This is a genomic window from Sedimenticola sp. (assembly GCF_050289425.1).
Classification (GTDB): Bacteria; Pseudomonadota; Gammaproteobacteria; order Chromatiales; family Chromatiaceae; genus Sedimenticola.
On the sequence record NZ_JBNKFS010000014.1, the window covers coordinates 57,672 to 106,859 of the forward strand.

Annotated in this window: 44 protein-coding genes, 1 tRNA gene and 1 pseudogene (1 of these 46 cut by a window edge); 20 read left to right on the forward strand and 26 right to left on the reverse strand. The window is 53.7% G+C overall.

What is annotated here, in order from left to right; all coding sequences use genetic code 11:
- The 5 genes from secF to queA all read right to left on the reverse strand — a co-directional run.
- Positions 1-142: the beginning of a protein translocase subunit SecF gene (gene secF / locus ACQY5R_RS11280; RefSeq protein ID WP_428608319.1), read on the reverse strand. Its footprint begins 797 nt before the window's first position; 142 of the gene's 939 nt are visible here — the first part of the coding sequence; the start codon lies at positions 140-142; its stop codon lies beyond the left edge, outside the window.
- A gap of 14 nt (positions 143-156) precedes the next feature.
- Entirely contained in the window at positions 157-2,010 is a 1,854-nt protein-coding gene (gene secD / locus ACQY5R_RS11285; protein ID WP_428608322.1) for a protein translocase subunit SecD, read from the reverse strand.
- Positions 2,011-2,103: 93 nt separating this feature from the next.
- A complete protein-coding gene (gene yajC / locus ACQY5R_RS11290; protein ID WP_428608325.1) occupies positions 2,104-2,436 on the reverse strand; it encodes a preprotein translocase subunit YajC in 333 nt (110 codons plus the stop codon).
- A gap of 187 nt (positions 2,437-2,623) precedes the next feature.
- Positions 2,624-3,718 carry a tRNA guanosine(34) transglycosylase Tgt gene (gene tgt / locus ACQY5R_RS11295; protein ID WP_428608327.1) on the reverse strand — a complete coding sequence of 365 codons (1,095 nt, stop codon included), beginning with the start codon at positions 3,716-3,718 and terminating at the stop codon, positions 2,624-2,626.
- A gap of 190 nt (positions 3,719-3,908) precedes the next feature.
- On the reverse strand, positions 3,909-4,934 hold the full coding sequence (gene queA / locus ACQY5R_RS11300) for a tRNA preQ1(34) S-adenosylmethionine ribosyltransferase-isomerase QueA (RefSeq protein ID WP_428608329.1): 1,026 nt from the start codon (positions 4,932-4,934) through the stop codon (positions 3,909-3,911).
- Between the two features lie 105 nt (positions 4,935-5,039).
- Between queA and ACQY5R_RS11305 the strand changes: the two genes are divergently transcribed.
- The 8 genes from ACQY5R_RS11305 to asd all read left to right on the forward strand — a co-directional run bounded on the left by ACQY5R_RS11305 (position 5,040) and on the right by asd (position 11,947).
- Positions 5,040-5,126 (forward strand) — tRNA-Leu (locus ACQY5R_RS11305).
- A 503-nt stretch (positions 5,127-5,629) separates the two neighbouring features.
- Positions 5,630-5,860 (forward strand): zinc ribbon domain-containing protein, encoded by a 231-nt coding sequence (locus tag ACQY5R_RS11310; protein ID WP_428608332.1) that lies wholly within the window; start codon positions 5,630-5,632, stop codon positions 5,858-5,860.
- Positions 5,861-5,864: 4 nt separating this feature from the next.
- Positions 5,865-6,257, forward strand: a complete 393-nt coding sequence (locus ACQY5R_RS11315) for a VOC family protein (RefSeq protein ID WP_428608334.1) — start codon at positions 5,865-5,867, stop codon at positions 6,255-6,257.
- 21 nt (positions 6,258-6,278) lie between these two features.
- Complete coding sequence (locus tag ACQY5R_RS11320) at positions 6,279-6,959, forward strand: helix-turn-helix transcriptional regulator (protein WP_428608337.1); 681 nt, start codon at positions 6,279-6,281, stop codon at positions 6,957-6,959.
- Between the two features lie 586 nt (positions 6,960-7,545).
- Positions 7,546-8,910, forward strand: coding sequence for a substrate-binding protein (locus ACQY5R_RS11325; protein ID WP_428608339.1), 1,365 nt, complete (start codon positions 7,546-7,548; stop codon positions 8,908-8,910).
- Between the two features lie 176 nt (positions 8,911-9,086).
- On the forward strand, positions 9,087-10,052 hold the full coding sequence (locus ACQY5R_RS11330) for a TAXI family TRAP transporter solute-binding subunit (RefSeq protein WP_428608342.1): 966 nt from the start codon (positions 9,087-9,089) through the stop codon (positions 10,050-10,052).
- Positions 10,053-10,139: 87 nt separating this feature from the next.
- A complete protein-coding gene (locus ACQY5R_RS11335) occupies positions 10,140-10,955 on the forward strand; it encodes a sulfurtransferase (RefSeq protein ID WP_428608345.1) in 816 nt (271 codons plus the stop codon).
- Positions 10,956-11,029: 74 nt separating this feature from the next.
- Positions 11,030-11,947 (forward strand): archaetidylserine decarboxylase, encoded by a 918-nt coding sequence (gene asd / locus ACQY5R_RS11340; RefSeq protein ID WP_428608348.1) that lies wholly within the window; start codon positions 11,030-11,032, stop codon positions 11,945-11,947.
- On the opposite strand, the gene epmA is transcribed toward asd, so the two are convergent.
- Entirely contained in the window at positions 11,944-12,933 is a 990-nt protein-coding gene (epmA, locus tag ACQY5R_RS11345; protein WP_428608350.1) for an EF-P lysine aminoacylase EpmA, read from the reverse strand. The two genes, asd and epmA, sit on opposite strands and share 4 nt — an antisense overlap.
- A 12-nt stretch (positions 12,934-12,945) precedes the next feature.
- Entirely contained in the window at positions 12,946-13,518 is a 573-nt protein-coding gene (gene efp / locus ACQY5R_RS11350; RefSeq protein ID WP_428608353.1) for an elongation factor P, read from the reverse strand.
- Between the two features lie 35 nt (positions 13,519-13,553).
- Between efp and epmB the strand changes: the two genes are divergently transcribed.
- The 5 genes and pseudogenes from epmB to ACQY5R_RS11375 all read left to right on the forward strand — a co-directional run bounded on the left by epmB (position 13,554) and on the right by ACQY5R_RS11375 (position 20,072).
- On the forward strand, positions 13,554-14,561 hold the full coding sequence (gene epmB / locus ACQY5R_RS11355; protein WP_428608356.1) for an EF-P beta-lysylation protein EpmB: 1,008 nt from the start codon (positions 13,554-13,556) through the stop codon (positions 14,559-14,561).
- 175 nt (positions 14,562-14,736) lie between these two features.
- Positions 14,737-16,521, forward strand: a complete 1,785-nt coding sequence (locus ACQY5R_RS11360) for a hypothetical protein (protein ID WP_428608359.1) — start codon at positions 14,737-14,739, stop codon at positions 16,519-16,521.
- A 54-nt stretch (positions 16,522-16,575) separates the two neighbouring features.
- The gene (locus ACQY5R_RS11365) at positions 16,576-18,657 is read left to right on the forward strand and encodes an EAL domain-containing protein (protein WP_428608362.1); all 2,082 of its coding nucleotides are present in this window, start codon (positions 16,576-16,578) and stop codon (positions 18,655-18,657) included.
- Positions 18,658-19,004: 347 nt separating this feature from the next.
- Positions 19,005-19,139 (forward strand): annotated as a pseudogene (locus ACQY5R_RS11370) (zinc-ribbon domain-containing protein); the annotation flags it as partial.
- Between the two features lie 102 nt (positions 19,140-19,241).
- Entirely contained in the window at positions 19,242-20,072 is an 831-nt protein-coding gene (locus ACQY5R_RS11375; RefSeq protein ID WP_428608429.1) for a formylglycine-generating enzyme family protein, read from the forward strand.
- Between the two features lie 201 nt (positions 20,073-20,273).
- Here the strand turns inward: ACQY5R_RS11375 and ACQY5R_RS11380 are convergent, their stop codons facing one another.
- From ACQY5R_RS11380 to ACQY5R_RS11415, 8 genes are all read right to left on the reverse strand, one after another.
- A complete protein-coding gene (locus tag ACQY5R_RS11380) occupies positions 20,274-21,035 on the reverse strand; it encodes an ABC transporter ATP-binding protein (protein ID WP_428608365.1) in 762 nt (253 codons plus the stop codon).
- Positions 21,032-21,790 carry an ABC transporter ATP-binding protein gene (locus ACQY5R_RS11385; protein WP_428608368.1) on the reverse strand — a complete coding sequence of 253 codons (759 nt, stop codon included), beginning with the start codon at positions 21,788-21,790 and terminating at the stop codon, positions 21,032-21,034. Before ACQY5R_RS11385 ends, ACQY5R_RS11380 begins: the two co-directional genes overlap by 4 nt.
- A 4-nt stretch (positions 21,791-21,794) precedes the next feature.
- Positions 21,795-22,931: a branched-chain amino acid ABC transporter permease gene (locus ACQY5R_RS11390; protein WP_428608370.1), complete on the reverse strand. Its 1,137-nt coding sequence runs from the start codon at positions 22,929-22,931 to the stop codon at positions 21,795-21,797.
- Between the two features lies 1 nt (position 22,932).
- Positions 22,933-23,949, reverse strand: a complete 1,017-nt coding sequence (locus ACQY5R_RS11395; protein ID WP_428608373.1) for a branched-chain amino acid ABC transporter permease — start codon at positions 23,947-23,949, stop codon at positions 22,933-22,935.
- An 80-nt stretch (positions 23,950-24,029) separates the two neighbouring features.
- Entirely contained in the window at positions 24,030-25,385 is a 1,356-nt protein-coding gene (locus tag ACQY5R_RS11400; protein ID WP_428608376.1) for a substrate-binding protein, read from the reverse strand.
- A 645-nt stretch (positions 25,386-26,030) separates the two neighbouring features.
- A complete protein-coding gene (locus ACQY5R_RS11405) occupies positions 26,031-26,519 on the reverse strand; it encodes a hypothetical protein (RefSeq protein ID WP_428608379.1) in 489 nt (162 codons plus the stop codon).
- 217 nt (positions 26,520-26,736) lie between these two features.
- Positions 26,737-27,315, reverse strand: coding sequence for a DUF302 domain-containing protein (locus ACQY5R_RS11410; RefSeq protein WP_428608381.1), 579 nt, complete (start codon positions 27,313-27,315; stop codon positions 26,737-26,739).
- Between the two features lie 77 nt (positions 27,316-27,392).
- On the reverse strand, positions 27,393-28,025 hold the full coding sequence (locus ACQY5R_RS11415; RefSeq protein WP_428608384.1) for a division plane positioning ATPase MipZ: 633 nt from the start codon (positions 28,023-28,025) through the stop codon (positions 27,393-27,395).
- Positions 28,026-28,235: 210 nt separating this feature from the next.
- Here ACQY5R_RS11415 and ACQY5R_RS11420 point away from each other — a divergent pair, with 210 nt between their 5' ends.
- The gene (locus ACQY5R_RS11420) at positions 28,236-28,424 is read left to right on the forward strand and encodes a hypothetical protein (RefSeq protein ID WP_428608387.1); all 189 of its coding nucleotides are present in this window, start codon (positions 28,236-28,238) and stop codon (positions 28,422-28,424) included.
- Positions 28,425-29,081: 657 nt separating this feature from the next.
- Here the strand turns inward: ACQY5R_RS11420 and ACQY5R_RS11425 are convergent.
- The 5 genes from ACQY5R_RS11425 to ACQY5R_RS11445 form a co-directional block, all read right to left on the reverse strand.
- The gene (locus ACQY5R_RS11425; protein ID WP_428608389.1) at positions 29,082-29,846 is read right to left on the reverse strand and encodes a hypothetical protein; all 765 of its coding nucleotides are present in this window, start codon (positions 29,844-29,846) and stop codon (positions 29,082-29,084) included.
- Between the two features lie 143 nt (positions 29,847-29,989).
- A complete protein-coding gene (locus tag ACQY5R_RS11430) occupies positions 29,990-30,448 on the reverse strand; it encodes a hypothetical protein (protein ID WP_428608392.1) in 459 nt (152 codons plus the stop codon).
- A 5-nt stretch (positions 30,449-30,453) separates the two neighbouring features.
- Complete coding sequence (locus ACQY5R_RS11435; RefSeq protein ID WP_428608431.1) at positions 30,454-34,530, reverse strand: efflux RND transporter permease subunit; 4,077 nt, start codon at positions 34,528-34,530, stop codon at positions 30,454-30,456.
- Between the two features lie 79 nt (positions 34,531-34,609).
- A complete protein-coding gene (locus ACQY5R_RS11440) occupies positions 34,610-35,764 on the reverse strand; it encodes an efflux RND transporter periplasmic adaptor subunit (protein ID WP_428608394.1) in 1,155 nt (384 codons plus the stop codon).
- Between the two features lie 242 nt (positions 35,765-36,006).
- Complete coding sequence (locus ACQY5R_RS11445) at positions 36,007-36,402, reverse strand: SCP-2 sterol transfer family protein (protein WP_428608397.1); 396 nt, start codon at positions 36,400-36,402, stop codon at positions 36,007-36,009.
- 393 nt (positions 36,403-36,795) lie between these two features.
- Here ACQY5R_RS11445 and ACQY5R_RS11450 point away from each other — a divergent pair, with 393 nt between their 5' ends.
- Together ACQY5R_RS11450 and ACQY5R_RS11455 are read left to right on the forward strand one after the other, a co-directional pair.
- On the forward strand, positions 36,796-38,334 hold the full coding sequence (locus ACQY5R_RS11450; protein ID WP_428608400.1) for a dynamin family protein: 1,539 nt from the start codon (positions 36,796-36,798) through the stop codon (positions 38,332-38,334).
- Between the two features lie 21 nt (positions 38,335-38,355).
- Positions 38,356-39,267 carry an ROK family protein gene (locus tag ACQY5R_RS11455; protein ID WP_428608402.1) on the forward strand — a complete coding sequence of 304 codons (912 nt, stop codon included), beginning with the start codon at positions 38,356-38,358 and terminating at the stop codon, positions 39,265-39,267.
- A 38-nt stretch (positions 39,268-39,305) separates the two neighbouring features.
- On the opposite strand, the gene ACQY5R_RS11460 is transcribed toward ACQY5R_RS11455, so the two are convergent.
- Positions 39,306-40,493 (reverse strand): diguanylate cyclase domain-containing protein, encoded by a 1,188-nt coding sequence (locus ACQY5R_RS11460; protein ID WP_428608405.1) that lies wholly within the window; start codon positions 40,491-40,493, stop codon positions 39,306-39,308.
- A 28-nt stretch (positions 40,494-40,521) separates the two neighbouring features.
- Positions 40,522-41,388 carry an HDOD domain-containing protein gene (locus ACQY5R_RS11465; RefSeq protein ID WP_428608408.1) on the reverse strand — a complete coding sequence of 289 codons (867 nt, stop codon included), beginning with the start codon at positions 41,386-41,388 and terminating at the stop codon, positions 40,522-40,524.
- Positions 41,389-41,561: 173 nt separating this feature from the next.
- Here ACQY5R_RS11465 and ACQY5R_RS11470 point away from each other — a divergent pair, with 173 nt between their 5' ends.
- From ACQY5R_RS11470 to ACQY5R_RS11480, 3 genes are all read left to right on the forward strand, one after another.
- Positions 41,562-42,230, forward strand: a complete 669-nt coding sequence (locus ACQY5R_RS11470) for an NUDIX hydrolase (RefSeq protein WP_428608410.1) — start codon at positions 41,562-41,564, stop codon at positions 42,228-42,230.
- A gap of 26 nt (positions 42,231-42,256) precedes the next feature.
- Entirely contained in the window at positions 42,257-43,306 is a 1,050-nt protein-coding gene (nadA, locus tag ACQY5R_RS11475) for a quinolinate synthase NadA (protein ID WP_428608412.1), read from the forward strand.
- A 163-nt stretch (positions 43,307-43,469) separates the two neighbouring features.
- Entirely contained in the window at positions 43,470-45,104 is a 1,635-nt protein-coding gene (locus ACQY5R_RS11480; RefSeq protein ID WP_428608414.1) for a methyl-accepting chemotaxis protein, read from the forward strand.
- A gap of 88 nt (positions 45,105-45,192) precedes the next feature.
- Here the strand turns inward: ACQY5R_RS11480 and ACQY5R_RS11485 are convergent, their stop codons facing one another.
- From ACQY5R_RS11485 to ACQY5R_RS11500, 4 genes are all read right to left on the reverse strand, one after another.
- Positions 45,193-45,900 carry a Crp/Fnr family transcriptional regulator gene (locus ACQY5R_RS11485; protein WP_428608416.1) on the reverse strand — a complete coding sequence of 236 codons (708 nt, stop codon included), beginning with the start codon at positions 45,898-45,900 and terminating at the stop codon, positions 45,193-45,195.
- Positions 45,901-46,091: 191 nt separating this feature from the next.
- Positions 46,092-47,108, reverse strand: coding sequence for a hypothetical protein (locus ACQY5R_RS11490; protein WP_428608419.1), 1,017 nt, complete (start codon positions 47,106-47,108; stop codon positions 46,092-46,094).
- Positions 47,109-47,645: 537 nt separating this feature from the next.
- Positions 47,646-47,903 carry a DUF2249 domain-containing protein gene (locus tag ACQY5R_RS11495; protein WP_428608422.1) on the reverse strand — a complete coding sequence of 86 codons (258 nt, stop codon included), beginning with the start codon at positions 47,901-47,903 and terminating at the stop codon, positions 47,646-47,648.
- A 92-nt stretch (positions 47,904-47,995) separates the two neighbouring features.
- Positions 47,996-48,430, reverse strand: a complete 435-nt coding sequence (locus tag ACQY5R_RS11500; RefSeq protein ID WP_428608423.1) for a hemerythrin domain-containing protein — start codon at positions 48,428-48,430, stop codon at positions 47,996-47,998.
- Between the two features lie 226 nt (positions 48,431-48,656).
- Between ACQY5R_RS11500 and ACQY5R_RS11505 the strand changes: the two genes are divergently transcribed.
- On the forward strand, positions 48,657-49,103 hold the full coding sequence (locus tag ACQY5R_RS11505; protein ID WP_428608425.1) for a c-type cytochrome: 447 nt from the start codon (positions 48,657-48,659) through the stop codon (positions 49,101-49,103).
- Positions 49,104-49,188 lie beyond the last annotated feature (85 nt).

A 49,188-nucleotide genomic window follows, 5' to 3' on the forward strand; every position in this document is an offset into this window, starting at 1 on the left:
CCCCGGTAAAGTCGATCCCGAGGCTCAACCCCCGCACCAGGACAGCCCCGATGGAGACCAGAACCAACAAAAGGGATAAGGTCGCGGCGATTCTTCGCTTGCCCATGAAATCGATATTGGTCTTTCTTTTAAAGATCTGCATCAGAATTATCTCAATCAGATACTGAGCTTGGCGACACGCTTACCGCCATAGATCAGGTTTATCAAAGCGCGGGTACCCACAATGGCAGTAAACATGGAAGTCAGGATGCCGATAAACAGGGTCACGGCAAAACCCTTAATGGGGCCCGTACCGAAACTGAACAACACGACGGCCGCAATCAAGGTAGTGATATTGGCATCCACGATGGTAGATAACGCTTTTTCATAACCGGAAAAAATACTGGCCTGGGGCGTACTGCCGTTACGTATCTCTTCACGAATACGCTCGAAGATCAAAACATTGGCATCTACCGCCATACCCACAGTCAATACGATACCGGCAATACCCGGCAAGGTCAGGGTAGCCTGCAACATGGAGAGGATCGCCACGATAAACACCAGGTTCATCAGCAACGCCAAGTTGGCCACCAAGCCGAACACCTTATAGTAGACAGCCATAAAGACGATCACCAAAGACAGGCCAATTAATACCGAGGCGAAGCCTTGATCGATATTATCCTGCCCCAGGCTTGGGCCGATGGTGCGCTCCTCCACGATATCGATCGGTGCCGCCAGCGCGCCGGCACGCAGCAGCAAAGCCAGGTCATGGGCCTCTTCAGGACTATCCAATCCGGTGGTCTGGAAACGGCGGCCAAAAGGCTCAAGGATGTTGGCAACGCTGATCACCTCTTCCACCTGAACCTTGCGGGTCACCGGCTTGCCATCGACCAGATGGGTCTCTTTACGTGATTCAATAAAGACCACCGCCATCGGTTTATTGACATTTTCCGTGGTCACGTTGCGCATGCGCCGTGCGCCCTGGCTATCCAGGCTGACCGACACCATGGGGCCGCCACTACGCTGGTCGAATCCTGACGCGGCATCGGTGATCTGGTTGCCGGTCACGATTACCCGTTTTTTCAGCAAAATGGGCCGACCATCTCGCGTTTTATACAGCTTGGAACCGGGCGGTACCTTACCGGCCAGCGCATCTTCCACGCTGTGTTCGGTATCTTCCAGACGGTATTCCAGTGTTGCAGTCGCTCCCAGCAGTTCCTTCAGTTTCGCCGGATCCTGGGCACCCGGGAGTTGCACCACAATCCGCCGTTCACCCTGCTGTTGGATAACCGGTTCGGATACGCCCAGGGCATTGACCCGGTTACGCAACGTAGTGATATTCTGATCCAGGGCGAACTTCTTAACCGAGCGTTGCTCACTGAGGCTCATTTTGGCCTGGACCAGATATTCATCCCCTTCATCCACGGCCTCAAGCAGCAGGTCACGGTATTCGTTCCCGATCGCATCCAGTGCCTTGTCACGCAGGCCGGCTTCTTTGAACGAGACCAGGATCGCATCGTCACGCTGGGTTACCCGGCTGTAGCGCAATTTCTCGCCACGCAGCAGGGTACGAATATCGCCGTTATAACGTTCCATGGCTTGGCTGACTGCCGCATCCATGTCGACATCGATCAACACATGAATACCGCCACGCAGATCCAATCCCAGATACATGGGCAAGGCGCCCACGCTCTTGAGCCAACCCGGCACATCGGTAGAGAGTGTCAGCGCCTGGGTATAATCGCCCCCTAGCTTTGCCTCTAAAATCTCTTTGGCCCGGAGCTGGCTTTCTGAGTCATTGAATCTGACCAGCAGTTTATTGACACCTGCAGTAGTCGATTTAATGTCTATCTTTGCGCTACCGAGCGTCGTTCGGATCGTCTCCTCGGTTGAGGCGTCAACTGAGACACGGCGGCTGCCGCTGATCTCCAGCGAAGGGTCCTGATCAAATACGTTCGGCAAGGCGTAAACCAGGCCGATCAATATCAGGACCACTACGAGGATGTTCTTCCAGAGAGGATATCGGTTCATCGTTATCTGTTATTGTGGAAGCGCTACACGGACAAGATCGGTCTATTCCAGCCTGCCCGAATGAAACAGCCGGCCACAAGGGCCGGCCAGTGATTACAGCTCTTTCAGAGTGCCTTTGGGCATGATGGCCGACACCGCCTGACGACGAATCTTCACCTCTACCCCTTCGGCGATCTCCACCTTGACGAAATTCTCACCCAGATCAGCTATTTTGCCCATCAATCCGCCTTCGGTTTGAACTTCATCCCCCTTGGCCAGGGTCTCGACCAGCTTTTTGTGCTCTTTTTGACGTTTCATCTGCGGACGAATCATCAGGAAATAGAGCATGATAATTAGGCCGATCGGCAGGATCAGGCCTTCAAAACCCGGTGCACCCGCACCGCCGCCGGCCGCCTGGGCCATGGCATCTGAAATAAAGAAACTCATGGTGTTGTTACCTTAAGTCAAGTGGTCAAAATGTACTGATTCGGCACGGACCACACCGCACAGGAATCACAAGCGGGGCATTATGCCACAGTTGTTATCATTAAAGAATTGATCAGGCCGCACTGTATCCCAGCCAAAACACTCTCCGCCCTAATTGCGACTCTGTCGATGGCATTTCAAGTGGCCACTAGGCCCGCGTAGCATAGAATTCCCGGACAAAGGCATCAAACCGCCGTTCAGAGATGGCCTGGCGAATATCCCGCATCAGCGATTGGTAGTAATGGAGGTTATGGATGGTATTGAGTCTGGCACCCAATATCTCATTACAACGGGATAGATGCCGCAGGTAGCTACGACTGTAGTGTTGGCAAGTGTAGCAGTCGCAAAGGGGATCCAGAGGGCCGGTATCCTTGGCGTGTACGGCATTGCGGATGCGCACCACTCCCTGATGGGTGAAAAGATGGCCGTTGCGCGCATTGCGGGTCGGCATAACGCAGTCAAACATATCGATACCCCGTCGCACCGCCTCCACAATATCCTCCGGCGTCCCGACTCCCATCAGATAGTGGGGCTTATCCGCCGGCAGTCTTGAGGAGAGATAATCGAGTACCCGCCAGCGATCAGCCGGCGGTTCGCCTACGGACAACCCGCCCACCGCATAGCCATCGAAGCCGATCTCCGCCAGCCCTTCCAGCGACCGCCCGCGCAGGGATTCAAAGACCCCCCCCTGAACAATACCAAACAGGGCCGACGGATTGTCGCCATGGGCTTGCTTGCTACGCTCTGCCCAGCGTAGGGATAACTCCATGGAGACTCTGGCCTCGATCTCCGTCGCCGGATAGGGGGTGCACTCATCGAAAATCATCACAATATCGGAACCCAACTGGCGCTGTACCGCCATAGACTCTTCCGGCCCCATGAATATCCGGCTACCATCGATGGGCGAGCGAAAGTGAACACCGGCCTCGGTGATCTTGCGCATCGCCCCCAGACTGAATACCTGAAAGCCGCCAGAGTCGGTCAAAATCGGCCGCTGCCAATGGATAAAATCGTGCAGATCGCCGTGGGCGGAGATGATCTCCGTCCCTGGACGTAACATCAGGTGGAAGGTATTCCCAAGAATGATCTCCGCGCCGGCGGACGCCAGCTCCTCTGGTGTCATCGCCTTCACCGTACCGTAGGTCCCCACCGGCATAAAGGCCGGCGTCTGTATCGAACCACGCGGAAATGTGATCTGACCACGACGGGCAGCACCGTCAATATTTGCGACTTCAAATAGCATGATTTATATCAACATAAATGGATTTTAAGAACTTGACACACTGCAGCATACATTAGAAACTACGCATGTACTGAAAAACACTCAGTACGCACTCCTCCATCCTCCTTTGGTGGATTTATTTACGCGGCAATCCACTTGCCGCGTTTTTTTTGCCCATGATTTTATTGCCGGCCTCAATCCAGGCAATTTCCTAGCTTGATCGCTCCAGGAACATCGCATCACCGTAGCTGAAAAATCGATAGCGTTGAGCCACGGCATGCCGATAGGCCTCCATTACTCTTTCGTGACCGGAAAATGCTGCCACCAACATCAGCAGCGTCGACTCCGGTAGATGGAAATTGGTCACCAAGGCATCCACGCATCTAAATCGGTAACCTGGTGTAATAAATAGCCGGGTGTCCCCATAAAATGGCTGCAATTGACCCGCATGTGCCGCGGATTCGAGGCTGCGCACGCTGGTGGTACCGACCGCCACAACCCGCCCGCCCCGGGCGCGGGTCTCCTGGACCTGCTTACACACGTCCACTCCCACCTCGACATATTCGCTATGCATCACATGATCTTCCAGCCGATCCACCCGGACCGGTCTGAAAGTCCCCGCCCCCACATGCAGGGTGACGTGGGCACGTTCAACCCCCATGGCATCAAGCCGGGATAACATCGCGTGATCGAAATGGAGCCCGGCGGTGGGGGCCGCCACAGCACCTTCACGCTTGGAATAGACCGTCTGGTAGCGCTCCTCATCCAACGCCTCGTCATCACGACTGATATAAGGAGGCAGCGGCATGTGACCGGCCTGTTGCATCAGCGCATGCAGCTCGGTATCCGGGGCATCGATGATAAACAGGTCATCCTCTCGGCCCTGCACGATCAATACACCTCCCCCTTCCAACAGGATACGGCTACCGGGCTTGGGAGACTTACTGGCCCGGATATGCGCCAAACCCCGGCTTGGTTCCAACACCCGCTCGATCAATAGCTCAACGCGCCCGCCACTCTCCTTGCAGCCATACAATCTGGCTCGCATCACCCGGGTATCATTGAACACCAACAGGTCGCCGGGATTGAGCAATGCGGGCAGGTCGACAAACAGACGATCCACCACTTCCCGATTATCGGAAGGCAGGTGAAGCAGACGGCTATCCTGCCGGTTTCCAGCGGGAAACTGGGCAATTAGCTCATCGGGGAGGTCATAGTGGAAGTCACTTCTCTGCATGGGGGGCGAATCTTACCATAGACAGCGGTGCGGCCAAGGCTTCTATTAGGTATCCATAGAGGGATTGCACTGCCCAACGAAACGATTATACTACGCCTCTCCAAAGCCGGGGTGGTGAAATTGGTAGACACAGGGGATTCAAAATCCCCCGGGGGCAACCCCTTGTCGGTTCGAGTCCGACCCTCGGTACCAAATAAAAAAACCCGTTAAGTTCATCGAACTTAACGGGTTTTTTTCTTGCCCATAACCTTAGTTCGAATAGCAGCTTAAGATGCCAGTTCTCGCGTTTCGTAGGTACCCTTCTCAAGTTTCATAACTGCGAAGAAAGACTCAGCCACTGCGCGCCCCCGGAAGGTCACTTAAAAGTTACGCCGTAGCACCGCATGGTATTTAGCACAATAAACAACCACATCCCGCTTCGTCTTCTACTCTACCTTCTCCAGCAAACATGGGCTGTGGATCATAAAGTGTTCTAATTGGCATCTGCCTGCAACTGCTCGCCTCGCAGGTCATGGGGCTCAATCAAAAAATACTGTAGCTAATCCTGCTGACTCATTTTTGGAAAAACCCGGATGTCAAAAAGTGTTGAATCCATGTCATGCAACGCGTCAAAATCCTACTGACACAACGCTGTCAGTAGGGCGGGAATAGAGTAGGAGCCTCAAGATAACTTGTATCCATTGAAGGAGAGAATAATGAAATTTTGTCATTCGTGCGCAGCCCCGCTGGAGAACCCGCAATTTAAGGGGCCCTCCGAATCCTATTGTGTTTATTGCACCGATGATCAGGGCACACTAAAGCCTCGGCAAGCGGTGAAAGAAGGGGTGGCTGGCTGGTTTCTGGAGTGGCAGCCTGGTATCGACCCGCAAGCAGCGCAAGCGAGAGCGGAACACTATCTCCTGGCCATGCCGGCGTGGGCGGAGTGATCCCATGAAAACAAATCAACTGATGCCCTGTGTGGCACTACCCGATTTGACCCTGGCACGAACGTTTTACCAAACCAACTTCGATGCGAAGGTGATGTTTGATTGCGGCTGCTATCTGGTCCTCAAAGTGGGCGACACCGAGTTTGCCATGATGACGCCGCAGGAGGGGGATTGCGCTCCGTATACCGGAAGCGGTTTAACCTTCAACTTTCGTGTGCCGGATGTCGATGCCGAGTATCGGCGCCTCACCGAACAGGGGCTCGAGCCCGTGATGCCACTGGAAGACCATCCTTGGGGCGATCGCGGATTTTCGGTAAATGATCCGAACGGGGTCAGCCTCTATCTTTATACAGAAAAGGAGCCGGATGACGCGTTTAAACCTTACTTTAAAACCTGACGGGCTTAGGGGTCTGCCCGGATGAGGAGGGCAGACCGCCTGTTTCAGCTGGTTCAACTTCTGCGTCATGACCGGGTAGTGACCGCCCGTCACTTGGCGCAGGAGTTGGAGGTATCCGAGCGCACCATTTATCGGGATATTCAAGACCTTTCCCTGTCCGGCGTACCCATCTTGGGTGAAGCAGGCGTGGGTTATCGGCTTCTTAAAGGGTTTACCCTGCCGCCACTGATGTTCAGTGAAGATGAGTTGGCCGCGTTACTCACGGGTATGCGTATGGTGCAAGCCTGGACAGACCGGGACATGGCGCGAGCGGCTCAGGGGGTGATCAACAAGGTGGAATCGGCCGTGCCGGAACCATTGCGCCCTGAATTGGCACGCTCTGAGATTTTGGTTCCGGATTTCAATATTGGCCCGATCATGGCCCACCATTTGTCCGCTCTCAGGCGCGCCTGTCGCGAATTGCATAAAGTGCGACTCTCTTACGTGCGGGCAGATGGCGAAACATCGGAGCGTGTGATTCATCCGCTAGGTCTGTTTTACTGGGGCAAGGTCTGGACCCTGGTGGCCTGGTGCGAACTGCGTAGCGATTTCCGCCACTTTCGTTTGGATCGGATTCAATCGCTGTTAGTTACCGATCGATGTTTTGAATTGCAAGTCGGTCATACACTGAACGATTACCTGGCCCAGGTGACTTCCTGTTAAGCGATACCAAAACGCTCAAGACAGGGGCTAAAAGCCCACTAAAGATCCGGCGCCGGAGCCAGTTCCGTCTCACAACGGATAGCTGTTTGCTCCAGGTCCCTCTCGGTATCCCTTATGGTGACACGCGCAATGGTGGATATCCCAGGACCATGCCGTGGTTTTCGTCGCATACAGCGGCACCAGATACAAATAACATTTAAGGCCACCCATAGCGATTTCTTCATACCACCAACTGCAGGACTCCTGCCCTTCGCCGTACTATCCTCCCACCCGTCCTGTGGCATGAGTTTGCCGGGTTATTCACAATAATTTGAACGCGCCAGCGATTCTCCTCAATTAATCGGTAAAGCTGCCGATGCACTGCTATACCGGGTCGGCTGCAGGCTGCAGTCGCCTCTATGTTGGCAGCAACATATTATAATGCAATAGACTTGACCCTCTCTTTAAATTCAATGAGTTATTGCGCAGTCTCGTTGTTTCTGACAAGAGTTCAACAGGGCAGATCTGTGCCTGGATCGCCAGGCAACATGAATCAAACAGCTTAAAAAGAGATGGGCCCGAGCCCAAGTGAGAGGATGAGATAGCGATGACAGATCACAGTTCTGACAAGTTCAACACCCTTTCCCGGCGTGGTTTCATGAAGCTGGGGGCCGCATCGGTTGCTGCGGCCAGCTCCCCCCTGTTCTTCATAAAAGATGCCTGGGCCGAGCAAGCGATAGGTAACTACCCGGTAAAAGGCAGTACGGTGAAATTCGGCTTCAACTTCCCTCAGAGTGGCGCCTATGCCGATGAGGGAGCTGATGAGGGCCGAGCCTACAAACTGGCCGTCCAGCACATCAACAATGGAGGCGGCATGCTCAACACCCTGCAACCGCTTGCCCTGAAAGGTAATGGTGTACTGGGTAAAAAAGTTGAATATGTTGTTGGGGACACCCAATCCAACCCTGCGCGAGCACGTGTCAGCGCCCGTCGTATGATCGAGCAAGATGGTGTCATTATGTTTTCAGGCGGCTCTTCCAGTGCCGTGGCCATTGCGCAGCAGTATCTGGCACAGGAGAAGGGTGTCGTGTTCATGTGCGGCCTGACCCACTCCAACGACACGACCGGAAAAGATAGACGCCGCTACGGCTTCCGCCACTTTTTCAACGCTTATATGAGTGGCAAGGCACTCTCTCCGGTACTGGCGAAGAATTATGGCAATGACCGCCGAGCCTTCCACTTGACCGCCGATTACTCCTGGGGCCATACCCAGTACGCCTCAATGAAAGAGTTCACCGAAAAAGAGGGATGGACCACGGTCAACAATATCATGACCCCCTTGGGTTCCAGGGACTATTCGATGTTCATCACCGCAATCCTGAACTCCGATGCCGATGTACTGATCCTCAATCACTACGGAAAAGATATGGTCAACTCCCTAACCCAGGCGGTTGAATTCGGATTACGGGACCTGCAGAAAAACGGTAAGACCATTGAAGTGGTGGTACCACTGTTCAGTCGCGTAATGGCAAAAGGTGCCGGCGCGTCCAATATCGACGGCGTGTATGGCACAACCGGTTGGAACTGGACCCTGCAGGACCCCGGCTCCCAAGCCTTTGTTAAGAGCTTTACCAAGGCGTACGGCTTTCCGCCATCTCAGGCCGCCCACACCTGCTATGTGCAAACTCTGCTCTATGCCAACGCGTGTGAAAAGACTGGGACATTCTATCCCCCAGAGGTAATCAAAACCCTGGAGAACTCCCGTTACACAGGCATTGGCCCTGGACAGACCTTTTATCGTGGCGAGGACCACCAGTGCTTTAAGGATATGCTGGTCATGAAAGGCAATGGACCGGACAGCATGACCGGACAATATGATCTGTTGAAAATCGTGGAACAGGTGAAGGGCGAAGATACCATCTACGGTCCCGACACTTTCCCGGGTGAGCTAGGCCCGTATATACCGAGCTAACCCTGCACCGAGACGTCGCCCCTCGTTACGGGCGGCGTCTCTGCCCAACCGCTCCTGCTCCCGCCAGAATTTCCAGAATATCCACGAGATCGGCAATAACCCCAGTGATGAACTATTGTTCACACCCCTGTTTGCGGTTATTTTGAGCCAGACAGCAAACGGAGAACCCTTCCACGATGGCCAGCAGAATCAAACCGCTACTGATCCTATTCTTCAGCGTGCTACTCGGCAGCCGTATTGCCGGCGCCGAAACCTTCACCGTTATCGGTACCGGCGGCGTGACAGGCGTCTATTACCCGACCGGCAGTTCGATATGCAAACTGGTCAATAAAGAGCTTAAACACCACGGAATCCGCTGCGCCATTGAATCGACCAACGGCTCGGTCTACAACCTCAACGCCTTGCACAAAGGCGAGCTGGACATGGCGATAGCCCAATCGGACTGGCTCTATCACGCCTTCCATGGCACCAGTAAGTTCAGCGACAACGGGCCGAATCCCGACCTGCGTACGCTCTTCTCGATCCACCCGGAACCCTTTACGGTGGTGGCGCGTGCCGACGCAGGCATCAAGCACTTTGAAGACTTAAAAGGGAAGCGCGTCAACATCGGCAATCCCGGATCGGGGCAACGGGGGACCATGGAGGTGGTCATGGAGGCCTATGGCTGGACGGTCAGTGATTTCGCCTTGGTATCGGAACTCAAATCTTCGGAGCAATCCAAGGCACTGTGTGATAACAAGATCGATGCCATGGTCTTTACTGTCGGTCACCCCTCCGCCTCCATCAAGGAGGCTACTAATACCTGCAAAACCGTCATCCTAAATGTAGACGGGCCGTTGATCGAAAAACTGGTTGCGGAAAACGAGTATTACCGCTTTGCCACCATTCCTGGCGGCATGTACACGGGCAACCCCGATGACATCAAAACCTTTGGCGTCGGTGCCATATTTGTCAGTACCACCTCAATCCCCAACCAAACTATCTATCATGTAGTGAAATCGGTTTTTGATAATTTCCAGACCTTTACCGGTTTTCATCCGGCATTCAGCAATCTGCGGAAAAAAGAGATGATCAACGAGGGGCTGCCCGCCCCTATCCATGAAGGCGCTCTACGTTATTATCGCGAAGCGGGTCTCATGTAATCCAACGTGATGTTCTGGTGCATCTTGAAACCAGTGAATCCACCACCCATATGCTTTGTTTAGCTCTGACACCCCGGACATCAGCCTATGACCACACACGATCTGCCACTGATCATCGAACCTGCAGCCCTTGAGCCCTTATTGGGAAGCCAGGATTTGCTGGTAGTCGACTTGACCAAACCCGCCACATACGCCCAACTCCATATCCCCGGGGCGGTATATCTCGATTACGGGCAGATTATCGCCATGCGCAAACCGACCATGGGGCTGCTACCGGACGTGGACACTTTGGAAGCTTGTTTCTCCACTATCGGTATCGATGCGTCGACTCACGTCGTGGCGTACGACGATGAAGGAGGCGGGAAAGCCAGCCGACTGCTCTGGACCCTGGAGGCGATGGGCCACAGCCGATTTTCCCTGTTGAATGGCGGTCTCCATGCCTGGACCAATGAAGGACACCCTGTGGAGCAGGCTGCCACTACCCCCCAACCCAGGCAATTTCGGGCTAATCCTACCGACACACCCGTGGCGGAGGCAGAATTCATCAAACAGCACTTGGGGGAAGCCGACCTCAGCCTGCTCGATGCCCGCACGCCGGACGAGTACAACGGCACCAAACGCTACGCGGAAAAAGGGGGACACATCCCCGGGGCCGTTAACATGGATTGGATGCTCGCCCTCGACCAGCAGCGCAACCTGCGTCTGAAACCGGCGGCTGAACTTGAAACACTCTTGCAAGAGCTGGGTATTCAAAGAGAGCAGCAGGTGGTGACCTACTGCCATACTCATCACCGCTCTTCCCTTACTTATATCATGCTCAAATCACTGGGATTCAATCGGGTAAAAGGGTACCCAGGCTCCTGGTCAGACTGGGGTAATCGGCCTGACACGCCGGTGGAATGAGATCCTGCGTTTACCTAGCGAGACGATGTCGGTAGTATCCTCCCATCCTCCGGCAATCAACGGAACCGCTGTACATGACTCAAAATCGACCCGAGGCTACGGCCAAAGATGCCAGCCTGATCGACAAATTGTTTGCTGGGTTGCTTTACCTGCTGCCGCACCACCTACTCTCCCAGGGGATGTACTGGCTGACAAGGATAGAATGGCCGCCCATCAAGGACCGCTTGATCCGGGGAGCCATCCGACTCTATAAAATCGACCTGAGGCAAGCCGTAGAACAGGACCCGAGCGCCTATCCCAGTTTTAACGCTTTCTTTACCCGGGCGCTACGCCCTGAGGCGCGGCCAATGGCAGAAGCATCGTCCGCCGTGCTGTCACCCGTGGATGGCACGGTTAGCCAGCTAGGCAGGATAGAAAATGGCCGTATTTTCCAAGCCAAGGGACAAAGCTATACGCTTAAAGAACTACTCGGTAACGATACGGATTGGTGCGACCAATTTGTCGATGGGCATTTCGCTACGCTCTATCTCTCTCCGCGAGATTACCACCGCATCCATATGCCACTGGCTGGAACTTTGAAAAAGATGCTGCATATTCCCGGCCGACTGTTCAGCGTCAGTCCCTCCACCACCCGGGTAGTGCCTCGCCTGTTCAGTCGCAATGAACGATTGGTCAATCTGTTTGAAACCGCAAACGGCCCCATGGCGGTGATCATGGTGGGCGCGATTTTCGTGGCCAGCATGGATACGGTATGGGCCGGCACGGTGACACCGACCTCGCGTCGCATCAACCAGTGGAATTATGCTGAACAACCATCCCGCGAACCGCGAACCTTGGAGAAAGGTGCCGAAATGGGCCGTTTCAACATGGGCTCGACGGTAATTCTACTCTTCAAGAAAGAGTCAATCGCTTGGAGTGATCACCTGAAAGCGGATAGCAAAGTTGAGATGGGCCAGCCGATCGCCACCTTGATCAAATCGTCGCTCACCTAAGCCCGGTCAATCGGGAAGGCCATCACCTCAGCTATCGTATCAACCCCCACCAACTGCATGAGCAATCGATCGATCCCCAACGCCACCCCTGAACAATCAGGCATACCCTGTGCCAGAGCCTGAATAAACCGCTGATCCATCGGCACGACCGGTTGGCCCGCGGCTGCACGGACGTGTATGTCCTGTTCAAAGCGACGCCGCTGCTCCGCCGCATCGATCAGCTCATGAAAGCCGTTGGCCAACTCAACCCCATCCAGATAGAGTTCAAAGCGCTCCGCCACCGGCGGATCGCCTGCCCGCACCCGTGCCAAGGCCGCCTGGCTGGCGGGATAATCATAGACAAAACAGAGCCCCGGCCCCATTGCCGGTTCGATACAGTGGCTCATCAACAGATCCAGCCAGCCATCGGGGTTCGGCAAATCCAATGTATCCACTCCCGATATCCCCTGGTCCTGCGCGCAGCGGCGTAACTGCTCGACGGTGGCGGTGTGCGGATCGATCTGTAAATGTTGCTCAAATAGCGCTTGATAACGGATCCTTCGAGAAGTGTCGACGCTGGGCTTCAAGCTCTGAATCAACAGTTCCACCTCATCCATCAATCGATGGTGATCGAAACCGGGACGATACCACTCCAGCAGAGTAAATTCCGGGTTATGCAGACGCCCCGACTCGCCATCGCGGAATACCCGGCAGATCTGATAGATGGATCCCGAACCGGCCGCCAATAAGCGCTTCATCGGAAACTCGGGAGAGGTATGCAGATAGAGCGGCAAACCGCGCGGGGCACCCGGTCCGGTATAGCGCGTCACCAACGATTCGATGGCCGGGTCGGTGGTGGCCGCTTGGGAGCAGACTGGCGTTTCCACCTCCATAACACCTTGCTGATGGAAAAATGCCCGGATCCGGGCCATCACCCGGGCACGCATCCGCAACGTCTCCAGCGACGCAGTCGGATAGGTACCGGATTCAGAAGCCCCCGCATTCAATCGCTGATCCCGTCACTCTTCTTTGGCCCGGGAGACGTACTCGCCGGAACGGGTATCCACCTTGATCAACTCACCTGTCTGAACAAAAAGCGGCACCCGGACCACCGCACCAGTCTCCAGGGTGGCCGGCTTGCCACCGCCGCCCGAGGTGTCACCCTTGAGACCGGGATCGGTTTCGGTGATGGTCAGGTTGACGAAATTGGGGACCTCGACGATGATCGGCGAGCCATTCCAAAGGGTGACGGTACACATATCCTGATCTTTGAGCCACTTAACCGAATCACCGACTGCAGCCGCATCAGCGCTCACCTGCTCAAAGGTATCCGGATGCATAAAATGCCAGAACTCACCGTCTGAATAGAGGTATTGCAGATCCATCTCCATCACATCGGCGGCCTCAACCGACTCACCCGATTTAAAAGTCCGTTCGATCACCCGGCCGGTTTTCAGATTACGGATTTTTACCCGGTTAAACGCCTGACCTTTGCCAGGCTTCACAAATTCATTTTCAATAATGGAACAGGGGTCGCCATCCAGCATGATCTTTAGCCCACCCTTGAACTCACTGGTACTATAAGTTGCCATTTTATCCTCACCAAACAACCGACTGGAAAACGCGCATGATACATCGAATAGAGCCTGTATGTCAGACTCCACTGTGGCAGCAGTCGTTGGCCAACGCGTATACAGATGTTGATGCGTTTATCCATTTCCTGAAACTGGATAAGGAGACAACACCTGCCGCCCGTGCCGCCGCTAAGCAATTCGGACTAAAAGTACCGCGTGAATTTGCCGACTTAATCAAGAAGGGGGATCCTGACGATCCGTTGTTGCGCCAGGTCCTTCCCATTGGCGAGGAGACGCTAGCCGCAACGGGTTTTATCCATGATCCGGTGGGCGATCTGGAAAAGGTGGTGGTACCTGGTATGTTGCATAAATACCGGGGACGACTGCTGTTGATCGCCAATGGAAGCTGCGCGGTCAACTGCCGTTACTGTTTTCGCCGACACTATCCGTATCAGGAAGCCACCGTGTACCGACAGCGGTGGCAAGAGGCTATCCGGCACATCAACCAGGCTGAAGAGATTGATGAAATCATCCTCAGTGGCGGGGATCCCTTGGCCCTGAGCGATGGAAAATTGGCCGAACTCGCAGCCCGACTCGAAGCGATCCCACATCTACAGCGGTTACGGATCCATACCCGGCTACCGGTAGTGATTCCCTCACGCCTGACCGCCGAATTGACGGCATGGCTTACCCGGGGACGCCTAAAACCGATTTTTGTACTTCACATCAACCACCCTCGAGAGATATCCTCCGAACTCGCCGTAGGATTTAACCGACTCAAGCAGGCGGGCATTACGCTACTCAACCAGTCCGTGCTGCTGAAAGGGGTCAACGACAGTGTCAAGACACTGACCGATCTCAGCTACGCACTGTTCGACGCCGGCATCATGCCCTACTATCTGCATCTGTTGGATCGGGTGGCTGGAGCGGCACACTTTGAAGTCACCGAACTACAAGCCAAACAATTGCAAACCGAATTGAGGGCAAATCTGCCGGGATATCTGGTACCCAGAATGGTCAGGGAGAGCGCTGGCGCAACGGCTAAACAACCGATATTTTGAGGCCGCACACCCCGACGGCGATCGGTTACAATCAAAAATTTACTATAGTAGGGTCTCAACCTGCCGATAGTAGTAATGTAAAATGTGCGCGGCACGGCGGCGTTGGATTCCATTTGTCAGGATTGTAACGATTTTGGAGATACAGAAGAGTCTCGGTTTTAAGATACCTGAGCGCATGGCAGCGCCCGCAGGTTCGCTTTTGCTCGACCCACGTGAGGTCTCCAATTGGGTCAGCCGCCTACCTGTAGCCAATGTGGGCGAAACTTCACGCCAGGTTTTTAAAACCATCGTGGAATTCAACCGGCTTGAAATCCCCCATCTGAATCGCCTCAAGATCGCCGAGCTGTTCCGCCGACCGATCAGTTATATATCCGATAATCTGCGTAAATACTACTTTGATTCCCCATTTCCGCTGTCGGCAAAAAGCCGGAAAATTGCCGTCCTTAACCGGGAGCTGTATACCGAGCTTGCGCTCGCCTACAAAATATTCATCGAGTCTGCACTGGCGGATGGCACGGATAAAATTGACCGTAAACTACTCGTTGTAGCCATGCATCGGGTCATGAGCCTCCTCAACCGGGTGGTCTATCAGTCGGTAATCGTTTACGACCCCATTCCCGAGGGTGCCTGGAAAGAGATTCACCATCTCTACAGTTATGCCGAACAGAACGGAATCCACGACCTACCGGTGAAAGATGGCAACGATGGCGATTCGGTCACCAGCATTACCACGCTCTACAAACAGGCGTTGCTCTTCTCTATCTGCTCCCCTTACCGCATGCGTCAGCGTGAGATCGACGCGGTGAGGCGATCACTGGCAGCCTGGAGCCAATTGGCAACTCTGGGTAAGCCAACGGACGAATCATTGAGCCCGTTCGACTTTGTCGCCCGGCTCTCGTCCGACTCCCCCCCTTTACACCACGTGCTTGAAACCGATGAGTCTGCCCACCTCTGCAGAGTAATCAATACAGAGCCATTGGTAAAAACGCTCAGGGAAGCCTTCGATAACCTGCCATCGGATAACAGCAGCAGCGAAGTGAGTTCATCCACACCCACGGTTTCGAAACATCTATTGCGGCAACTGATCCAGATCCTGAGTGCCGCACCAAAAAGAGAATTTGTGCGCACCAAGCTCAATTTTGAGTTAAAAGTCGCCGTAGGCGTCACCGCGATCCACTCCCTGTTAAACCCGGTGAGTGAACAGCAGACAATATCGCCCGAACAAAGACCCGACAATGAGCTTGACTGGATAGACCAAGCGGCGGGCAATCCGCTTAGCCTAGCCCACTACACCCTGCCGGAAAGTAAACTCACACTGGAAGGTTTTGATGAATCCATTCAGGAAACCATCATAGCAAGCAGCGGCTGCGAACCGGGATTCAGTCTAGGCGGCGCACCCGTCTGGGCATCCAGACCTATGGATCAGAAACATGAAACGTTCGCCTGCAAAACGATTAATGAGAGTGCAGGCGGCTACTGCATCAATTGGCAGGGCATTCATGCACCGAAAATCAAAATTGGCGAGGTGATTGGCGTCCAGTCGGCAACCATCCTAAACCAATTTGCAATTGGCATCAGCCGCTGGATGAGAAACCTACCTGGCGTGGGATTTCAGCTTGGTATGCAGATGATCGCACCCAATGCCAGCGCCGTTCTGATCCATCATCTGCGAGGTGACGACCCGACCAACCATGCCCAGAAATGTCTAATGCTACCGGAGCTTAAAGCTTCGGGTCAGCCTGCCAGCCTGCTATTGCCGACACTTCCGTTCAAAACCGGAGATCTGGTGATCATTAATGAGACGGGTAGCGAACGCAAAGCCAGGCTCACTCACCTGATCGAGACAACCGGGGCATTTTCCCAATTCCACTTCGTCTACCTCAATACACAGCCACTGCAAGGGGATGACTTACTGACGGATGACGAGGCGGATTTTGACAATATCTGGCCCATGCTGTAGTGATGCATAAAGCATATAATTAGTAAAATTAGGTAACACCGGACACTGCCACTTATGAATGGATACACCGACATACCTTTAAGACTCTTGGTAATAGAGACTTCCCTCAATGAGGCTGAGTCCTATATCAGTACGTTGAGAAATGCCGGTCTGGTTATCCATCCAACCTTTGCCGTGGATGAAGAGGCACTACTCGATATCGCCGAAGGGGAGAAGCCCGAGTTGATTCTTCTCTCTATCCCCGACACACCGCAGCAACTGGCCGCCGCGACCAAGTTATGTAAAGCAGCCTTCCCAGCCACGCCCTACGTCGTCCTCTACAAAGACCCGGAAAGTGACCCGGAAACACTGCTCCAGACCATGCGCGATGGCGCACGGGATGTGGTCTCTGCCCATGACCCGGAGCATCTGCAGCTGGTGATCATGCGCGAAGCGGAAGATCTGCAGATACGAAATGAACTGGAACAGACTCAGCACAAACTGAGAGAAGCGGAGGCGCGCTGCAATACCCTCATCGACAGCTCCCAGGATGCCATTGCCTATATACACGAAGGCATGCACATGCAGGCCAATCCCGCCTATCTGGCGATGTTCGGCTTTGTCGATATGGGCGAACTGGAAGGCTTACCCATTCTTGACATGATCTCGCCCAAGGATCATAAAAATATCAAATCTTTCCTTAGAACCCTCGGCGACGAGCACACGGAACTCAACATCACCTGCCAAAACAGCGCCGGTGAACCCTTTGATGCAAAGCTGGAGTTTTCCCCTGCCACTTTTGATGGCGAACCCTGCACCCAGCTCATCATCCGCAATGAAGGCCAGAGCAAAGAGCTTGAGCAGACCATTGAACTACTTAGCAACCAAGACCCCCAGACAGGATTGGCCAATCGCCAGTATTTCATGGGCAAACTGGAACAGAAAATCGCGGAATCCCGGGAAAATGAAGTCAGCTGCTCTCTCTTCTATCTTGTCATTGATGGTTTCCAGGAGATAAGAGCAGCGCTCGGCATAACCACCAGTGACAATTTGCTCAAGGATCTGGCGCAGATCCTCGACGACCAACTCGATCAAGGGGAGCTTCTCTCTCGCTTTGGTGATCACACATTTACCATCCTAAGTGATAAAGCCAGTACGGTCGATGCCGAAGCGATGGCAGAGCGGCTGAGACAACTGGTTGATGAGTATATCTACCAACAGACTAATATCACCTGCTGCATCGGCGTCAGTCTTCTGGACCAGGACATCTCCGGAAACCAAGAATTTATTAACCGCGCCTATCACGCCTACGAAGCGGCACGCAATGCCGGCGGTAACCGTTACTCGCTCTACGATGCGACCGAGATGCAGGCCAGTTACGGCGAAGACAACACGGGTGATGAGGCACGCATCAACGAGCTGATCCAGCATGCCCTGGAAAATGACCGTTTCCGCCTGGTTTATCAACCCATTGTCAGTCTGCAGGGTGACAGCCGGGAGCATTACGCCGTATTGACCCGACTACTGGACAACAATAACGAAGAGATACTTCCCGATTACTTTATTAAACACGCCAAGCAGGGTGAACAGATGGCCCAAGTGGATCGCTGGGTAATCGACAAGTCCATTGCCGAACTGGCAGAGCAGCGCAAGGAGGGCAAGAAGGTCAATTTCTTCATCAATATTTCCAGCGCCGGACTGGAAGATGAAGGCATGCTACTGTGGATTTGCGACTGTCTTCGCAAGCACAAGGCCAAAGGCCCCTGGATCACTTTCCAGATCCATGACCGGGAGTTGCGCTCACATATTCAAACAGCCAAGAAACTGATCGAAGGATTGAAAAAGATTAAGTGCCAGCTGGCCATTGATCAATTCGGCGCCAGTCCAAAAGCGGAAACGGTACTCAAGCATCTGCCGGTCGATTTTGTAAAATTCGATTTCGATCTGATGCAGGATCTGGCGTCGAAACAAGATCAACAGGATCGTTTGAACGAGTTAAATGCCCTCGCCAAGAGCCACAACATCAAGACCATTGCCATGGGGGTCGAAGATGCCAACAGTCTGGCCATACTATGGACCGTTGGCGTCAATTACATTCAAGGCTATTTCCTCCAGGAGCCCTCTGAAAATATCTCGTATGAGTTCAGCTCCGCCTAATAGTTAGGTAGCCTCTGATTAAGTCTCAGGGGTTCCTTAAGCGAAACCCTGTTCTATAGAAGCGGAAACTACGACTCTCCTGTCCCATGAACGAGTAAAATCGCAGTACGCTTCCCTGAATTTATATTCGTTATTGGGCTCATCATCCGATATGGAGCGAACCACTCTTAATATCCGCCTGGCCATCACCCATCTGCCGTTGGTCTCAAAGAGCGATATACCAAAATGTATGCATTTTGCACGGCAAACAGTGAATGTTTTCAACTCAAAAGAGACGCAGTGAAACTATTTTATGTATCATTGGGATATTTCCATGAAATAGCTTGTCGGGGAGTAACTGCTGACTCATGCAGTGCACCAACTGCCATCATCAGATTGAGGATCCGGAGGCTCTCTTCTGTTCCCAGTGTGGTCGATCACTCTGCCGCGAGGGACACTGCATCAGCTGTGGCAAACGACTGCAGAAAAATGCAAATTTCTGCGACCGCTGCGGTACGCCTACCAGCGACTTAACCCCACATGTCCTCCCCCCACAAACAGGCCCGCTGAAAATAACCGCCATTCAAGTCGAACCGCTTAAAGGTATGATCGAAGCGGAGGTCAGACATCATGTGGAAGAAGCGCAAATAAAGCGCAGTATTGAACGGGCCATACAAAAAGAGAAAGCCCATCAAGCCAAACTGCTCAAATACGGACTCAACGAAAACGACTGGATCGGCGTCTCCGCCGGAACCTTTCTGATGGGCTCACCGCCCGACGAAAAAGACCGGTTTGAGAACGAACGGCAGCATGAGGTACAGATCGGTCGTTTTGAGATGCTGAAGATACCGGTCACGTTTGAAATGTTTGATATCTTCTGTGAGGAAGTACGTCGCACGCGACCGCCCGACGAGGGTTGGGGTAGAGATCAGCGACCCGTTATCAATGTCAGGTACTGGAGCGCTGTCGATTATTGTCACTGGCTGTCGAAACGCACCGGTGCAAACATTCGCCTTCCCACTGAAGCGGAGTGGGAGTACGCCTGCCGGGCCGGCACAACCAGCGCATTCTGGACAGGCGCAACCATTTCCCCCGAACAGGCCAACTTCGACGGTAACTACACTTACTGTGGCAGCGAAAAAGGCCCATCGCGCGGCATGACAACACCGGTAAACCAGTTCCCACCTAACCCCTGGGGGCTGTATGACATGCATGGTAATGTCTGGGAGTGGTGTGCCTCCGTCTATGATGAAGCCTATAGCGGCCTAGAACTCAAAGACGCCAGTTATGCCGACGATGACGTGAGAGAACGCGTCGTCAGGGGCGGCTCATGGCATAATGTTCCCAGTGGCATCCGTTCCGCTTCACGCAACAAACTGATGCCAAATTACCACTATCTTCGGGTCGGCTTTAGGATCGTCCGCGAGGTAGAGTAAGGGACACCACCACCCGATCGGCCCAGTCACGACTAAAACTTACAGCCAGCTCAATCTTCCGTGATTTGGGTGATCGGCAACATTCCCTCACCCATTTATTTAAAAATAAAAAGCCTGCGCATTTCCCACAGGAAATCACGCAGGCTCTGTCAACCAACAGACGATTCGGTTTAGGGAAGCTCTGAATTAACCAGAGGTTCCTTAGATAGCCAGATACTGCTGACGCAGTTCCTCGTTATCCAACACCTCTTGCGCCAGTCCATCAAATACAACTTGCCCCATGTCCAGAATAATCGCACGATCCGCTAAGCGTAGAGCCGCCACGGCATTCTGTTCAACGATAATTGTGGTAATGCCAAGCTTTTTAATGCCATCCACAATACGTTCGATTTCATGAACAATAACCGGCGCCAATCCCTCATAGGGCTCATCCAGTAGCAGTAGCTTGATATCCCTTGCCAAGGCGCGTGCCACAGCCAGCATCTGCTGCTCGCCGCCAGAGAGCGTGGTGGCCTCCTGGTCACGACGTTCCGCGAGACGCGGAAAATGCTCATAAATGCGTTCAATGCTCCAACCTATCGGCGGGGCAATCTGGGACAGGATCAGATTCTCTTCCACCGTCATACCGGCGATGATACGTCGGTCTTCGGGAACCAGAGCAACGCCGTTTTGTGCCGCCTCGTGAGACTTCATGCTATGCAGCGGTTTATGATCAAGCCAGATCTCACCATGGGTCACCTGTGGGCTGTCTACCCGGGCGATAGAGCGCAGTGTTGACGTCTTACCGGCGCCATTCCGCCCCAACAGAGCCAACACTTCACCTTCGCGGACATCAAAGCTGACACCTTGAACGATATAGCTCTCACCATAGTAGGAGTGGATATCCCAGCAAGAGAAAAAGGCAGGATCGGAACCGGCCCGATTGACCGGACTGACCCGATGGGTGGCTTTAAATTTGCTCATAGCTCAGCCCCTCCCAAATAGGCTTCCTGGACTTTCGGGTTACCGCGGATTTCATCCGGTGTGCCACTGGCAATAATCCGACCCTGAGCCAAAACACTGATCCTGTCGGCAAGGCTGAATACCACATGCATATCATGCTCGATAATAATTTTGGTCATTCCGCGCTCTTTAATCCGTTTCAACAGGTCGATAGTACGATTGGTATCATGCCGCGCCATGCCAGCCGTCGGCTCGTCCAGCAGCAACAACCGAGGATGCTGAACCAGCCCCATCGCCAATTCAAGCCGACGTTTGTCACCACGGGACATACTGCCCGCATGCTTATGGATATGCGCACCCAGTCCCATGTCCTCCAGAACATGGACCGCATCCGCCTCAATCGCCTTCTCCGCAGAGAGACTACCGAAAGCGTTAAACTTGAACGTCCCATCACGTTTTGCCAGCGCGGGTATCATGACATTTTGCAACACCGAGAGATCCGGAAAAATCTCGGGAGTCTGGAATACGCGCACCATACCGGCATGGTTGATCTCATGCGGCTGCAAGCCAATCATGTTTTTACCATCAAACTCCACTGTCCCATTATCAGGAATCAAGCGCCCGATACAGCAATTGAGCAGGGTGGATTTACCGGCGCCATTGGGGCCAATAATGGCATGGGTCTTGCCCTCCTCAATATCCAGGTTGATATCACCCAGGGCATGCAGACCACCAAAGGTCTTATCGACATTTTTAATACTTAATACGATACTCACCCCATCACTCCTTCTCTGCCGCCAGGACAGGCTCTTTGCCCCCGGATGATTTGAAGATATTGCGTGCATATGCAGATGCACGACGTATGCCCTCTACCACGCCCCCAGGTAGGAAGATCACGACAATCATAAACAACAGACCAAGGGTGAGATGCCATCCGTCGCCGACAAACTCCCCGGTAATCGCCACGACAATGTTCTCCAACCAATCGGGAAGGAAAGCAAATATCTCATGCAGCTGGCCATCGTTCATCGCTGAGAAGATATTTTCAAAATACTTGATAATACCCGCACCAAATAACGGTCCAAACAGCGTGCCCGCGCCACCCAATATGGTCATTAGGACCACCTCACCCGATGCCGTCCACTGCATCCGTTCTGCACCGGCCAGCGGATCGGTAATTGCCATTAGTGAACCGGCCAACCCGGCATACATGCCGGAGATAACAAACACCGCCAGCAGATAGGGGCGCGTATTAAAACCGGTATACTTCATACGGGTCTGGTTTGATTTGATGGCCAACAGTTTCAAGCCAAACGGCGAACGGAAGATCCTCAGCGAAACAAAAAAGGCCAGAATCAACATAACTGCGCAGAAATAAAAACCGGCATAACCACTCATATCGATACCAAAAAGCGTGGTTGACGGCAGCCCCTGCCCAACGGGTTCATCCAGTATTCTGGGATCATTCATGGTCAACTGCAGACCGGTTTCACCGTTGGTCAGCGGCGTCAATACAGAATAGGCCAGATTGTAAGACATCTGTGCAAACGCCAATGTCAGAATCGAGAAGTAAATCCCCGAACGACGCAAACTGAGAAAACCGATAACAACGGCAAACACACCGGCCATAAGCGTGGAGAAAACCACCGCTGGCAGGACATTCATGGTCAACAGTTTGAATGACCAAACCGCCGTATAGGAACCCACCCCAAGAAACACAGCATGACCAAACGAGAGATACCCGGTCAGACCAAATAGCAGGTTAAAGCCAACGGCAAAAATTCCAAAGATGGCAAATTTCTGCAACAGATCGGGATAACCGGCGCCGACAGGTGTAAGCCACAATGGAGCAGTTAAGACAACCACAGCGAATATGGCCATTAGCACCCAATCGTTTTTTATCAATGGCATATTCATATCAATCCTCCATCACGCCTTTGCGTCCCATCAGACCACGCGGTCTAACCAGGATAATGACCACCGCGACCAAATAAATAATGATTTGGTCGATACCTGGAATGATGGCCTTAACTTCATTCATGGATGCGAACGATTGCAGAATACCCAGCAGGAATCCGGCCGCCACAGCGCCCCCCAGAGACCCCATGCCGCCGACTACTACCACGACGAAGGAGAGCACCAGAAAATCCATCCCCATATGATAATCAGGGGGCAGAATCGGGGCATACATGACACCGGCCAATCCAGCCACTACCGCGGCGATACCAAATACGACAGTAAACCGCTTTTCAACATTGATACCGAGCAGACCAACAGTTTCCCGATCGTGCATGCCGGCACGCACTACCATACCGAACGTGGTGAATTGCAGGAAAGCGAATACGGAAAAAATCACAATGCCCGAGAACAGCAGATAGATCAGTCGCCACCAGGGATAAACCACCGACTCGCCCAGTCCCAACAGTACGCCGATTGGCGCACTACCGGAAAATATCTCGGGTGCGGGAGAGGGAATTGGATTGGCGCCAAAAAAAGATTTCACAATCTCTTGCAACACGATTGCCAGACCAAAAGTAACCAGGATCTGTTCAGCATGAGGTCGTTTGTAAAAATGCCTGATAAGTCCGCGCTCCATCGCGAGTCCGATTAGCAGCATGACAGGTATTGCCAACAAAATGGAAATGGGCACCGACCAGTCGATAATGGTCTTACCGAAATCACCAAACCATATTTCCAGGTAAGGTTGCTCTTTATAGGCATCGAAGAAGGTAATACTCGTGTCTTTTACCTTCACGGAAATCGTTAATATTTTTTCTAACGTGATCGCACAAAACGCACCAAGCATGAACAGAGCACCATGAGCAAAGTTCACCACGCCGAGCGTCCCGAACACGAGCGTAAGGCCAAGGGCAATCAGTGCATAGGCACCGCCCTTATCGAGGCCATTTAAGATCTGAAGGAGGATCGCATCCATTACTGTCTACACACCAGTGAAAATGAAAGAATGACAAGTGCCGGCTGCCCAAGGGCAGCCGGCTGACAAGCTAGAGCGGATCAGACCTCGTAAGGACCGAGTTCGCCGCCAAAGATCTTGGCATCGTACTCAACCTGGGAACGCGGTACGATCTGCTGTACTTGCAACAGGTCGAACTGGGAAGTGGGGTTCTGGTTACCACGCACAACCAGCACGTCTTTGAAGCACTGATGGTCTTCTGCGCGGTATTCGGTCGGACCATTACCCATACCATCAAACTTGAAGCCTTCCAGCTGTTTGATTACCTCAGGCGGATAGAAGGTGCCGGCCGCTTCGACAGCGTTGGCGTACAACAGCGCCTGTACATAGCAGGTGTGCGCTGCCATTGAGGGTGGGAAACCGTACTCTTGACCGAAGGACTTGACGAATGCCTTGGAGCCTTCGTCCTGCAGCGACCAGTTCCAGTTGGTGGTACCAAGAATACCCTTGATGTTTTCACCCGCACCCTGTGCCATCAGACGTGAGAACAGCGGTACCACGATCTCAAAGTTCTTACCGTTGACCTGCTTATCGCGCAAACCGAACTGAACGGCCTGGGTCAGTGAGTTGATCATATCCTTACCGTAATGGTTCAGGATCAGCACATCGGCACCAGAATTGAGTACCGGGGTGATGTACTGGGAGAAGTCACCGGCGCCTACAGGCGTACGCACCGCAGCGGTGGTCTTCCAACCAAGGGCTTCAGTGGTGTTCTTGATCGACTCTTCCTGAGTCCAGCCCCAGGTGTAATCAGCGGTCAAATGATACGCCTTGCGGTCGGTACCCATCTCTTGTTTCAGTACAGGGCCCAGTGCGGCACCGGACATGTAAGCATTAAAGAAATGACGGAAACCATAGCGGCGTTTATCTTTACCCGTGGTGTCGTTAGAGTGAGTCAAACCGGCCATGAAGACCACGCCCATCTCCTGGCACAGGCCCTGTACGGCCACCGCCACACCGGAGGATGAACCACCGGTAATCATCACAACACCGTCTTTCTCGATCATGCGCTTGGCTGATGCACGTGCCGCGTCAGACTTGGTCTGGGTATCACCCGTTACATACTCGAGTTTCTTACCCAGGATACCGTTGCCCTTCAGCGTCAACGGCTTCATGGTGTTCAGCATACCGCCGTCACCTTCACCATTGATATGCTTGACTGCAAGTTTATAGGCGCGCAGCTCATCGGCACCCTCGTCCGCATAGGCACCCGTCTGCGGGACATTGAAACCGAACTTTACGGTACCGGCATTACCGGGGTTATTGCGAAAATCCTTCGCTGCCCAGGCGTCCTTCATGAAGAACATGGGCATGTTGGCAGCCGTCAGTGCCGCAGCACCAACCTTGATAAAGCCACGACGGGAAAGTTCGCTGGTCTTAGACTTATCATCACTCATTACTATTTTTCCTCTCTCCATTTCGGACTGAATGTCCGATTATTGTGCACGTGCAATAGGTGCTGGTTGGCGCCCAGTGCGTTTCTCGCGATATTGACTGAGTGCCGGGGTAACGCCGCTGGATCGGATCGAACTCAAATCATCGTCTTCAGTTGGCGAAACAGTGCAATGAAAAACCAAAACACTCCTGAGTATAGAGATGGTTCCCCCATTTTTTCTTATTACCGCTTTAATTTTAAGTAGAGCGGCCTGTTTCCTAACGGAAAACAGCATCGGCGCACATCAGAGTTGTCCCCGACTGAGGGCTATGGAGCAAAATTCATGCCGATATCAATAGGTTTTAGAATCAAGGGTATAAGAGGAGGTCCGGCACACCAGTGTTACCGAAACACACAGTTACCGGTAACAGCCGGTGTGTAGATTCGTAACGAAAATGTGACCACAATTGGATCAATATGTGACATTGATCACCTACCCTGCCTCAAACACAGGAACCAAAAGCGCTTTTTGCTGGTATTAAGGCACAAGGAAACGACGATATTATCGAATCGTGACCCGCATTTTACGACCGATACGGAATCGTATTTTCTGGAATAACCTGACTGACAACACCTGGCAGGTAAAGGTGAAGCTTGCCTCTGGCAGCTACCAGGGCATAAACGTGTTCATAAAGGTCATGGGGCGGGAAATATTGTGATTCATCCGCGAAATATCCTGGCGCATGATATAGGTGGATGTGGTCATGGATTGAATGGAACGATCCATCGATACGATGGTCGCCAACATCGGCTCCAGGGTGCTGACCTTATCATTGATTTCCGACATGTAGCCGGACATGACCCTGATATTGGCGGTCATCTGCCCCATGTTATCCGACACGGATTGCATATTACTGGCCAATACCGTCATGTTGGAATCAACGCTAACAGCCAGATAATGCACATCCTTGGCCAGGCTGTAGACCAGGAAAAAACCGTAGGCGGCGAGAATGATAAAGGCAAACAGTGAGGGGTAAACAATCAACTCCCAGCGTCTGGCGCTAGTCTCGAATGCCTCAGAAAGGCGATCCATAGAGTAAGGTTGCTCCTGCCCCGGCGTCTGCACCTGATCCACAATCCCATTTTTCTGGACCATCTTTCCCACCTCAGGGCTACGCCCGATAAAGTCTATTTAATATATTTCTAATATTTGAGTTCTCTAATATATGGTAACACAGAAATTTTCACCCGGTACCCTATTTTTATTTATCAAGAGGATGAAGGGGATTTATACCGATTCTATAACTTCACCGACAGGCGCTGCCCTATCCCTAGCAAGACCCTGAACATTACTGCCCGGTAACACCGCACATTCAAAAATCCCCTACTGCACCACGTCGCATAATCTCAAGAATGACCTTCTTGACGTGCAACGCCTCTTCCTTCAGGGCCGGAGGCAACCGCTCGCCACCCTGTATCATCAAATCCATATTCAAGGCATATAACCAGAGCTTCCCCTGCTTATCTTCCACCAGAGTGATGCGGCAAGGCAGGTAGGCGGAAAAAGCGTCGTTATAATCGAGCATCCGTGCAGCAGTAAGGGAGTTGCAGAACATGTAGATTTTGACAAAACGGTACGGTTGGCCACTTTTCGCCGCCACATCCTTATACAGGGGTAACTCCCCGACATTGGAGATATTCAGTTCATTGGCAACCGCTTTCATGGTCTGCTCGACATCTTCCGGTTTCAGCCCCTCCTCTACCGGCACTTTCCATACGGTCGCTTCCGCGGCATTCCGTGTTTCAACAATGTTTTCAATCAACTCCCGGTAAATCTGGACGGCGCCGGGGTCAAACTCATCCAATATCCCCCCGACCTTCACCATGGCCGCCCCCATGGCGACCAACACCAACAGGCCAATCAAGGCAAACACATTCCGAATCACAGCCACCGGTTACCCCCTATCAGCCCTGTTTTCCAGTGCTTCTATTGATATGCCCAAATATGACAACCTGCTTGCCCGCCGGGCTACTTCAGTACTTGCGGATAGAGTTTGGCACAGAGCGCATTCAGTTCCTTGCTGCCTTTACCGCGGGGATTCAACTCAAATACCGCCAACCCCTCACTAAAGGAACGGCGGAATATGGTTCTCTGGGAGAGTCTCGGCTTGATGAATTTCATGCCGGGAAGGGAAACCAGTGCCGCTGCTGCCTCATCGGTTTCCCGCACTGCATGATGGGTATCACCGCGGTTGATAAAACCGACTATCTCCGGCGCCTGCCCCTCTGTCACCGAGTGAACGAACTGGATAAACCGTTGCGTAGACCAGATATCCGCTTGGGACGGCGGAACGGGAACCAGAATGCGATCAGCTAAGCGGATGGCCCGTTTCATCATCTCGATATCGGCGGTACCGATATCAATCAACACTTCATCCACGCCGTTTAATTTATCGATATCCAGATGTTTTTTTCCTTTCACTGAGATGCGGGGGCGATACCCCTCTTCATCCCGAACTTCTACCACATCCCTCAAAGTCGCCTGGGGATCGAGATCGATAACCTGCACATCGGTCTCTGCCATCACCAACCAAACGGCCAGATTGAATGTGACGGTGCTCTTTCCCGACCCACCTTTCAGACTACCCACAACAGTTATCATGCTCAGGTCCTTAACTTAGTTCGATACCGATCGTCTCTATCCATCGTCCCGCAGGTCAATACGCCGGGTGGCGAAACCGTGCCGCCGTATCACCCCAGGCCAGGGTCTCCTCCCTGCGAATAGGCCTGGCACCCGTCGCGCCCTGGCTGGATCGGGGGGCATACCAAACAGGGTAAGCGCCCACCGGGGCACGCGCTAGCGCAGAGAGACGTGGATCTGTCCGGAAACCCTGATCGACCCCATATACCGGGCGGGTCGGATAGCGCCACGCAGTCGGGTAAGGCTGATACGCCACTGCCTGTGGTACTGGTCGAAATCGATAATCCGGACGAATACTGGGTCTCCCGGCGTAGGGCTGGTAGCGACCAGCAAGATGTGTTGGCAACACTTGGGGAGTAGGCGTCACCGGGCGCACGGCTCCAGGTCGGGCCTGATAACGGTTATAGGGCATCGGCACGGCCGCGCGCCGAGGGGGCGTCCAGGTCGGGGGGCGATAATTCACCGGTGCAACGGGCGGATAGGCGTACTGCGGACGGAACTGTCGTGGATACGGATAACCCCATGCCCCGGTCTGGGTAGGCCATGGATATCGATAGGCCGTACGAGGCATCGGTGGCATAGCATAGCCCCTTCCAACCGTGGGTGGCGGATAGCCGACCCAACGCGGCATCTGGCCACGATAACCATAATAAGGCAGCCTGGGACGCGGTGCCGGCATAGCCGGACGATAATTCACCGGGATCGGCCAGGCCGCCGCATATCTTGCAGGGATAGGGCGATACGGAAGGTTGGCCTGCGACGCATAGCGCACCACGGGCCTAATGGGCTGATAACGATAGTGGGGACGAAATCCGGCAACGCCTCGGGATGGCGACGCCGGTGCATAACTCGGTAACATCTGTTGCGGCACAAACGCGGGGGCCGCAGCCACACTACCTCCTATCAAGAACAAGCATAAACCTACTATCTCCGCCAATACCCATCCGTATCTTATCTTCATTGTTTTACCCCATGATCGGCTGATCATTCAGTACTGTTCGCCAAAAAATTTGGCTGTCATCGCTTCTGCCCCGGCTGCTGCGGTACGATTTTCTTAAACGGCCCCGGTATCGTGAAAAGACCGGGATCCTGAGGGGCAATGGTAATATTGCGCAGTTCACGAATATAACCCCCCGGGCTCTCCTCCCTAATGGCGAGATTGAGTTGCGGATCAAACCAACGAGTAGAACGTTGCGCCGGCTGATTCCCTTGGGACAGGGTCATCTGCCACTTCTCCACCGGACGCCCGTCAATCTGCTCCACGCCCAGCATCTGCTGTTCCATCACCGGACCATTCTGAATCTCCTGTCGCAATAGAATCGAGCGCTGTTTTCCAATCCATTGAATACTGTGCATCTCGCCCCCCCCCTGAGACGGCACCCTCACTTGCCACTTGATGGCGGCGCGCCCTCCGACAGTCTCTTCCCCCAGCTTCTTGCACTGGGCGCCTGGCAATCCCTCACAGGGAGAGCCCTTCTCGACGTCCACCGGGGCACCTTCCATCCGATACTCAATATAGCTTTGTTGTTGAGGATAGAGTACCCAGGTTATCTGATTTTCCGTATCGATAATATTTACAACAGAATGGCCATTCTGTTCGATTTCGCTGCGTATATGGCGTTTACCGACATAAATCCGTCCTACACGCTGGTGTTTTTGCGGATCGGTTTGAACCGTATCGGCGGAAAATTCCAACGCGGCGGGTGAACCGGCATGGCTTTGCGGCATCACCACAGAGAGCAGCGTCAGAGCTCCTATCATGACTTGACGACCTGTTAACATCTATACCTCCAATGCGTTGATCCGAATCGACGCCCGGAACAACTCTTTGCCTCTGTCGGTCAACTGATTTTCAGCAATCCGCTGTCGAGGCTTGTTATCTTTATTTAATGTAGGTTTCCCGTGGGAAGCCCGCGCCTATTTTCCTAGTGGTCGCCCTGCAACGGGCGAAAACGATAATCCGGTTGTCTCACCCCCGATGACGGCACCATCTGATAGGGGATGATCGCCCGCTCCTGTCGTGTCACATTTGGGGCAGGCGTGTTGCCGTTGCCGGGCTTGGACAACCTGAATTTGCCTCCCTGAACAGACTGATAGGGAGGCATGACAAAGCGTCCCTTCGGCACTATCGCCCCCCCGTTTGATGAATAATCAGGTAGCGTATACCCCGATGAAGGGGCGCCAAGATCAGGCTTCCGGTAACCACTGCTCCCCGAATAGCGGCGTGCCTGACTGGCCGTTGAGGAGGGTTTGGCTGGCTGTTTCAGCGGACGAAACTTCCCATACATTTCCCCCATCCCTTCGGCCCAGACAGACGAGGACGCCATCCACAGGCCCAAGAGACACAGGGTGATGATCTGTCTGATGACCGTTTCCCCCGTCACCTGGATCACTCAATGCCACTGTCGTTATCAGACTTCAGACGAATACCCCGGCGGCCACCTTTTCGACCTGGGATGGCTGTCGTAGCGGAAGGGACCTCCTTGTCCTGCACTGGGCGGGAGTCCTTTTGGACAAGGTCAGAGGCCGCTTTTGACACCTTGACCGCCGCTTTCTTAATGACTTTTTTCTTCGCCACTGACTTTTTATTGACGACGGTTTTTTTCTTTACCGTGGCCTTTTTCTTTGCCACAGCCTTTTTCTTTGTCGCAGCCGGTTTGGCCGCCGCCTGCTTGACACGGCTCTTCTGAACAACGGACTTCGACGTCGCGGCAACGGGCGCTTCAGGAGGCGCGGCCAAGCGCTCTTCAGACGCAGCATCACCTATCACCACATCCGATGTTTTAACCGGTTCCGGCTTATCAGCCGTATCAACTATTGCCGCTTGGGATGGCGCGCTCATCTCCATGGTGTTCGACTGATCCCCATCTGCCTGTTCACGCTCGGGCGCCCTCTCCCGCTGCTGTGGCGCCAAGGTTTCAGTCGTTTGCCCGGTGGTGCGGGAAGCAGTCGGTATATCCGTGCCAGCAGCCGGATCGGTGGCAGGTTTCTGTCGTGGTATTAACTGCCCCAGCAACAAGAAAATCCCGCGAAAGGCGTAGAAAAGCATCAACAACAACGAAACAAACTTGCCCCAGATAGCGATCAACAACGGTTGACGTGGCATCGACGGCTGCGTATCAGCCAATGAAGGGGAGTCATGCTCCGGCAGTGGCGTATTGCCGCTATCGTCATAGCCGGCAGCGGCCACTTCGCACAACGCCGTGCTGGCCTTCATGCAACCCAGCGGTATCACAATCAGAGTCAGTATGGTGGAAACCATGACGCCCGAGGCAAGGGAGATCGCCATACCCTGGAATATCGGGTCAAAAAAGATCACGCTGGAGCCACACACCAGGGCCAGTGCAGTGATCATGATAGGCCGGGTACGTGTGGTACAAGCTCTTACCACCGCCTGTTCCACCGGCACACCGCGCTGGATCTCATGGATGGAAAAATCCACCAGCAGTATCGAGTTACGCACAATGATGCCGGCCAAAGCGATCCAGCCGATCATCGATGTAGCGGTAAACTCCGCCCCCATAATGGCGTGCATGGGGATAATACCCAACAGCGTCAGCGGAATCGGCGCCATGATCAGGGCCGGAATGCGGAAGTTGCCGAACTCCCATACCACCAGGATGTAGATCAGTACCAACGCCACCATGAACGCCGCACCCATGTCCCGGAAGGTCTCGAAGGTCACCGTCCACTCACCGGTCCACTCGATACTGGAGCTATTGTCATCCGCTGGCGGCTTGAACCAGTACGCATCCACTTTCACACCGTCCGGTGCCTTGTAATTGGCCGCCAACAGATCCTGCACCTGGAACATGCCATACACCGGAGCGGCCAGCTCACCACCCACATCGGCTACCACGTATTCCACCGGACGCAGATCCTTGTGGTAGATAATCGGCTCCTCCTGCATCATCTCAAAGGAACCCAACTCACGTAGCGGCAGGGACACGCCGCTGGTGGATTGGATCGGCAGATCGCCCAGCCGATTGATCTGCGAACGCTCGGCCAACGGGACCTGGATCAGGATATTGACCGGCTCATGCCCCGCCTTCTGCTTGACATCGCCCAGACGCATCCCGCCCAGCGCCATCGAGAGGTTACGATTAATGGTGTCCACCGAAACACCGCGGCGCACCGCCTTTTCGGTATCGACCTTAAACAGCCAGTATTCATAGCTGCCGCGCATGTAGTTATCCACATCCACCAGACTTTCCGTCTGTTGGAAGATGCCGGTCAGATCCTCCGCCAACTGACGACGGATCTCCGGTGTCGGTCCATGCACCTCGGCCACCACCGACTGCAGCACGGGGGGACCGGGTGGCATCTCCACCACGGCAAACTTTGCCCCGGAATCCTGGGTAATCTCCTTAACCACTTCGCGCGCCGCCACCGCCAGTTCGTGGCTACTGCGCTTCCGCTTGCTCTTGTGCAGCAGTTGCACTTGAACTTCTGCCTGCCAGGGATCCTGACGCAGATAGTAGTGCCGCACCATGCCGTTAAAATCGAATGGACGGGCCGTTCCGGCATAAACCTGCAGAGCCGTCACTTCCGGCATCTGGCGTAACCGTTCGGCAATCCGATGGGCCAGGTTGGCGGTCACCGGCAGCGCCGTACCCTCCGGCATATCCAGTACCACCGAGAACTCGGGCTTGTTGTCCAGAGGCAGCATTTTCACCGCCACCCACTTGGTATAGAACATGGAGCAGGCAAAAAAGAAGGAGCCCCACAGTATCACCCGGAACAGAATGCGCTTCCTGCGGGACCGTATCAGTGGCGTGAGCACTTTTTCATAGAAGCTTGCCAGACGCTGCGTACCCACCTTTTCACGCTCCTCCGCCACTTCCAGATAGGCCATGGTGGGACGCAGCCAGCGGGAGATAGCCAGCCAGGGAGTAAATACAAAGGCCGCAAATAGCGAGATCAACATGGCGGCCGAACCGAGCGCCGGGATGGGCTCCATGTACGGTCCCATCATGCCGGTAACAAAACCCATCGGTAGCAGCGCTGCGATAACGGTAAAGGTGGCCAGGATGGTCGGGTTGCCCACTTCCCGCACCGCATCCACCGCCGTATAGGCATCCGTACTGCCCTTCTCCAACCAACGGCGGTAAATATTTTCCACCACCACGATCGCGTCATCCACCAAAATACCGATGGAGAAGATCAGGGCAAACAGGCTGACCCGGTCGATGGTGTAACCGGTGACCCAGGCATAGAAGATGGTCATCAACAGTACGACCGGAATAACCAGCACCACGACCATCGCCGGGCGCAAAGCACGGAACGCAAACAGCACCAAAAGGAAAACAAATCCGGTAGCAACAAACAGCTTGAAGATCAGCTCATTGACCTTGTCCTCCGCCGTCTCGCCGTAGTTGCGGGTAATGCTGACCTCTACATTGGAGGGAATCCGTATCCCTTTGAGGTGGTTGACCCGATCGATAATGGCACTGGCTACGGTGACACCGTTTACCCCCGGTTTTTTTGCCACGGCAATGGTAACGGCGGGGACACCGCTGGCCGGCTGATCCGGATCACCCGCCGGTCCGGTGTAGTACGCTACCAGTTGTTTGGCATCTTCCGGCCCCTGTACCACCCTGGCCACATCGTGCACATAGACCGGCACGTCGTTGTGGGTACCGATCACCAACCGACTGATATCGTCTGTGGTCTTGAGGAAAGCACCGGTCATGACGGTGAAACGGGTGTTGCCGGATTCGACGCCTCCCGCCTGCTGTTCGCTGTTGGAGGTTTGGATACGGTTTGCCACCTGGTCCAGACTGATCCCGTAACCGGAGAGACGCTCCGGCGAAACCTCGATGGTAACCTGTTCGGCACGCCCGCCGACCACAAAGCCGTTACCGGTGTCCGGAATCTCTTTGATGCTCTGCAACACATCATGCGCCAGCATGCGTAACTGGCCGTCATCCACATCCGGAAAACCATTCTTATCCAGATCCTTGGACCAGAGGGTAATATTCACCACCGGCACATCGTCGATCCCCTTCGCCTTGACCAGTGGGGGCGAAACACCGGGGGGAATCTTGTCCATGTTGGAATCGAGTTTGTCGTTCACCTTGACCAGTGAGGGTCCCATCTGCTCACCGACATCAAACTCGATGGTCACCATGCCCATACCGCGTTGCGCAGCAGAGTAGACATGCTTGACGCCATCAATCTCGCTCATGATTCGCTCGAGCGGTTCGATGGCAAGATTCGAGACCTGATCGGCGGAGGCGCCGGTGTACTGGACAAAGATGTCCACCATCGGCACCGAGATCTGAGGATCCTCCTGGCGCGGCGTCATCATCAAGCCCAGCAGGCCCATCAACATCATGGAGATAAAGAACAGCGGCGAGAGCGGTGAGTTGATGAAGAATCTCGCGGTTCGCCCGGCGAGCCCCAATTGCTCGTCGGTCAGTGGCGCATTGTTCAGCTCATCTTTTTTTGCATCTTCCTGATTCATCATTATTCACACTTGGTTGCAGCTGCATGACAGGAGTAGTTATCGGTCACGGACCGGACCGGAAGGCCGTGAAAGCTATTCAGCGTCTGTCTAGCGAATCACTCCAGCCCGATGCAATTCCATTTGGCGGATTTCGCAGGATCTGTTCACCGGCACTGAGTCCTGACAGGACACTGACCAAACCACGGTCAAGGCTCTCACCGACCCGAATCAGACGCAGTTCTGGACGGCCCTGCTTACCGACTACATAGACACCCGGTAGACTTCCGTTGTAGCGGATGGCTGACACGGGGATTATCGGATGATTCATTTCGGGCGCCGTCAGATCAGGGAGCCTGACCTTGACATACATACCGGGAGCGGAGACCCCCTGGGGCAGATCGAATTTCACCTTGACGGTGTGGCGCTGTGAATCGGCAGTGGGGAAAATCTGTGCAACCCGCACCGGCACCACCTGGCCGGTAACATCCAGTTCGGCCTCCAGCATCATCTGCTCGTAGAGACCGGGACGCAGCCTGGCCGGGACATCCACCATAATCTGCAGATACTCGACATCGGCGTATATCAGCAGCGGCTGACCCGGCTGCATGGTATCGCCGACCTCAACGAATTTTTTCATTATGACGCCGTCGAAGGGGGCCAAGCTGATCGCATCGCGCAACTTGGCATCGATTGCCTGGATTTGGGACTGAGCGGAAAGGATGGCATTCTGAGCCTGGGTAATCTGCACCCCCGAAGCGTACAGATCGGCGCGCCGCTCGACATTTTGATTACGGTTACCGGAGAAACTCTCCATCGGCCGGGTAAACATTTGATCGAACAGGTTCGGCAATCCCATGCCACCCATCGCCTGTTTAGACTGGGGTGACCAGAGTTCGCGATTATATTGCACGCCGGCGGCTCGAAGCTGCGCATCAGCATTGGCTAGCTGGGCCAGGGCGGCGTTGCGTTTGGCCAGTAATTCACTGTCATCCAACGCCACCAGCAGTGTCCCCTTTTCGAAGGTATCACCTTCAATGCCGGCAAGATGCTTGACCCGGCCGGGCAACTGGGCAGAGAGCGTCACCTCCTTATAAGGTATGACTGTGCCGCCTAGCGAGACCGTCGACGCACCGCGTGCCTGCTGCACGACGTAGTACTCGCCACCCTCATTCTGTGCAAAACCCGCTTGTGGCAGAACCGCGGCGGCAGTCAGGGCTACCGCCAGCGTAATCGCATGGACCTGTATTTCCATTTTTATAGTTATCCCGCTGATTAAGTACTGCTATTGATATACCACCCTCGATGACTTTACCACGACCGGCAAAGTTCGGGGTACTTTCGAATACTCAGGCGCCCCACTCAGCATCGCGCCCAAAGCAGATACTTTCCATCTGCTGTAAAAACAGGCCTCTTCGCTTAAAAACGAGGAGGCCGGTCATCGACAACAGCGTTCAGACCGTCCGGATGGCCTTACCGCCCATCCGGTGTGCAATCTCAAGCTTTGCCCATAACAGAAAAACTTTTTATAAACGGGGCTGCCATGCGTGGATCTTTCAGCATGGAAGCGTAATCGCCCACTTTGAATTTCATCTTGCCCGACGTGAATGCCACACCCAGCCCCATCATACCGGGCGGCTTACCGATCCATTTTTTCCACTGCGCTTCACTGCACCGTATATCCCAGTTAAGCGCTTCACCGTTATAGGCACCGGCAGATACGGCCTTACCGTTATCGACTGTGATGACACCCCTTGGCTTCTCTTCCCCTTCAAAGCCATAACCGATCACACTGCCAAAACCAATCTGTTCCAACGCACCAACCAGCTCAGACTCCGCATTCCACTGCGCCATGAAACTCTGCATCCACGCTTCAGAAAAAAGTTCAGCCATAACTCTGCTCCCTCAATAGATGAATATCCCGTTTCGTACGATGACCGATAAAACTGGCCAGCCAGATAAATTCGACGGCTTAAGTGTATTAAGTATCTCTTATATACTTATATATTGCAATAGCCTTGCGCAATTTAGGGTAACCTAATTGTCTATAAGTATTTGGGCAAATACGGTTTTTTCTTAATGGACCCCGAATCTGCACGACCGCGGACATCCCCATGCCTGACAATCATAGCCCCCTATTCTGCCCCCGAATCCACTTCAACAGACTACCACCCGTCGCCCCGGCGCGTTAGTATGGCGGTTAAACAAATCCGGGATAACAGTGATCTGAAGCAAATAAAGACAGCCGTCGGGGCCAATTTCCCTTCCCTACAGTAGGAGCAGTTCATGAATACGGCAGGAAGACTGATAGAAGGACGTCTGAAACATCTTGAGACACATCTTGAACAAGAGAACCCAGTACTGTTAAAGACAGTGCAGAGTTTCAAGAAGCTGGACAGGATCGCCTACCGTACCGGCCTGTTAGGCACCGATGAGTCTTACGCTACCCAGATACCCTGGTGGCCACTGATATCCGTACTGGGCACCTTCTCATCCGGCAAGTCGACTTTTATTAATCACTATCTGGGTTACAAACTGCAGCGTACCGGCAACCAGGCCGTCGACGATAAGTTCACCGTCACCTGTTACAGCCGGGAAAAGACGGCACACGCCCTGCCTGGTGTGGCACTTGACTCAGACCCCCGCTTTCCCTTTTATCAGATGAGTGAAGATATTGAACGGGTCGCCAAGGGAGAAGGAGAACGCATCGACTCTTATCTTCAACTAAAAACCTGCCCCAGCGAACGACTGCGCGGAAAGATTCTTATCGATTCCCCGGGGTTCGATGCCGACGCCCAACGCACCTCCACCCTGCGCATAACCGATCACATAATCGACCTGTCAGATCTGGTGCTGGTCTTTTTCGACGCGCGACACCCTGAACCGGGGGCAATGCAGGACACACTTGACCACTTGGTCAGCAATACCATCAGCCGCAATGATGCCGGAAAATTCCTCTATATACTGAATCAGATCGATTCAGCGGCCAAGGAGGACAACCCCGAAGAGGTAGTGGCCGCTTGGCAACGCGCATTGGGAGAACGGGGTCTGACCGCAGGCCGCTTCTACACCATCTACAATCCGGAGGCCGCTGTACCGATCGATGACGAGAACCTCCGGCAACGATTTGAGCGTAAACGGGATGCCGACCTGGAAGAGATCCACAATCGCATGCATGAAGTGGAGATCGAACGCGCCTACCGTATTGTCGGCGTTCTGGAAAGGACGGCACGGGATATCGAAGAGCGCGCCGTCCCGGCCATTAAGACCGCTATGTATCACTGGAAAAAACGCGTCCTATGGGGTGACGCACTGGTCTTTGGCTTACTGTTGGTTGCCCTGTTCGGTATCTCCCTGAATCAGGGTTATTGGCACGGCCTTCAATTTGTCCCACCCTGGCTGGAAACACTCACCGCTAGCCCGGCGCTTCAGATAGCCAGCGCCGTCGGCGTCATGACTGTGGCGTTAGGCCTGCACTTTATGGTCCGCTCCATGGCCGCCCGCAGCCTATTGCGGTCGCTAAAAAAACAGGCCGAAAAATTGGCTATCCGAGGCAATCTTACCCATGCCTTTCTGCGCAACACCAAACCCTGGCGCAGTATTTTCAGTACCGCGCCAGCCGGTTGGGGACGCAGTGCCAGGAAACGTTTGGCACAGGTGAAAGAGGATGCCGATAATTATGTGCAGACCCTGAATGACCGCTTCACCAACCCATCCGGTGAAGTGACCATTCAACTGGAAGATCAGGCTAAACTGAATGTCCCGCAAGCAACCCCGGAAAACGACGACAGCAGTTATAGCTCAGCCGCCACCAGCCACAGCTAACGTAATCTGACAGCCGCTGTCATGCGTATTGGGGTTGATCTTGGAGGCAGCAAAATTGAGGGCATTGCGCTGGACGATGCCGGCCGCATACTGGCGAAACAACGTACCGAGACGCCCGCCGGCGACTATCGGGCCACCGTCAACGCTGTAGCCAATATGGTGTACCGACTGGAACAGGAGACCGGTCGCCCGGGCTCGGTCGGCATCGGCACCCCGGGTTCCCCGTCTCCGATAAACGGCTTGATCAGAAACGCCAACTCCACCTGCCTAAATGGACAGCCGCTGCAACAGGATCTTGAGCAGGTGCTAAGCCGGCCGATTCGTCTTGCCAATGATGCTGACTGCTTTGCTTTATCGGAATCCACCGACGGGGCGGGGCGGGATTATACTTCCGTCTTCGGTGTCATCCTCGGTACCGGGGTTGGGGCCGGGGTCGTCATTCGGGGCGGCCTGATTCCCAGCATCAATCGTATCGCGGGTGAGTGGGGACACAATCCACTTCCCTGGCCAAAGCCCGTTGAAATGCCGGGCGAACGCTGTTATTGCGGTCAAAGAGGCTGCATCGAAACTTTTTTGTCTGGCCCGGGACTCAGCCACGACTACCGCTGCACCACCGGCCGATCCATCACAGCCCAAGCGTTGTCCGATCGATTGGCACAACAGGAACCCGCCGCCATACAGGTCATGGCACGCTATGAGGACCGGTTGGCCCGCAGCTTGGCGACCGTGATCAATATCCTGGACCCGGATGCAATCGTCCTGGGCGGCGGACTCTCCAATCTTTCCCATCTTTATCAACGGGTGCCTGAAATCTGGACCCAATATATCTTTTCTGATGGAGTCTGCACCTCGCTTTTACCGCCCATGCACGGCGATTCCAGTGGGGTGCGCGGAGCGGCCTGGCTGTGGGGAATCGACGAGTACGCTTACTGACCCGTTAACGCGGCAAAAATCTACAACCTGTTCAACGCTTATTCGGCGGCGGTATCACCGCCTACCTGCTCCATCCCGGCCTCATAGAACTGTCGTTTATTGGGCCCTGATAGTTTACAACGGTCCACAGCACAATCGGCTTCACGGTAAAGCAGATCAAGCCGCTCCATCCGTTTATCTCCACTCTGTCCATGCAGTGTAGTCATACCGATACTGACGCTGAACCCGATTTGCCCATCCGCCAGTGGTAATTTCAAATCGTCCACCGCTGCCTGTATCCGACCTGCCATACTTTCAACACCCTCTGCCAGCGTATGCGGTAGCATCAACACGAATTCACCGTCGCCCAACCTTGCCAACAAGTCTCCTGCTCGGGCCTGTCGCTGCAAAGTTTCGGCAACCTGGCAGATCGCCTGATCCCCAACCAAATGCCCCCAGCTGTCGTTAATGCCTTTCAAGCCATCCACATCAATCAGCATCATCCCAAGCGGATGCCCATAGCGAACCGCTCTCGACAGCATGGATTGACCTTCGGAAAAAAAGTAGCGGCGATTGTACAAACCAGTCAATTCATCTGTAACCGAGAGCTCCTGATATCGGATGCGTAGCGCTTCGGACTCTTCCAGTGACTGCCCCAAGGCGAGGGTACGCGTGGCAACCTCCTCTTCAAGCCGATTCACCAACCGGTGCAGATGCAACAACCGGCCCAGGAAATTGGCAAATAGCATCAAAAAATGTTGGTGCCAGGTCTGAAAAAACTCCGGTAGATGATGAGACACATTAAGTACACCCAATACCTCTTCATCCGAGACTATCGGTGCCGAGATCAAAGACCCGTCACCGTAAAACAGCGTGGTTTTAGTGAAAGGTTTAAAGCGCGGATCGGTTTTACAGTTTCGGCAATACTGGATCTGGCCTGTCTGCAGTGCCAGGCCCATGATGCCCTCACCGGCCGAAAACTGCATAGGTTTGTTGTCTGCAGCCGGTGGGTGCGTATCCCTCCGATGGAACGTATTGAGACCACCACCTACAGCACAACGTAGTACCTCGCCCTCTAACAGGAAGATCGAACACTGCTCCAAATCTTGGTATTCGATCAGTGCCTCAAGCGCCTGACTTAGAAACTGTTCCTCGGCGACACCCTCGATCGGCAAGCGTGAAAGCTGGCGGATCGCCGAGAGCGAATCGACAAGTGAAAAGAAATGGTCCTGATGGCCGAAAATCACATTGATTCTCTTTGGTTGCTATCGTTCATCATGCAAGCTGTCTCGCCACCAGTTCCAGGTCATCCAGTTGCCGGCGAAAAGCCTCTTCGATCTGGGGAAGCCGTTCTCGGTTGAATCCCTCAATCCCTTTCAGCCAGTCGCTATCCGACAATGCATAGGCATCACTGGTACGAATACAACTCACCCAATCCACTGCGCCGGTCAACAAATTCACTTCTGTCTGGTAATCACCAGAATAGTCGTCATCCCCCAGACGGGTCATCATTGTCACGATCACGCCGGGCAGGTGCCAACGTTCAGCCAACCAAGCACCAGCCTCCTGATGGTCAATGCCCAGCTGTGCTTTCTCGATAGCAATCAATGATTCAGTCGGGTTTTTACTCGCGGCGTGCAACACCTCTCCGTAGGCTTCGCCCAGGGTGTGAACAAGCAATAGTGCGCCCAGGTTATGGAACAGGCCGGCGAGATAGAGCGCTGCCGGATCTGGCCTTTTTGCCACTGGCACCAACATCACCAATGTTCGGGCCAACTGTCCCGCGGCTAATGCCTGGAACCAGTATCCCGGCAAATCAAAAGCCGGACACTTGTCCACCTCAAATACGCCCGCCACACTGATCCCCAAAGCCAGGCTCTTGACCATATTCAATCCCAGGACCCGAATAATGGCCTCTTCAACGCTATACACCGGTGAAGGTTGAGCAAAATACGCCGAGTTCGCCAGTCCCACGATACGCGCCGCAATGCCGGGGTCTTGATCGATAATCGCGGCCAGCGCCTTCAGGTCGATTTCATCATCAGACACCGCTTGTAGCAGTTGTGTCGCTGTTGTGGAGAGCGGCGGCAGATGCTTCACGTTGAAAATCGCTCGCGCCGCACTCTCTTTATTGGTGTCCATAACGAGATTCTTCCCGGAAAACTTTTCTATACGCGGTTAGCGGTTCTTCCCAGGTTTTCTTTAGCATCCAATAGATTATCTTCACCTTCTGAGACCAATAATGAATAGATGGCTTGACATGCTGCACCGCAATGCCCAATATAGTGTACATTAAACACTTAGTATTAAAACCGATGGCCTATCAATACCCCTATCCCCACCCTGCCGTGACCACCGATGTGGCGGTTTTCACCCTGCGCGAACAACAGCTGCAACTCCTGCTGATACGCCGGGCGCAGGATCCTTTTATCGGCCAATGGGCGCTACCGGGTGGTTTTCTGGAAATTGACGAAGACCTGGAAAGCTGTGCGAAGCGAGAGCTGCAGGAGGAGACAGGGGTCTCGGATCTATACATTGAACAACTCTATACCTTCGGCCAACCGAACAGAGACCCCAGGGAACGGGTCATCAGCGTCACCTATTACGCACTGGTCCCTCCGGACAAACTCACTCTGTCAGCGGGAAGTGACGCAACAGAAGCCGCCTGGTTTCCATTGAATAACCTTCCCGACTTGGCCTTCGACCATAAAGAGATCATTTTATTGGCGCGTGAACGCCTCGCCGCCAAAACCCTCTACTCCACCATTGCCTTTCAGCTGATGCCAGATACCTTCACCCTGAGCGAACTACAGTCGGTCTATGAAATTCTGCGCAATGAGAAACTCGACAAAAGGAATTTTCGCAAATGGGTATTGGGTCTTGACCGGCTGGAAGAGACCGGCGGAAAGCGCAGAAACGGAAACCACCGACCCGCCAAGATCTACCGTGTAACCAACCCTGACCGCGTCGAGATCATACGCTGATCTTGCCAAGCAACCGAGAGAAAACCATGACGCAGACAAACAGCTCCGTTGAAATCCGCCCCCATCCCGTGGTCGTTCCGCCCCACCCGCAATGGCCGATCCTGAGCCCCGACGAAAAGCAGGCGATCAAGTCACGGATCAAGGCATTACTCAAAGAACGTAACGCCGTACTGGTGGCACACTATTATACCGATGGCGACCTGCAGGAGCTGGCTGAAGAGACGGGGGGCTGCGTCTCCGACTCGCTGGAGATGGCACGCTTCGGTTCACAGCAGTCCGCCACGACCCTGGTGGTCTGCGGCGTCCGCTTCATGGGCGAGACGGCAAAAATTCTCAATCCGGAAAAGCGGGTGTTGATGCCAGATCTAAACGCCACCTGCTCCCTGGATGAAGGCTGTCCCGCTGATGAGTTCAGTGACTTTTGCGACCAGCACCCCGATCATACGGTGGTGGTCTACGCCAATACCAGCGCCAAAGTGAAAGCGCGTGCCGACTGGGTAGTCACGTCAGGCATTGCTCTGCCGATCATCGAGTATCTTGCCGGACGCGGTGAAAAGATTATCTGGGCACCGGACAAGCATCTCGGGCACTACGTACAGAAGCAGACCGGTGCCGATATGCTGTTTTGGAACGGCGCTTGCGTTGTCCATGAGGAGTTTAAATCGGTAGCTTTGGAGCGGATCCGCCGCTTACATCCGGACGCCGCGGTACTGGTTCACCCTGAATCCCCTGAGGCGGTGATCGAGCAGGCCGACGTAGTCGGCTCGACAACCGCTCTGATCAAGGCAGTGGTCGAAATGAAAAACCATGAGTTTATCGTGGCAACGGATGGGGGTATCTTCCATAAAATGAAGCAATTGGCCCCGGGTAAAAAGCTGATTGAAGCCCCGACTGCCGGTGAAGGCGCCACCTGTGAAAGCTGCGCCCACTGCCCCTGGATGGGTATGAATTCGCTACAAAACTTACTGGAAGTCCTGGAAAAAGAAACAAATGAGATCTTTATCGACCCCGCGATCCGAGAGCAGGCGGTAAAACCCATACAAAGGATGATGGATTTCGCCCAGAGCCAACGTTAACTAGGCGTTTAGGTAATGCTATGCTGAGGCAGATCAATGAATGCTCAAGATTTCATCTTGACAGCCGCCACAAGGTCAAGGCTAGGAGGAGTGGAATCCTTCTAAATAATTGACCACAACATCGCCCGAACGGGACCTTCAGGCAAGCTGCTGAGGAACTTCTATGAACGCACTACGGCGCCTGAGCATTACCCACCGCCTCTGGGCATTAATCTCATTCGCAGTCATCGGCATCGCCGTCATCACGGCCTTCTCCCTGATCCAGTTCAAATCGAGCCTGCTGGAGGAGAAGGATCAGCAAACCCAGAAGCTGACGGAGACCGCACACAGCATCATCGCCGATTTTCACCGACGCTTCACCGCAGGTGAACTGGATGAATCAACGGCAAAAGCCGGTGCCCTTGCCAGCATTCGCTCCCTGCGTTACGAGGGGGGCAACTACTTCTGGGTCAACGATATGCATTCGGTGGTCCTGATGCATCCGATTAAGCCCTCCCTGGAAGGTAAGGACTTATCAGGACTGAAAGACGCCAATGGCACGGCCATCTTTGTCGAGTTCGTAAAAAAGGTCAAAGAGAGCGGCGAAGGAACGGTCCCCTATCTCTGGCCCAAGCCAAACAGCGAAGCGCCGGTACAGAAAGCCTCCTATATCAAAGGCTTCAAGCCCTGGGGCTGGGTTGTCGGCACCGGTATCTATATCGATGACGTAGAGGCCGCTTTCTGGAGCAACGCCACAACGCTGGCAATCATCGTCGGTGCCGTGTTGCTGATCTTGATATCCGTATCGGCCATCATCGCACGCAGTATCTGTACGCCACTGCAACTGACTACCCAAGCGATGCATAACATCGCCGCGGGCGACGGAGACCTCACCCAGAGACTGGATAGTAGCGGTCACGATGAAGTGGCGCGACTGTCCGGTGCTTTTAACGAATTTGCCATCAAAGTACAGAATACGATTGCCCAAGTCAGCGCCGCCACCAATCAAATAGCCACCTCAGCCGATGAACTGACAGCGATAACGGCCAAAAGCCATGAAGGCATGGATCAGCAGCGAAGTGAAACGCATCAGGTGGCCACGGCCGTCACCGAGATGGCTGCCACCGTTCATGAAATAGCCCAGAATGCGGAAAAAACGGCCAGCTCAGCCCGTGAAGCAAACAGTGAGGCCAATGCAGGACGAAGCGTGGTGGACGAGGCATCCCAGGCCATCAACAAACTGGCCGGGGAAGTTGAAAAAGCCTCCAGTGTCATCAATCGCCTGGAATCCGAGAGTGAAGCGATCGGCAGCGTGCTGGATGTGATCCGCGGTATTGCCGAGCAGACCAATCTTTTGGCGCTGAATGCGGCGATAGAAGCGGCACGCGCCGGTGAACAAGGGCGCGGCTTTGCCGTGGTTGCCGATGAAGTGCGCACACTGGCAAGCCGCACCCAGCAGTCCACCCAAGAGATCCAAGAGATGATTGAGCGCCTGCAATCGGGCACCAATGAAGCGGTCAAAGTCATGGAGCAGGGCCAATCCACCACCCAAATCACCGTAAATAAAGCGCTGGCGGCTGCCGAATCACTCAGCAAGATCGTGCAATCCGTCGCCACCATCTCGGACATGAACACACAGATTGCCAGCGCCGCCGAAGAGCAATCGGCCGTGGCCCAAGAGATCGATCGAAGCATTGTGCAAATATCGCAATTGGCGGAGCAGGCGACCGGCAGCGCCGACCAGGTCGCAACAGCCAGTCAGGCACTCGCACGACTGGGAGAAGAGCTGCAGACCCAAGTCAGGCAATTTAAGGTCTGAGATCTGCGTGTTCAGCAGCATAATCAGAGAGGGCGCCCATGGCGCCCTCTCTGGTTATATTATTCAGATAAATAAAGAAACCCGCCGTTCAGCTCTCCGGGCCGATCTGCTGCCCGCAAACCCCTGACGACTCGGCATGCTTGCGCAGCCCATCCACGTTGAGAATTTCGATATGGCCACCCTTTACCTTAACCAGTCCCTGATCGGTAAAGTTATGCAAAATCCTTGAAAAAGTCTCCGGCTTTACAGACAAGCGGGATGCCAGTACTCCTTTGGGGGTTGCCAAATCGAAGGCGACCCGGGTCTGGCCCTTTAACATGGATTTACCACAGAGATAACCGGCAACACGTCCTGTCGCACTCTGCAGTGTCAAATCGTCGATCTCCTTGACCATACGGCGCAGCCGCATACTCATGTCGCCCATCACACGAAAACAGGTATCGGTTGATTCCCGCAGAAGATCCAAAAAGCCCCGGCTATCTACCGCCGTCAGTCGCGTCTTCCCAATAGCAGAGGCACGTACCGGATAAGAGGGCTTATCCGAAAACATCAGCGCCTCGGCAAACGTGTAGCCAGCCGTGACCACTTCGATCACTTTCTCGTTACCGTTCATGGAAAGACGGGAAAGCTTTATCTGTCCCTCCTGGACCAAAAAAAAGCGCCGGGCTTCGTCGCCCACCTCAAACAGCGCCTCATTATCCTGCAGTTGAATCTCGGTGCTCATCTTGCGGACACGTTCCAACTGACTCTCATCGAGTTGGGAAAACAGGTAGGCTTCTCTCAGTTCTGTCGGCATAATCACACCATGAATAAAAAATAATCGTTTAATTTTCAGTAAGTTAATCTTTTAAGGGTGTGTATTCTAGCGCAGAAAATTGCTGATGAAAATCACATACGCAAAGAGATGGTGTCGGCAGGATGATCGGTATTCCCATTCCAAAGGGAAATACTGAAACAATTTGCTGTGACCTAAGTGGTGCTGACCGACTATCCCAGACCCTTATCGTCAGCCGAAACACTCGCAGCGTAGGCCAGTAATGCACGATGCGTAGTGCGGTAGCGGAACATGGCAACCAGGAGGTTTTTAAGCAGAAGGGTATTGGAGACAAAGAAAAACAGTCCTGCCAAGTAGGCAAATACTCCGGGATAGAGACTGGCGGCAAGAGCCAGCAGCAATGTCAACAGAAACAGTCTGAACTGCAGGCGTGCTGCCTTATCAGAGATGAACTCCTTCATATTCGGCACCTTTACTGTCATGCACATCATGCTCATCTGCCGATTTTGCAGATGAAACCAAGAGAGAAAAGGGACTATCTTATACAACATACCGTTGATGACAGAAACGCCCACACCCAACAGTAAACAAACACCCAGCAGTAGATTGTAATGGGGGTTTAGAGCGACAGCGGGAGATAGCATGCCCGCCATCCAAATCAATGCACAGAGCGGTACAAACAGCATACCGGTTCGCCAAAACAGCATCGTGATATCCGCCACCCGGCGCTTACGCTGCTGTTGCAGTCGAAGGGTGATAATCGAATAGAACACGAAGCCCGCTACCAATAACAGCATCCACGCCTGCGCCAGCCACTGTTCCACAATTCCGGCAATGTTCCCCAACATCAGGACCGTCCAGATTAACAAACCCACAAACAACATCGGTGCCAGTAACCTGCGCAAGTGTCGTGGATACTCGGGGGTCACCTGAAACATGGGAACCACTTGATAAGAGATACCTATCAGTAGCAACCCAACCCAACCGAGTATGCCCCAGCCAAGATGCACATCCACCAACACGGCGATATGGCCGAAGCCCATTTTTCCAAGGACACCGCTCCCTAATAACAGACCCATTAGCAGCGTGATCAACAAAGAGATGACGGCAAGGCGTATTGCGATTACCGTTGCGCTGACATGCTTAACCCGCCACAAGGCGATCGTTACCGCAATAAAAAACAGCAGGATACCGCCCCCCATCATGCCTAGGGCCAACATTTCGCCCATAGCGCTTGCCGATAAAAAAGCAAAAACCAACAGGCCCGTTCCAAAGGTGATCAACACATGACACAAAGAACCCACACCAATCACCCTGGGAACAGGCGAACCGGCAATTACAGGGAGCATTTGTAATAACGCACCACACATGATCATGGCCAATATACCTAGAGTGATCATATGGGTGAGCCCCAGTGTCATGGGTGACCACCGGGTAAGAAACAGATCGGGCCCATTTACCAACAACAGTAGAGAAGCGGCCAATCCAAATAGGGGCGCTGTCAGGAAATATCTGAAAGGGATCGAAATAGGCGGTGCCTGATCCAGAGAAAGTGTTGCAGTATTGAGCATCCGTTAACCAAGCATTCAGTAAATGGCCACATAGTATCAAACGATACTATTTTTCCAAGAAAAATCCTTTAGCGAAAAATGGCGCCCTGGATTGATTATCGATTTGTTATGCTGGTGCATAACAAGGCTCGCCACTATCCAACTTCCTACGGCCGGATATATGCCGAAGTCTCAATACTGAAAAATGTCTAATGCCTATAACGATAGGGCGTCAACATCCGTCAAAGCCGCTTCATCGCCCCGCTTCCAGATAAAAATCTCATAACCACCTGACAGGTTATTCTGGCAACGCCAGGCATAGCCACCTTTTTCCAACAGGGGATAGAGCAAATGTGGTTCGCGTCGGTGTATCACTCGCAGATAATCACCCACGTCTAACTGCTCTATCGCTGCCAGCGTCCGCTCCAGTGGTTCACAAGGCTCGAGCGTGCTTACATCAAGTTTTATTTCCATCGCCGCATCCGGTTCAGTGTTGAGATGACACATCAGCCAACGGGGCATCCGTTCCCAACAGCTGTTTGCATTACGTTAACCGTCTTTTCTGGCTAGAGCATTTTCATCTCTTGCAAGGTCGCCTCCGCATCGGCAGCGAACACTTGATCCGTCATCGGATATAACATCTGTTCCTCTTTCATATTGTGCTGCTGCATGACCATCATCATGGTCTCAGAGAGACCTAGATAACGCTCTTCGTCTTCATGTGCAACAGCGGCTTCCATATCCGCCATCAATTGGCGCATTTGGGTATGCTCCATGCGCATCACCTGGGTCGGTCCCATTGCCTGTCCGGTGCGCTGCTCAAAACCGGGGAAGAGGACCCCCTCCTCCATACTGAAGTGGTTTTCGGTGCTATCACGAAAGGCTACAAACTTCTCACGGCCCTGCGCCCAGTCCCCTTGCGCTATCAACTCCTCGGCTGCGGCAAACAGTTCATCGCAATGGCGATGATCGCGTGCCATGGTTTCAGTGATCGTTGTCATTACTCGTATCCTGATCCTGTCAGTTTTAAATGTTCTGGAGCGGAGAGTATCGAAATACCCGGCCTCTCACACCTTGATTTCAATCAATCCGAAGCAAATTCAAAATGTTACCGAGTCTTTTTTTGCTATTGATTCAAATCAAGGAATTCGTTGACACATGCAGGCCTAATGCGGCCTGTACACCTTTCGCGTTACTTACAAACGGAAAAATAAAGAGGGGATAACAATGGCCCAGGCCTTCACAAAAACCATGGCGCGGAACATCTTTTATGGTGGCACTGCGTTTTTCTTCCTCCTTTTCCTGGCATTGACCTTTGATTCGGTCGGCCAACTGCCCAATCGCGACAATCGTGCCGCACTGGATGGAGCAGCCGGCGGACAGATTGCCAAAGGCAAGATGCTGTGGGAAAAGAATGACTGTATCGGCTGTCACACGCTGCTGGGTGAGGGTGCCTATTTCGCACCGGAGCTGGGCAACGTCTACAAACGCTTCGGCAATTCCAAAGACGGGATCATCGGTTTTATCAAAAGCCGCCCCGCCAACGGTATTCCCGGCCGCCGCAGCATGCCTCAGTTCAACTTCTCCGATGACGAACTCGACGCCATCGCCGAGTTCCTGAAGTATGTCTCGGAGATCAACTCAGCCAATTGGCCGCCAAACATTCAGGGTTAAGGGGGAGTTTTAACCATGACATATCAATCTCAATCGGTCGCCAAGCTCTACTTTACGGCTGCCATCGCACTGTTTGCCGCACAGA

Excerpts from the sequence above, each read along its gene's own strand:
- epmB (WP_428608356.1), top strand. The coding sequence starts at position 13,554 with ATGATACATCGAATAGAGCCTGTATGTCAGACTCCACTGTGGCAGCAG.
- tgt (WP_428608327.1), bottom strand. The coding sequence starts at position 3,718 with ATGCTATTTGAAGTCGCAAATATTGACGGTGCTGCCCGTCGTGGTCAG.
- efp (WP_428608353.1), bottom strand. The coding sequence starts at position 13,518 with ATGGCAACTTATAGTACCAGTGAGTTCAAGGGTGGGCTAAAGATCATG.
- ACQY5R_RS11485 (WP_428608416.1), bottom strand. The coding sequence starts at position 45,900 with ATGCCGACAGAACTGAGAGAAGCCTACCTGTTTTCCCAACTCGATGAG.
- ACQY5R_RS11505 (WP_428608425.1), top strand. The coding sequence starts at position 48,657 with ATGGCCCAGGCCTTCACAAAAACCATGGCGCGGAACATCTTTTATGGT.
- ACQY5R_RS11450 (WP_428608400.1), top strand. The coding sequence starts at position 36,796 with ATGAATACGGCAGGAAGACTGATAGAAGGACGTCTGAAACATCTTGAG.
- ACQY5R_RS11495 (WP_428608422.1), bottom strand. The coding sequence starts at position 47,903 with ATGGAAATAAAACTTGATGTAAGCACGCTCGAGCCTTGTGAACCACTG.
- ACQY5R_RS11320 (WP_428608337.1), top strand. The coding sequence starts at position 6,279 with ATGAGGAGGGCAGACCGCCTGTTTCAGCTGGTTCAACTTCTGCGTCAT.
- ACQY5R_RS11490 (WP_428608419.1), bottom strand. The coding sequence starts at position 47,108 with ATGGGCGAAATGTTGGCCCTAGGCATGATGGGGGGCGGTATCCTGCTG.
- ACQY5R_RS11455 (WP_428608402.1), top strand. The coding sequence starts at position 38,356 with ATGCGTATTGGGGTTGATCTTGGAGGCAGCAAAATTGAGGGCATTGCG.
- ACQY5R_RS11390 (WP_428608370.1), bottom strand. The coding sequence starts at position 22,931 with ATGAATATGCCATTGATAAAAAACGATTGGGTGCTAATGGCCATATTC.
- ACQY5R_RS11335 (WP_428608345.1), top strand. The coding sequence starts at position 10,140 with ATGACCACACACGATCTGCCACTGATCATCGAACCTGCAGCCCTTGAG.
- ACQY5R_RS11365 (WP_428608362.1), top strand. The coding sequence starts at position 16,576 with ATGAATGGATACACCGACATACCTTTAAGACTCTTGGTAATAGAGACT.
- ACQY5R_RS11425 (WP_428608389.1), bottom strand. The coding sequence starts at position 29,846 with ATGTTAACAGGTCGTCAAGTCATGATAGGAGCTCTGACGCTGCTCTCT.
- ACQY5R_RS11470 (WP_428608410.1), top strand. The coding sequence starts at position 41,562 with ATGGCCTATCAATACCCCTATCCCCACCCTGCCGTGACCACCGATGTG.
- ACQY5R_RS11375 (WP_428608429.1), top strand. The coding sequence starts at position 19,242 with ATGATCGAAGCGGAGGTCAGACATCATGTGGAAGAAGCGCAAATAAAG.
- ACQY5R_RS11315 (WP_428608334.1), top strand. The coding sequence starts at position 5,865 with ATGAAAACAAATCAACTGATGCCCTGTGTGGCACTACCCGATTTGACC.
- ACQY5R_RS11440 (WP_428608394.1), bottom strand. The coding sequence starts at position 35,764 with ATGGAAATACAGGTCCATGCGATTACGCTGGCGGTAGCCCTGACTGCC.
- queA (WP_428608329.1), bottom strand. The coding sequence starts at position 4,934 with ATGCAGAGAAGTGACTTCCACTATGACCTCCCCGATGAGCTAATTGCC.
- ACQY5R_RS11330 (WP_428608342.1), top strand. The coding sequence starts at position 9,087 with ATGGCCAGCAGAATCAAACCGCTACTGATCCTATTCTTCAGCGTGCTA.
- ACQY5R_RS11325 (WP_428608339.1), top strand. The coding sequence starts at position 7,546 with ATGACAGATCACAGTTCTGACAAGTTCAACACCCTTTCCCGGCGTGGT.
- ACQY5R_RS11480 (WP_428608414.1), top strand. The coding sequence starts at position 43,470 with ATGAACGCACTACGGCGCCTGAGCATTACCCACCGCCTCTGGGCATTA.
- ACQY5R_RS11400 (WP_428608376.1), bottom strand. The coding sequence starts at position 25,385 with ATGAGTGATGATAAGTCTAAGACCAGCGAACTTTCCCGTCGTGGCTTT.
- yajC (WP_428608325.1), bottom strand. The coding sequence starts at position 2,436 with ATGAGTTTCTTTATTTCAGATGCCATGGCCCAGGCGGCCGGCGGCGGT.
- nadA (WP_428608412.1), top strand. The coding sequence starts at position 42,257 with ATGACGCAGACAAACAGCTCCGTTGAAATCCGCCCCCATCCCGTGGTC.
- ACQY5R_RS11310 (WP_428608332.1), top strand. The coding sequence starts at position 5,630 with ATGAAATTTTGTCATTCGTGCGCAGCCCCGCTGGAGAACCCGCAATTT.
- secD (WP_428608322.1), bottom strand. The coding sequence starts at position 2,010 with ATGAACCGATATCCTCTCTGGAAGAACATCCTCGTAGTGGTCCTGATA.
- ACQY5R_RS11445 (WP_428608397.1), bottom strand. The coding sequence starts at position 36,402 with ATGGCTGAACTTTTTTCTGAAGCGTGGATGCAGAGTTTCATGGCGCAG.
- ACQY5R_RS11435 (WP_428608431.1), bottom strand. The coding sequence starts at position 34,530 with ATGAATCAGGAAGATGCAAAAAAAGATGAGCTGAACAATGCGCCACTG.
- asd (WP_428608348.1), top strand. The coding sequence starts at position 11,030 with ATGACTCAAAATCGACCCGAGGCTACGGCCAAAGATGCCAGCCTGATC.
- ACQY5R_RS11395 (WP_428608373.1), bottom strand. The coding sequence starts at position 23,949 with ATGGATGCGATCCTCCTTCAGATCTTAAATGGCCTCGATAAGGGCGGT.
- ACQY5R_RS11405 (WP_428608379.1), bottom strand. The coding sequence starts at position 26,519 with ATGGTCCAGAAAAATGGGATTGTGGATCAGGTGCAGACGCCGGGGCAG.
- ACQY5R_RS11380 (WP_428608365.1), bottom strand. The coding sequence starts at position 21,035 with ATGAGCAAATTTAAAGCCACCCATCGGGTCAGTCCGGTCAATCGGGCC.
- ACQY5R_RS11465 (WP_428608408.1), bottom strand. The coding sequence starts at position 41,388 with ATGGACACCAATAAAGAGAGTGCGGCGCGAGCGATTTTCAACGTGAAG.
- ACQY5R_RS11500 (WP_428608423.1), bottom strand. The coding sequence starts at position 48,430 with ATGACAACGATCACTGAAACCATGGCACGCGATCATCGCCATTGCGAT.
- ACQY5R_RS11415 (WP_428608384.1), bottom strand. The coding sequence starts at position 28,025 with ATGATAACTGTTGTGGGTAGTCTGAAAGGTGGGTCGGGAAAGAGCACC.
- ACQY5R_RS11360 (WP_428608359.1), top strand. The coding sequence starts at position 14,737 with ATGGCAGCGCCCGCAGGTTCGCTTTTGCTCGACCCACGTGAGGTCTCC.